The organism is Amycolatopsis sp. CA-211722 (assembly GCF_056828465.1).
This window is the reverse complement of sequence record NZ_CP184752.1, coordinates 3,766,172-3,820,464: the sequence shown is the minus strand read 5'-3', so window position 1 is coordinate 3,820,464 and position 54,293 is coordinate 3,766,172. Positions and strand designations below refer to the sequence as shown.

General features: G+C 69.0%; 53 protein-coding genes (1 of these 53 cut by a window edge). 25 read left to right on the top strand and 28 right to left on the bottom strand.

Translation table 11 applies throughout. The annotated features are described in order from the left end of the window. The first annotated feature begins 37 nt into the window (after positions 1-37). The gene (locus ACOCEP_RS18720; RefSeq protein ID WP_482331845.1) at positions 38-406 is read left to right on the top strand and encodes a YciI family protein; all 369 of its coding nucleotides are present in this window, start codon (positions 38-40) and stop codon (positions 404-406) included. A gap of 4 nt (positions 407-410) precedes the next feature. On the opposite strand, the gene ACOCEP_RS18715 is transcribed toward ACOCEP_RS18720, so the two are convergent. From ACOCEP_RS18715 to ACOCEP_RS18705, 3 genes are all read right to left on the bottom strand, one after another. Continuing rightward, positions 411-1,532, bottom strand: a complete 1,122-nt coding sequence (locus tag ACOCEP_RS18715) for a hypothetical protein (RefSeq protein WP_482338808.1) — start codon at positions 1,530-1,532, stop codon at positions 411-413. 270 nt (positions 1,533-1,802) lie between these two features. After that, complete coding sequence (locus ACOCEP_RS18710) at positions 1,803-2,108, bottom strand: hypothetical protein (protein WP_482338806.1); 306 nt, start codon at positions 2,106-2,108, stop codon at positions 1,803-1,805. A gap of 54 nt (positions 2,109-2,162) precedes the next feature. Then, on the bottom strand, positions 2,163-3,227 hold the full coding sequence (locus ACOCEP_RS18705; protein ID WP_482338804.1) for a DUF5925 domain-containing protein: 1,065 nt from the start codon (positions 3,225-3,227) through the stop codon (positions 2,163-2,165). Positions 3,228-3,380: 153 nt separating this feature from the next. Here ACOCEP_RS18705 and ACOCEP_RS18700 point away from each other — a divergent pair, with 153 nt between their 5' ends. Then, entirely contained in the window at positions 3,381-4,562 is a 1,182-nt protein-coding gene (locus ACOCEP_RS18700) for an ATP-binding protein (protein ID WP_482338803.1), read from the top strand. Beyond that, positions 4,559-6,280, top strand: a complete 1,722-nt coding sequence (locus ACOCEP_RS18695) for a tetratricopeptide repeat protein (protein WP_482338801.1) — start codon at positions 4,559-4,561, stop codon at positions 6,278-6,280. Before ACOCEP_RS18700 ends, ACOCEP_RS18695 begins: the two co-directional genes overlap by 4 nt. Before the next feature lie 16 nt (positions 6,281-6,296). Here the strand turns inward: ACOCEP_RS18695 and ACOCEP_RS18690 are convergent, their stop codons facing one another. From ACOCEP_RS18690 to ACOCEP_RS18680, 3 genes are read right to left on the bottom strand one after another with little or no spacing between them, the layout of a single operon-like run. Next, positions 6,297-7,376, bottom strand: a complete 1,080-nt coding sequence (locus ACOCEP_RS18690; protein WP_482338800.1) for an MAB_1171c family putative transporter — start codon at positions 7,374-7,376, stop codon at positions 6,297-6,299. Then, on the bottom strand, positions 7,373-7,855 hold the full coding sequence (locus ACOCEP_RS18685) for an ImmA/IrrE family metallo-endopeptidase (protein ID WP_482338798.1): 483 nt from the start codon (positions 7,853-7,855) through the stop codon (positions 7,373-7,375). Before ACOCEP_RS18685 ends, ACOCEP_RS18690 begins: the two co-directional genes overlap by 4 nt. 2 nt (positions 7,856-7,857) lie before the next feature. Further along, a complete protein-coding gene (locus ACOCEP_RS18680) occupies positions 7,858-8,280 on the bottom strand; it encodes an XRE family transcriptional regulator (RefSeq protein WP_482338796.1) in 423 nt (140 codons plus the stop codon). Positions 8,281-8,436: 156 nt separating this feature from the next. Here ACOCEP_RS18680 and ACOCEP_RS18675 point away from each other — a divergent pair, with 156 nt between their 5' ends. From ACOCEP_RS18675 to ACOCEP_RS18650, 6 genes are all read left to right on the top strand, one after another. Beyond that, a complete protein-coding gene (locus ACOCEP_RS18675; protein ID WP_482338794.1) occupies positions 8,437-8,703 on the top strand; it encodes a hypothetical protein in 267 nt (88 codons plus the stop codon). An 11-nt stretch (positions 8,704-8,714) separates the two neighbouring features. After that, positions 8,715-8,996 (top strand): hypothetical protein, encoded by a 282-nt coding sequence (locus ACOCEP_RS18670; RefSeq protein ID WP_482338792.1) that lies wholly within the window; start codon positions 8,715-8,717, stop codon positions 8,994-8,996. Positions 8,997-9,101: 105 nt separating this feature from the next. Continuing rightward, on the top strand, positions 9,102-9,542 hold the full coding sequence (locus ACOCEP_RS18665; RefSeq protein WP_482338791.1) for a hypothetical protein: 441 nt from the start codon (positions 9,102-9,104) through the stop codon (positions 9,540-9,542). Between the two features lie 328 nt (positions 9,543-9,870). Further along, entirely contained in the window at positions 9,871-10,428 is a 558-nt protein-coding gene (locus tag ACOCEP_RS18660; protein ID WP_482338789.1) for a M23 family metallopeptidase, read from the top strand. Between the two features lie 133 nt (positions 10,429-10,561). Beyond that, positions 10,562-11,302 (top strand): hypothetical protein, encoded by a 741-nt coding sequence (locus tag ACOCEP_RS18655; RefSeq protein WP_482338787.1) that lies wholly within the window; start codon positions 10,562-10,564, stop codon positions 11,300-11,302. 191 nt (positions 11,303-11,493) lie between these two features. Continuing rightward, positions 11,494-12,324, top strand: a complete 831-nt coding sequence (locus ACOCEP_RS18650; RefSeq protein ID WP_482338786.1) for a hypothetical protein — start codon at positions 11,494-11,496, stop codon at positions 12,322-12,324. Positions 12,325-12,378: 54 nt separating this feature from the next. Here ACOCEP_RS18650 and ACOCEP_RS18645 read toward each other — a convergent pair whose 3' ends face one another. Then, on the bottom strand, positions 12,379-13,731 hold the full coding sequence (locus tag ACOCEP_RS18645; protein ID WP_482338784.1) for a flavin monoamine oxidase family protein: 1,353 nt from the start codon (positions 13,729-13,731) through the stop codon (positions 12,379-12,381). Positions 13,732-13,843: 112 nt separating this feature from the next. Here ACOCEP_RS18645 and ACOCEP_RS18640 point away from each other — a divergent pair, with 112 nt between their 5' ends. Further along, positions 13,844-14,473: a TetR/AcrR family transcriptional regulator gene (locus ACOCEP_RS18640; protein ID WP_482338782.1), complete on the top strand. Its 630-nt coding sequence runs from the start codon at positions 13,844-13,846 to the stop codon at positions 14,471-14,473. Between the two features lie 91 nt (positions 14,474-14,564). Further along, positions 14,565-15,551 (top strand): glycosyltransferase, encoded by a 987-nt coding sequence (locus tag ACOCEP_RS18635; protein WP_482338781.1) that lies wholly within the window; start codon positions 14,565-14,567, stop codon positions 15,549-15,551. Between the two features lie 4 nt (positions 15,552-15,555). On the opposite strand, the gene ACOCEP_RS18630 is transcribed toward ACOCEP_RS18635, so the two are convergent. The 4 genes from ACOCEP_RS18630 to ACOCEP_RS18615 all read right to left on the bottom strand — a co-directional run bounded on the left by ACOCEP_RS18630 (position 15,556) and on the right by ACOCEP_RS18615 (position 18,549). Beyond that, positions 15,556-15,966 (bottom strand): hypothetical protein, encoded by a 411-nt coding sequence (locus tag ACOCEP_RS18630; protein WP_482338779.1) that lies wholly within the window; start codon positions 15,964-15,966, stop codon positions 15,556-15,558. Positions 15,967-16,044: 78 nt separating this feature from the next. Next, positions 16,045-17,256: a peptidoglycan-binding protein gene (locus ACOCEP_RS18625; protein ID WP_482338777.1), complete on the bottom strand. Its 1,212-nt coding sequence runs from the start codon at positions 17,254-17,256 to the stop codon at positions 16,045-16,047. Positions 17,257-17,290: 34 nt separating this feature from the next. Then, positions 17,291-17,605: a hypothetical protein gene (locus tag ACOCEP_RS18620; protein ID WP_482338775.1), complete on the bottom strand. Its 315-nt coding sequence runs from the start codon at positions 17,603-17,605 to the stop codon at positions 17,291-17,293. 296 nt (positions 17,606-17,901) lie between these two features. Next, positions 17,902-18,549 (bottom strand): DNA-binding response regulator, encoded by a 648-nt coding sequence (locus ACOCEP_RS18615; RefSeq protein WP_482338774.1) that lies wholly within the window; start codon positions 18,547-18,549, stop codon positions 17,902-17,904. An 88-nt stretch (positions 18,550-18,637) separates the two neighbouring features. Between ACOCEP_RS18615 and ACOCEP_RS18610 the strand changes: the two genes are divergently transcribed. Then, complete coding sequence (locus ACOCEP_RS18610; protein WP_482338772.1) at positions 18,638-19,516, top strand: oxidoreductase; 879 nt, start codon at positions 18,638-18,640, stop codon at positions 19,514-19,516. A 61-nt stretch (positions 19,517-19,577) separates the two neighbouring features. Here ACOCEP_RS18610 and vanX read toward each other — a convergent pair whose 3' ends face one another. From vanX to ACOCEP_RS18590, 4 genes are all read right to left on the bottom strand, one after another. Continuing rightward, positions 19,578-20,186, bottom strand: a complete 609-nt coding sequence (vanX, locus tag ACOCEP_RS18605; protein ID WP_482338770.1) for a D-Ala-D-Ala dipeptidase VanX — start codon at positions 20,184-20,186, stop codon at positions 19,578-19,580. Further along, positions 20,183-21,223 carry a D-alanine--(R)-lactate ligase VanA-Ao2 gene (gene vanA-Ao2 / locus ACOCEP_RS18600; protein ID WP_482338768.1) on the bottom strand — a complete coding sequence of 347 codons (1,041 nt, stop codon included), beginning with the start codon at positions 21,221-21,223 and terminating at the stop codon, positions 20,183-20,185. The genes vanX and vanA-Ao2 overlap by 4 nt, the downstream gene beginning before the upstream one ends. A gap of 1 nt (position 21,224) precedes the next feature. Further along, a complete protein-coding gene (vanH, locus tag ACOCEP_RS18595) occupies positions 21,225-22,256 on the bottom strand; it encodes a VanH-AOV family D-lactate dehydrogenase (protein WP_482338766.1) in 1,032 nt (343 codons plus the stop codon). Between the two features lie 120 nt (positions 22,257-22,376). Continuing rightward, complete coding sequence (locus tag ACOCEP_RS18590) at positions 22,377-23,102, bottom strand: alpha/beta fold hydrolase (protein WP_482338764.1); 726 nt, start codon at positions 23,100-23,102, stop codon at positions 22,377-22,379. Between the two features lie 69 nt (positions 23,103-23,171). Between ACOCEP_RS18590 and ACOCEP_RS18585 the strand changes: the two genes are divergently transcribed. Beyond that, the gene (locus ACOCEP_RS18585) at positions 23,172-23,837 is read left to right on the top strand and encodes a TetR/AcrR family transcriptional regulator (RefSeq protein WP_482338763.1); all 666 of its coding nucleotides are present in this window, start codon (positions 23,172-23,174) and stop codon (positions 23,835-23,837) included. Here the strand turns inward: ACOCEP_RS18585 and ACOCEP_RS18580 are convergent. Continuing rightward, complete coding sequence (locus ACOCEP_RS18580) at positions 23,758-24,216, bottom strand: hypothetical protein (RefSeq protein ID WP_482338761.1); 459 nt, start codon at positions 24,214-24,216, stop codon at positions 23,758-23,760. The genes ACOCEP_RS18585 and ACOCEP_RS18580 overlap by 80 nt on opposite strands. A gap of 155 nt (positions 24,217-24,371) precedes the next feature. Between ACOCEP_RS18580 and ACOCEP_RS18575 the strand changes: the two genes are divergently transcribed. The 3 genes from ACOCEP_RS18575 to ACOCEP_RS18565 all read left to right on the top strand — a co-directional run bounded on the left by ACOCEP_RS18575 (position 24,372) and on the right by ACOCEP_RS18565 (position 28,410). Then, positions 24,372-25,253: a helix-turn-helix domain-containing protein gene (locus ACOCEP_RS18575; RefSeq protein ID WP_482338760.1), complete on the top strand. Its 882-nt coding sequence runs from the start codon at positions 24,372-24,374 to the stop codon at positions 25,251-25,253. A gap of 157 nt (positions 25,254-25,410) precedes the next feature. Then, positions 25,411-27,591, top strand: coding sequence for an RICIN domain-containing protein (locus ACOCEP_RS18570; protein ID WP_482338758.1), 2,181 nt, complete (start codon positions 25,411-25,413; stop codon positions 27,589-27,591). A 153-nt stretch (positions 27,592-27,744) separates the two neighbouring features. Beyond that, positions 27,745-28,410, top strand: coding sequence for an FG-GAP-like repeat-containing protein (locus ACOCEP_RS18565; protein WP_482338756.1), 666 nt, complete (start codon positions 27,745-27,747; stop codon positions 28,408-28,410). Between the two features lie 100 nt (positions 28,411-28,510). On the opposite strand, the gene ACOCEP_RS18560 is transcribed toward ACOCEP_RS18565, so the two are convergent. The 3 genes from ACOCEP_RS18560 to ACOCEP_RS18550 all read right to left on the bottom strand — a co-directional run bounded on the left by ACOCEP_RS18560 (position 28,511) and on the right by ACOCEP_RS18550 (position 30,439). Further along, positions 28,511-28,807, bottom strand: coding sequence for a DUF1540 domain-containing protein (locus tag ACOCEP_RS18560; protein ID WP_016331847.1), 297 nt, complete (start codon positions 28,805-28,807; stop codon positions 28,511-28,513). A 106-nt stretch (positions 28,808-28,913) separates the two neighbouring features. Beyond that, positions 28,914-29,810, bottom strand: coding sequence for a PDR/VanB family oxidoreductase (locus tag ACOCEP_RS18555; RefSeq protein ID WP_482338754.1), 897 nt, complete (start codon positions 29,808-29,810; stop codon positions 28,914-28,916). Beyond that, positions 29,810-30,439 (bottom strand): MSMEG_1061 family FMN-dependent PPOX-type flavoprotein, encoded by a 630-nt coding sequence (locus tag ACOCEP_RS18550; RefSeq protein WP_482338752.1) that lies wholly within the window; start codon positions 30,437-30,439, stop codon positions 29,810-29,812. Before ACOCEP_RS18550 ends, ACOCEP_RS18555 begins: the two co-directional genes overlap by 1 nt. Before the next feature lie 67 nt (positions 30,440-30,506). On the opposite strand from ACOCEP_RS18550, the gene ACOCEP_RS18545 reads away from it, so the two are divergent. The 4 genes from ACOCEP_RS18545 (at position 30,507) to ACOCEP_RS18530 (ending at position 35,431) form a co-directional block, all read left to right on the top strand. Next, positions 30,507-31,124, top strand: a complete 618-nt coding sequence (locus ACOCEP_RS18545; protein ID WP_482338750.1) for a TetR/AcrR family transcriptional regulator — start codon at positions 30,507-30,509, stop codon at positions 31,122-31,124. Between the two features lie 62 nt (positions 31,125-31,186). Next, the gene (locus tag ACOCEP_RS18540; protein WP_482338749.1) at positions 31,187-31,408 is read left to right on the top strand and encodes a hypothetical protein; all 222 of its coding nucleotides are present in this window, start codon (positions 31,187-31,189) and stop codon (positions 31,406-31,408) included. 295 nt (positions 31,409-31,703) lie between these two features. Then, on the top strand, positions 31,704-32,273 hold the full coding sequence (locus tag ACOCEP_RS18535; RefSeq protein WP_482338747.1) for a YbhB/YbcL family Raf kinase inhibitor-like protein: 570 nt from the start codon (positions 31,704-31,706) through the stop codon (positions 32,271-32,273). A 32-nt stretch (positions 32,274-32,305) separates the two neighbouring features. Next, a complete protein-coding gene (locus tag ACOCEP_RS18530) occupies positions 32,306-35,431 on the top strand; it encodes an AfsR/SARP family transcriptional regulator (protein ID WP_482338745.1) in 3,126 nt (1,041 codons plus the stop codon). Here ACOCEP_RS18530 and ACOCEP_RS18525 read toward each other — a convergent pair. Then, entirely contained in the window at positions 35,415-36,158 is a 744-nt protein-coding gene (locus ACOCEP_RS18525; RefSeq protein ID WP_482338743.1) for an ABC transporter permease, read from the bottom strand. The genes ACOCEP_RS18530 and ACOCEP_RS18525 overlap by 17 nt on opposite strands. Continuing rightward, entirely contained in the window at positions 36,155-37,087 is a 933-nt protein-coding gene (locus ACOCEP_RS18520) for an ATP-binding cassette domain-containing protein (protein ID WP_482338741.1), read from the bottom strand. Before ACOCEP_RS18520 ends, ACOCEP_RS18525 begins: the two co-directional genes overlap by 4 nt. A 132-nt stretch (positions 37,088-37,219) precedes the next feature. Here ACOCEP_RS18520 and ACOCEP_RS18515 point away from each other — a divergent pair, with 132 nt between their 5' ends. Next, positions 37,220-38,437 carry a cytochrome P450 gene (locus ACOCEP_RS18515; RefSeq protein WP_482338740.1) on the top strand — a complete coding sequence of 406 codons (1,218 nt, stop codon included), beginning with the start codon at positions 37,220-37,222 and terminating at the stop codon, positions 38,435-38,437. Positions 38,438-38,482: 45 nt separating this feature from the next. Here ACOCEP_RS18515 and ACOCEP_RS18510 read toward each other — a convergent pair whose 3' ends face one another. Together ACOCEP_RS18510 and ACOCEP_RS18505 are read right to left on the bottom strand one after the other, a co-directional pair. Beyond that, a complete protein-coding gene (locus tag ACOCEP_RS18510) occupies positions 38,483-39,241 on the bottom strand; it encodes a PE-PGRS family protein (protein WP_482338738.1) in 759 nt (252 codons plus the stop codon). Between the two features lie 157 nt (positions 39,242-39,398). Continuing rightward, the gene (locus ACOCEP_RS18505; protein ID WP_482338736.1) at positions 39,399-40,301 is read right to left on the bottom strand and encodes an EamA family transporter; all 903 of its coding nucleotides are present in this window, start codon (positions 40,299-40,301) and stop codon (positions 39,399-39,401) included. A gap of 93 nt (positions 40,302-40,394) precedes the next feature. Here ACOCEP_RS18505 and ACOCEP_RS18500 point away from each other — a divergent pair, with 93 nt between their 5' ends. Next, positions 40,395-40,901, top strand: coding sequence for a MarR family winged helix-turn-helix transcriptional regulator (locus ACOCEP_RS18500; protein WP_482338735.1), 507 nt, complete (start codon positions 40,395-40,397; stop codon positions 40,899-40,901). A 15-nt stretch (positions 40,902-40,916) separates the two neighbouring features. On the opposite strand, the gene ACOCEP_RS18495 is transcribed toward ACOCEP_RS18500, so the two are convergent. Continuing rightward, positions 40,917-43,448, bottom strand: a complete 2,532-nt coding sequence (locus tag ACOCEP_RS18495) for a phosphocholine-specific phospholipase C (protein WP_482338733.1) — start codon at positions 43,446-43,448, stop codon at positions 40,917-40,919. 312 nt (positions 43,449-43,760) lie between these two features. Continuing rightward, a complete protein-coding gene (locus ACOCEP_RS18490; RefSeq protein WP_482338731.1) occupies positions 43,761-44,174 on the bottom strand; it encodes a hypothetical protein in 414 nt (137 codons plus the stop codon). A gap of 185 nt (positions 44,175-44,359) precedes the next feature. On the opposite strand from ACOCEP_RS18490, the gene ACOCEP_RS18485 reads away from it, so the two are divergent. The 3 genes from ACOCEP_RS18485 to ACOCEP_RS18475 all read left to right on the top strand — a co-directional run bounded on the left by ACOCEP_RS18485 (position 44,360) and on the right by ACOCEP_RS18475 (position 47,165). Beyond that, positions 44,360-45,073, top strand: coding sequence for a Crp/Fnr family transcriptional regulator (locus ACOCEP_RS18485; RefSeq protein WP_482338729.1), 714 nt, complete (start codon positions 44,360-44,362; stop codon positions 45,071-45,073). 77 nt (positions 45,074-45,150) lie between these two features. After that, positions 45,151-45,348: a hypothetical protein gene (locus ACOCEP_RS18480; RefSeq protein ID WP_192746287.1), complete on the top strand. Its 198-nt coding sequence runs from the start codon at positions 45,151-45,153 to the stop codon at positions 45,346-45,348. Continuing rightward, positions 45,348-47,165, top strand: coding sequence for an aKG-HExxH-type peptide beta-hydroxylase (locus tag ACOCEP_RS18475; RefSeq protein ID WP_482338727.1), 1,818 nt, complete (start codon positions 45,348-45,350; stop codon positions 47,163-47,165). The genes ACOCEP_RS18480 and ACOCEP_RS18475 overlap by 1 nt, the downstream gene beginning before the upstream one ends. A 1-nt stretch (position 47,166) precedes the next feature. Here the strand turns inward: ACOCEP_RS18475 and fxsT are convergent, their stop codons facing one another. The 3 genes in view from fxsT to ACOCEP_RS18460 are tightly spaced (at most 13 nt apart) and all read right to left on the bottom strand, a layout consistent with a single transcriptional unit that may run on beyond the window. Continuing rightward, the gene (fxsT, locus tag ACOCEP_RS18470) at positions 47,167-51,510 is read right to left on the bottom strand and encodes an FxSxx-COOH system tetratricopeptide repeat protein (protein ID WP_482338725.1); all 4,344 of its coding nucleotides are present in this window, start codon (positions 51,508-51,510) and stop codon (positions 47,167-47,169) included. A 1-nt stretch (position 51,511) separates the two neighbouring features. Next, on the bottom strand, positions 51,512-52,594 hold the full coding sequence (locus ACOCEP_RS18465; RefSeq protein WP_482338724.1) for an AAA family ATPase: 1,083 nt from the start codon (positions 52,592-52,594) through the stop codon (positions 51,512-51,514). A 13-nt stretch (positions 52,595-52,607) separates the two neighbouring features. Then, a protein-coding gene (locus tag ACOCEP_RS18460) for a VMAP-C domain-containing protein (RefSeq protein WP_482338722.1) crosses the window boundary here: on the bottom strand, positions 52,608-54,293 show its 3' portion. It continues 129 nt past the right edge of the window; the window shows 1,686 of its 1,815 coding nt (coding positions 130-1,815); its start codon lies beyond the right edge, outside the window — the gene reads right to left on this strand; its stop codon occupies positions 52,608-52,610.

The window sequence follows — 54,293 nt, the reverse complement described above, 5'->3', positions numbered from 1 at the left end:
TAGCGTTTCCGGTATCACCGACGACGAGGAGACGATCATGACGAAGTACTTCCTGAGCCTGCCCCACGACTCCGCCGAGGAGCCGACGATGGAGAACATGGATCCGGCGGAGCTGCAGGAGATCATGGCCGCGGTGGGTGCGTTCAACACCGCGATCGAGGAGGCGGGCGCGTTCGTGACCGCCGGTGGTCTGCAGCCGCCGTCGACCGCGACGACGGTGGACTACTCCGGTGACAGCCCGGTGCTGACCCCGGGCCCGTTCGTGGAGGCCAAGGAGTATCTCGGAGGCTTCTGGATCATCGAGGCCGAGAACGACGACGTCGCGATCGAATGGGCCAAGCAGGCCTCGCGCGCGCTGCGCAGCAGGGTCGAGGTGCGGGCCCTTCAGGAGGAACCCGGCGCCTGACTGTTCACGGGTGGGCTCGACCCATCGCGGTGTCGATGCGCTGTCGCTCGGCGTCCCGGAGCTTCCGGTAGTGCCCGGCTCTGGTCTGGTCACCGACCTTGCCTGCCGCTTCGGCGGCGCTTCGCAACACCACCAACGGCAGGCCGGGGACGTCGCGAGCCTGACGGTCCGCCTCGGCGAACACCGCCTCGGCGAGCTCACCCTCCGCGGAACCGGCGAGCAGGAACAGTTCCTCCACGTACATCCGGCCCAGTCCCACCTCCGGCCACCCGGGCACGCCGTCCAGGGCTCGGCGGCACTCGCGCAGCGCCTCCCAGGCTGCGTGGTGGTCGCCGGCCTGGCGTTCCAGCGCGGCCAGGGTCTGCCAAGCCGACGCCGAGTCCCAGTCGGTGCCGGCGAACGCGAGGCTCTCGCGCTGCGCTCGAGCCGCTTCGGCGAACGCCCCCAAACCGGCCAGATAGTGGCGGAGCAGGCCCAAGGTCTCCTTGTCCCTCTCGCGGCCGGCCGCCCACCGGTCCAGCTCCCGGCGGGTCAGTTCACGATCGCCGGTGAGCTGGGCGCGCATGACCCAGGTGAGCGGGTCCTCGGCGGCCGGATCAGCGGGGAACCGGGAGCGCTTGCGCTCCGACCACTTCGCCAGGTCCGCCTCGGAGACGCAGGGCCTGCCCTTCTCGTCGAGAAGACGTTCGAGCACCGCGTCACGGTCGGCGTGCCCGCTGTCGCGGACGAAGGCGGTGGTGCCCCGCACCCCCGCGGCGAACAGATGTTCCTGGTCGTATCCGCACCAGGTGTCGAAGTTGGCCACCTTGATTTCCCAGTGCAGCCACACGTCCTCGACGTGCCGGTATCCGGCGAGCAGGAAACCGGCCAGCTCGGCCTCCTCGCTCAGGCCTTGGAACGGCGCCTCGTGACGGCACGACGCCTCCTGCGCGGCCAGCCACCGCACCAGCTGGAGATCTTCGGGCCGGCGGTCGTATTGCAGTGCCCACAACACTTTTGCCCGCCGCACCGCGTTCGCGTCGCAGTCTTCGCCGTCGGCGTCCGTGGCGCGCTCGTAGCGCACTTCCTGCCAGGCATCGGAGGATGCTCGCATCCGCTCCAGCTCACGCCTCGCGCTCTCCAACATCGGTCAAGGATCGCAGACCGCGGCCTCGATCGCGGCGGATCGTCCGACTTGGCTCGGTTTTCTCGGGGTCGTACCCGGCTGCGACTGTCCATAAGGGACTGGGGTCGCGGGCGACACGACTGTCCACTTTGCCGGTCCCGGCCGACGTTGCGAAAGCCACTTTCGCAACCTTCAACGTTGCGAAAGTGGCTTTCGCAACACCCAGCCAAGCCCGGCGCGAAAGCGTCCAGAACGCTGCCCGAATCCGGATACCAGACTGGGCGCCAAGCGTCAGCGTCTCCGGGTGGCGGTGTAGCGCGGGGGCGTCGGGCGGTTCGCGGTCGTCGTCTTGCGATAGGTCGTGGTGCGCTGGGTCGTGGTGCGCTGGGTCGTCGTCGTATGCGTCGTGTCCGGAGTCGTCCGGGTCGTGGTGGTCACCGGGGGCTGCGGCGGCCGCGTCGTCGTCCGCGCGAGGCCTGTCGTCGGCGTCGTCGTGGTCGTCGCGGGCACCACCTGCCCCTTCCCAGCCCCGCCCCCGGCGCAAGCGCCGAGCAGCGCCATCGCGCCGACGACCAGGCCACACCACCACACTCGCATGGCCCGGACCCTAACAGCCCGGCCCCCGAGAATCCGGCGAACGGCGAACCCTGGCTAGGCCGCGGTTCGCAGCCGGTACAGCTCGGCCAGGGTGGCGCCTTCCGCACCGATCCCCGCCCCCGTGCCCAGCCAGCCGACCGCCTCCTCCCGCGGCAGCGGGGGGATCTCGATCTCCGCGAGGCAGCGGCCCGGCCGGACCACCGCGGGGTGCAACCGCGCGACGTTCTCGTTGGTGGTCAGGCAGACGAGGATGTCCAGGCCTTGACCGAGCAGTCCGTCCGTCAGGTTGAGCAGGCGGGACAAAGCCTGCCCGGAATCGCGCTTCGCGTCGGCGCCGACCAGTTCGTCGCAGTCTTCGAGGATGAGCAGCCGCCATTTCCGGTTGTCCGCCCGCTCCTCACCGAGCACCACCGACGTCAGATAGCCCGGATCGGCGAACAGGACCTCGGGGTCGAGGACGTTGTCCACTTGGCACCAATCCCGCCATTCGTGCGCGAGCGCGCGCACGGCGGTCGTCTTGCCGGTGCCCGCGGGTCCGTGCAGGAGCACCAGCCTGCCGGTGACGTCCTGCGGCCGCACCGTCATGAGCGTGTCGAGCGCGGTCACCGCCGACCGCGGGTAGTTGCCGCGGATCTCCTGCCACGGCGGCAGATCCATGGTCCGGGGAGCGCGCACCCCGGCCCCACCGCAGCCCTGCACGTGCCAGAAACCGACCGGTACGGCCGACTCCCCCGGCGTCCCCGTCCGTGCGGTCCGGACAGCGGCCGCGAGCACCTCGTCCGCCAGGTCGCCGGAGGTGGCGGACACGCACACGGTCGCGGCACCGGCCCGCCTCCGCACCGCGACGAGTGTCCATTCAGGTCCGAAGGCGAGGTGCGAATGCCTGCCGTCCAGCTCGTACGTCAGATCCGCGGTGACTCCCGGGGGCAGCAGCGTCGCCTCCGGCGAGACCTCGGTGATCTCGGCGGCTCGCGCATGCGGCTGCGCGCCGGTGATGAAAGGCTCCATCGCCAGCGAATTCAGCACGCCTTCCATCGGCGCGTTGCCGCCGAAGAACATCGCGCGGTCGAGCGTTTCGGCCGGTACGGGCTTGGGTGTTTCCGTTGTCCTTGCTGTCACCACGCCACGATCCATCCGGCGGGGCGGACACACATCAGGGGCCGTCCCCCAATTCACCCCTGACAGGGGAACACCCCCCGGCGCGCCGTCGAGCGAAGGGATGCTTGTCTGTTCCGGACGGACATGGCCATGGCTCAGACGAGAGAGAACCGCATGACCAGAGACGACAAGGCAGATCCGGACGACGGTTTCGTCGAGGTGATCGCGCGCGAGGTGGAGGCCGATCCCGGCAATCTGGCGCTGCGCGAAGACTTCGTCACGCTCCTGCTGGAGCGGGAGCCGGAACGCGCCGCCACCGAACTGGCCGCGTTCGAGGCCCACGGCGGTGATCCGGCGCGGGTCCGGTTGCTGCGCGCCCGGTTGATGGCGACCCGGTTGCGCGCCTCGGATCCGGTTCCGGCCCCGGCCGACGAAGACCGGCAGGAAAGCGGCGCCGCCCTGTCCGCGTCGCTGTGGGACGCCGAACGCCCGAAGGTGACGCTGGCCGACGTCGCGGGTCTCGCCGAGGTCAAACAGCACCTGAACACCGCGTTCCTCGCTCCGCTGCGCAACCCCGAACTGGCGGCCGCGTTCGGGCAGAAGCCGGGCGGGTCGCTGCTGATGTACGGCCCGCCCGGCTGCGGGAAGACGTTCATCGCCAGGGCGATCGCCGGCGATCTCGGCGCGTCCTTCATCCACGTGACCCTCGCCGACCTGCTCAGCAAGTGGATCGGCGAGAGCGAGAAGGCGATCCAGAGCGTGTTCCGCCACGCCCGCGCGGCGACACCGTGCGTGATCTTCTTCGACGAGTTCGACGCTCTCGGTGGACGGCGCACCTCCGGTGGCGGCGGGTCGCAGTCGATGCGGATGCTCGTCACCCAGCTCCTGGAGGAGCTCGACGGTATGGCGGGCACGAACGACGGGGTCTACTTCCTGGCCGCGACGAACCGGCCGTGGGACATCGACTCCGCGCTGCGCCGTCCGGGCCGGATCGACAAGACGGTGCTGGTGCTGCCACCCGACGCGGTCGCCAGGGCGGCGATCGTCGAGGGCGCGCTGGCGGGCAAACCCGCCGACGGCGTCGACGTCGTGGCCGTCGCGGCGGCGACCGAGGGGTTCTCCGGCGCCGACCTCAGCCACCTGACGACCACCGTGCTGCAGAAGGCGATGGTCGAGTCGATGAGCAGGAACGAGCTGGTGCCGGTCACCACCGACGGGTTGCTGGCCGCGGTCGGCGGCATCATCCCGTCCACGACGTCGTGGTTCGACCAGGTGGCGCCGGTCCTGGAATACGGCGTCGACGACGGCACCTTCGACCAGCTCCGGGCCTACCGGGTGAAGCGGGGCATGCGATGAGCGACACCGTCGAGCGGGACCTCGACCTGGCCTGGGAACTCCTCGAAGCGCAGCCGACGCATCCCCGGGTCGCCGAGCTGGCGGCGCGGGTGCTCGCGGCCCAGCCGGAGCGGAGCAGCGCGCTGATGGTGCTCGCCTATCACCGGGAGTCCCTCGGCGACGTGGACGAAGCGCGGCGCCTCTATCTCCGGGTGGCCGGTCGCCGCGACAACCAGTTCATCTGGGCGGCTCGCGCGCTTCGGCATCTGGAATCGGGGGAGCACAACCACGACGAGGCGCTGCGGTGGGCGCGTACCGTGCTGGGCCAGAACCACGAGGACTGGGACGACTGGATGCAGCTGGGCCACGCCCAGGCCTGCTCCGGGCAGCACGAGGCCGGGTGGCGGCAACTCGACGAGGCGGTCGCGCTGTGCGCGCGGACGAAGCCGGACGACCTCCCCAAGGCGCTGGCGAAACGCGCGGAGTACCTGCTGGGAAGCTGCGCACCACCCGAACGGTTCGTTCCCGCGGCCGAGGAGGCGATCCGGACCAACGTGGCGGATTCCTGGGTCGCCATGCTGCTCGGCTACGCCTACCTGGCGCAGTACCGGTTCGACGACGCCGAACGACTCGGGCTCCGGCTGCTGCGTGAGGACCCGACCGACGACCTCTCGCAGAACCTGGTCGAGACCGCTCGGACGATGCTGCGGATCGTGGAAAAGGCGCGCGGCGACGACATCAGCCTGGCGGACATCCAAGGCACCGGCGTGCTGGAGATGGCGTGGCAGCAGATCCGCGACCAGAAGCTCGGCATCGACCTGGCCTCCGCGCTGGCGGCACTGGACGCGGTGATGCCCGCCGAACTGCGCGCGACCCTGCGGCCGGGAGCCACGGCAGCCGATCTGACCGAGGACGAGGACAAGGTCGGCTCCATGGTCGCGAGGGATCTGCTCACCTGGCACAACGGCCAGCCGCCCGGTTCCGGTGCCACCTGGGGCTGGACCGAGTCGTTCCGCCTGATGTCGGCGGCGGAGATCCTCGCCATGAACGCCGAGATCGAGGCTGACCAGGCGGCGCACCCCGATTGGCCGGAGAACGAGGTCTGGGACCAGGTGATGACCGACGACGCCGGGACCCATCTGGTCGCCGTCGCGTTCGGGCGGCTGGTGAAACGCCGGCCGGGACAGCCCGACGAGCCCGTCGCCGACTCGATGGCCGACTGGATCTGGGACCGGGTGGCGGCCTTCGGCGGCCAGGACCCGCGGCCGGCACCGCTGAAGACCGACGAGCCCGCGGCCGAACCGCTTCCCGCCCCCGGGACGCCGCTGACCGGTGTCATCGTCACGATGTGCGCCGCACTGGGCGCGCCCGAGGATTCCGCCGCGTTCGCGGAACTGCGTCGGCTGTTCCCCGGCGCGACCGTCCGGCGGAGTGAGCTGGTCCCGGAAGAGCCGAGCGCCGACGGCGTCTACATCGAGGCGCTCGACGGGCTGGTGACGAAGGTCGGTGTCGATGTCACGGTCTGCCCGGGCGCGGACCGGCTGATCTCCGGGCTCGACCTCGGCGGGCATAGAGGGGCCGTCGATGCCTACGTGCGGGCGCACGGGGCCGTTCCGCACGACAGCTGGGTGAACCGTGCCAACGGCGAAGCCACGGCCGTCTACCACTTCGCCGGGCATCGGCTCTGCTTGACCTGGGCGGACGGGAGTGTCGCGCGGATCTACGTCACCGGTGCCTGAGCGGGGGCCGGCGCCGTCAGGACAGGGTCGCGGCCTCCGCCAGCGCGCGCTCGCGGACCTCTCGCACGACACGGGAATTCGTGAACGCGGACGACATGGCGCTCAGCCAGGCACTTTCGTCCCGCACCGTGGGTTGCGGTCCCGCCGGATGGTTCGGCCAGCTGCGGCCCGCTTCACGCATCACCAGCGCCGCCGCCAGTTCGGCGGCGGCGCGCGTCGGTTCGTCGACCGGGGCGCGCAGCCAGTCCCCCAGCTGCGGCGGAACGTGCGCCCGCAACGCGAGCAGGCCGTCCCGGATCTCGATCATCCTGCGGTACAACGTGAATTCGAGGTCGTGGCGGACCGGCAGCGCGATCTGCGGATGCGCGGCGACGAGTTCCTTCCACAGTGGTGTCACCGCCCGGATCCCGCGCCACGCGCGCACCAGCCGGAGCGCGCCGTCCCAGGTGGTGAACAGGCCACCGACGACCCACAGCACCATCGCGCAGAGGCCGACCAGGCGGGCGCGCGGCAGGAAATCGAGGTCCGCGAGGTCGGTGATCTCCAGCCACAGCGAGGGAAGCCCGGAGAACAGCACCCACACGATGGACGCGACGGCGGCGCAGACCAGGATCCGCAGCCCGGTCCGGAACGTCCCTTGTGGACGGACAGCGGCGCTGCGGACCAGCGTGCGGGTGAACATCACCAGGCAGGTGACCCCGTACGTCGTGAGGACGACCTGGTAGGCGACGACGCTCCACCGCCACTGGAACGCGGGCGTGCCCACCTCCAGCCGATGCGGCGCGATGTCCAGGTAGCACAGGACCATCAGCGCCCAGCACAGCAGGATGGGCCAGAACGGTGTCCGCTTCTCCGGTGACCGCGTGCTGCGGACCAGCTGGACCAGCGCGCGCATCGCGAGCAGTTGCAGCGCGTTGGTGACCAGCCGCGGGAGCAGTTCGTCGCCGAGGAACCGGACCGTGGCGTCGGCGGAGAGGGCGAGGCCCGCCGCCATGCTGAGGAAGAACGTGGCCAGATGCCTCGGCCCGGCGCGGACGGCCATCAGCCGGGTGAGGCCGATCGCCGCCAGCAGCGCGGCGGACAGATAGCTGATCATGAACCGAGGGCGTGGCGCAGCCGGTCGGATTCCGGTCCGGCGGTCACGGCCCGGCGCATGAGCAGCGACGCGAAGAGCTCGGCTTCCTTCTCCTGCTCCCGCGCGTACGTGGTGCGACCGAGGACCCGGCGGACCAGGTCCACCGAAAGCGAGGGCGCGACCATCGCGGCGATCGCCTCCGGCCGCACCTCGCCTTCGACGTGCCCGCACAGCAGGTGGCCGAGCTCGTGCAGCAGGATGTGCCGCTGGTGCAACGGGGACGTGTCCCGCGTGTAGAACACGTAGTCCGCCCGGTCGGTGGCCGCGAGCACCCCGCACGGCGCCCCCGGCCGCGCCTCGAGCGCCACCAGTTCGATGGGCCGCCCGCGCATCGCCGCGACCTCGCCGAACAACGTGGTGACGTCGAACGGTTCCGGTAGCCGCACGGTGGCCGCGATCCGCTCACATCTGCGCCAGAGCGCGCTCTTCCTGCCGAACATGACTACTCCCCCTGGTCACGCCTGGACTCGCGCCGCTTGATCGCCTCGACGATGTCGGTCACGGTGCCGAGCCCCTCCTCGGACAGCGTCACCGCGCGCAACGCCAGGTTGCGCACCGCGGTGTTGCGCAACGCTCCCAGCAACTCGACCTCTTCGGCAAGAGCCCTCCCTTGTTCGTCGTCGAAGAAGTACGCGGGCGGCACCTGGAAGAACGCCGCGAGCGCCTCGAGATGGCGTTTGGTCGGGTTGTCCCGGCGGCCCGTCCGCAGTTGCCACAGGTAGGCGGCGGAAAACGACTCGCCGGTGCTCTCCCGGCAGGCCCGCGCCACCTCTTCGTGGCTGTACTGCTCGCCGCCTGCCCGCCGGACCACCTGGAAGAGGCGGTCGATCCGGTCGGTGAGCGTGGTCGCCCGTGGTTCGGTCATCTTCACCTCCATTAGCTGAGATGAATCTCAGCAAGACATACGTTCATTTGAGTTGACATGAGCTCGGACAGTCCCTTACGGTCGATACGTTAGCTGAGATGAATGACTGAAGGGAGTCAGTCGATTCTGGCTGACGACCCAGGAGGGGGAGTTCCCATGAGGAAGTTGCTGACCGCGGCGGCATTGGCGGCCGCCGCGATGACCGTGTCGGCGACGCCGGCACTCGCCGTGGAAACCGGAGACTTCTACGCCACGGGCATCGGCCCTGGCCCGTCGGACGCCATCGGGTCAGCGGAAAAGGTCGCCCGGCTGTACGCCCGGAACACGAACTGGCTGGACTCGCAGTGCTACGTCCGCGCGTCCGACGTCCGGTCGCACTTCTACTACTACAGCGCGACCGTCTGGCTCTACTGCCAGCGCTGAAAGGGGAAAGCATGAACAGGACGATCGCCCGCGCGACGGGGGCCGCCGTGGTCCTCGCGGGACTCATGACGCTCGCGCCGGGGGTGGCGAGCGCGGCGGAGACCCGAGCGTTCCTCGGGACCACCGTGGAGAAGACGTCGGCCTCGGCCAAGCGGACGGCGTTGCAGCAGGCCTACGACCACGCCTCCGCCTACGGGTACACGCCCGACCAGTGCGTGACCATCCACCTGTACTCGGTGAAGATCAGCTTCGTGATGTACCGGGGTGAAGCCGGGATCCACTGCACGAAGTAGGCGACGTCGCGAAAGCCACTTTCGGGACATCCGATGTCCCGAAAGTGGCTTTCGCGACACCCGCGCCCCGGGTGAACGCGCGGAGCGGCAGGCTAGGTTGACCGGATGAGCCTTCTCGATGACGTGGCCGAGCGCGACGGCTGGCGCTGCTGGGTGTGCGACGAACCGGTCGACCCGGACATGTCGGTGAACGACCCGCGCGGCCCCAGTGTCGACAGCCGGACCGCCGACCGGAAGGCCAAGATCCCCGAGCGGCTCGCGCATCGCGGGTGCAACACCCGCAAGGGCGCGGTCAAGGTGGTCATCGCCTGGCCGGACCGTCTGCACGTGGCCGAACCCGCGCCCTTGATCACCGTCGCCGGACGGCTGGAGCGCAAGGGAGGCCGCGAACTGGTCGCCCGCTGCCCGACGGAGCAAGACGCCCAAGAGGCGGCGGAGTGGCTCGAAGACCGGTTTTCCCGCCTGGTACCGGGATTGCCGGTGACCGCGGGAGTCGAGCCGGGCGGAGGCCAGTTCCTCGTCATCCTGAACGCCGGCCGCCGGTGACGCGATCGGGCCACGTCCGTCCTCAAAGGACAGCGGACGCACCGTCAGCCCAGCGAAGGTGAGGTGTTGCGAAAGCCACTTTCGCAACGTTGGAGGTTGCGAAAGTGGCTTTCGCAACACGAACCGGACCCGTTGCAGCTTAGCGTCCTTTGTGGACCATCCACGCCGAGGTCCGGTCGCGCCGGCCGACGGGACACGTAGTCCTCGATAACCCTTTCGCCGCCTCCGCGCAAGCCCTGAACGCACCATTGTCCGAGCCACGGCCTGCCTGTTTAGTCAGGAGCGCCCTGCCGACGACAGGGCTTGACCGCTCGGAAAGCGAGGAATCATGGGCGGAAACGGAAAAGCGCTACGACGCGGGCTGGGCACGATCGCGGCCGTCGCGCTGATGACGGCCGGCCTTTCACTCACCGGCTCGGCCACGGCTTCGGCCGCGAACCACTACTACGAACTGCCGTTCCCGGCGGGTGAGGCGTACACGGTCACCCAGGGGCCCGAGGGCACGTTCTCCCACACCGGTCCCTACAACGAATACGCCTGGGATTTCGCCCTCCCCGCCAACTACGAGGTTTCCGCCGCACAGGGCGGCCGAATCCTCGTCTCGGACTGGTCGCCGTACTGGCAGAACGGTATCGAGGTGATCATCCGGCACTCCAACGGCACCTGCACGCACTACGCGCATCTGAACCGGGCCATCTACAACGCGGGCACCTGGGTCCCGCAGGGCCGGGTCGTCGGCTGGTCCGGCACCACCGGGGCGTCCACCGACTATCACCTGCACTACCAGGTCATCGATTGTTCCACCCGCGTCGGCATTTCCTCCACCCTCCAAGGCGGCGTCCCCCGGACCGGTTCCCGGCCCGTCAGCATCAACACCAAGGCCTGAGCTCACCACTTGAGCCCATCACGACAGTTTCACCCAAAAGTGGTTACGGCGGCCGCGATTCCTCGCATTTCATCGGTATTTCATCGGCGCTCATTAGCGTTCGGCGGGTAAACCCGACAGTGGGGAGAGACCGATGAAAAGAACCGGAGCACGTCTGCTCGCGACCGCAGTCCTGTCCGTCGTCACCCTGGCCGGTGCCATCGCCGGATCGGGCGCGGCGCAGGCGGCGCCCGCGCGGCCCGACGGCCCCTGCGGGCCCGTCATGTTCGTCGTACCGGGTTATCAGGACGGTGGGGCACAGAAACTCCTGGACCGGGCGTTCGCCCCCGGCGGCGCCGACCCGGTGCGCATTCCGTATCCGAACGGCGCCGGCGACGTGAATCTCTACGCCGACGTCGACGCCGGCGTCGCCAATCTCCGGACAGCGCTCTACAACCTCTATGTCACCTATGGCTGCGACCTCGAAACGAAGGTCTACATCGTCGGGTTCAGTCTCGGCGCGCTCGTCGCCGGCACCGTGCTGGAGACCGAACCGCCCGGCCGGAACATCCAGGGTGTGCTGTTCGCGGACGGGCGACGGCAGCCCGTCGAGTCGAACTGGCCGGGTGACCCCGGCGGGCTGATCGGGCACCTGCCCGTTCCCGGCCCCGGCGGTGCCGGGTTCCGGCCGCTGGATTCCTTCCGGTACCCGACGCTCAGCCTGTGCAACGGGCCGAGGGCGGCCGGCGGCGCGGATCTGATCTGTTTCGGCGGCACCAATCTGGACAGCTATTTCAGCTCGCACCCGTACTACAGCTTCGAGGTGGGCAACGAGCTGAACATCCACGGCGAAGGCCCGTACCCGAACAACCTGCGCAACCGCGTCATCCCGTAGCCGGTCTCGCGACCTCCCCGGCGGCCCGCGCCGGGGAGGTTGCGCGACGATCCGAGGTCGTGCCCTCGGGGACACGGCGGTCCGGACCTTCGGGCAGCCCTTCGCCGCACCGGCTTTTCGAAGCAACCCCGTTTCGCGTCCGGCGTCTTCCGGGCAAAGCTTCGAAAAAGGGATGCGAGAGGGGCACTGAAATGAAATTCACCGCGAAGAAGACCATCAAAACAGCCATTGCGGGCGGGGCTTTGGCCGCCACCGCACTCCTTTCCGCGTGCGGCGGGAACAATGTCGCGGGAAATGGTTCTCCGGTGAAGAACGCGGCCGTCGAACAGGCTCAGGCGGGCGGCGGACAGGGGGCGGCCGCCGGAGGTTCCGGCGCCGAGCCGTCCGGCGGAGACGTCAATTGCAGCGAGCACGGCGGCCAGGTCGGCGCACCAGGGCGGCCGAAGAGGGATCTGATCGCGGTGGCCGCCACCGACGGCACCACGCCGGGCTGCACCGAGGCGTACAACGTGATCACCGAGTACTACGGGAAACTGCCGGAGGCCGAAGGCCCCGGTGAGCGGGTGCTCGACGTCCAGGGCAAATGGACCTGTGCCCGCCTGACGGAATCCGGGACCGAGGTGGTCTGCGGCGTGCCGAACAGCTCCTTGCGACTGGAGACCAGGCCCGCGGGCACGGGGACGGCACCGGTCGAGCAGAACCGCAAGTTTCCGAACACCACCCAGGGGGTGCAGTTCACCGGATACGACGCCAACCTGCGGATGGCCCGCTTCCAGCTGACGGCCGAGCAGCCCGGCGGCAGGACGTACCGGCTTCCGCTGCACGAGGGCGCCGAGGTGTTCAGCGCGGCCACCCTGTGCCCCGGCGAATCGGTCACCATCGACGACGAGGGCCACGGCAGCCTGCCGTGCGGCAGGGACCAGCTGATCCGGCAGTTGCGGGAAGGCAACCCGGTGCTCGCGCGGATCAGCGTGAACGGCGAGGACCAGATCACCACGGTCAAGGAGATCTATCGCCCCTGACACCGGGGGAAACCGGCGGCCGGGACTCCACCCGGCCGCCGGTTTTCCCCGCGTCTACCGCTCCAGACGCGAGAGCACTTCGGCCGCCGCGCGCTGCCCGGAACGGACGGCGCCGTCCATGTAGCCGTTCCAGATGTCGGAGGTCTCCGCGCCCGCCCAATGGATACGCCCGACCGGTTCGGCCAGCGCGGCACCGTACTGCGTCCACACGCCCGCGCCGAGGCGGCCGCCGTAACAGCCCCGGGTGTACTCCTCTTCCATCCAGTTCTGTTCGGCGTAGTCGATCGGTTCCGCCGCCTCCGGCCCGAATTGCCTCACCAGCGTGGCCACCGCGGCCTCGCGGCGTTCCCGGGGCGACAGGCGGGCGGCTTCGCGGGCGTGGGCGCCCTCGAAGAAGCCGACGAGTACGCCGCAGGAGCCGTCCGGCGGCGAGTTGTCCAGGGTGACGCACAGCGGGTCGTCCAGGTTGAACGCGAAGCCGTTGAGCCCGGCGTCGCGCCAGAACGGCGCCGGGTAGGCCACCTGGACCTTGATCACGCTGCCCATCGGGATCTGCTGGGTCAGGCCGTCGCGCGCCGCCGGGAGTGGCGGCTCGTAGTGCAGCCGCCCCGCCAGCGCGGGCGGGATCGCCACGATCACCCGCTGGGCGGCGATCCGCCCGCCGTCGTACCGCACCTCGACGCCGTCCGCGTGGTGGGCGATACCGCGAACCGGCGCCCCGAGGGTGACGACGTCGCCCAGCCGTTCGGCGAGCCGCTCGGAGATCAGGTGGGTGCCGCCCGCGACGCGCAACTCCTGCGCGCCGCCGGTGGTGGCGACGAGGACGTCCAGCGACCCCGCGGATTTGACGTAGAACAGGAAGTGCAGCAACGACATCTCCGCCGGCTCCGCGGAGAACACCGCGGGGACGACGGCTCCCCAGAACGCGAGGGCCTCGGCGTCGCCGGTGGCGGCGCGAAGCCATTCGTCCAGGGTCTTGCGGTCCAGCTCCGCGGCTTCGGGTGACGTCCACGGCGAGGCGGGCGAGACGGTCTCGGCCAGCGCCTCGAGCTCGAACTTCATCCGGCCGACTTCGAGCACCGCCTGATCGGAGAGCCCGAAGGTCACGTCGGTGTAGGTGGTGCGCCTGCCGTTGTAGACCGTCACCCCCGCTCCGTCGTCGTAAGTCGGAAACGTCTCCAGGCCCAGCTCGGCGACCAGTTTCAGGACCTCGGTCTGGGTCCGGCCGATCCACTGGCCGCCCAGCTCGACCGGAACCCCGTTGACCAGCTCGTGTCCGAGGTTGCGGCCCGCCACCCGGTCCCGTGCCTCCAGCACGGCGACCGTGCGTCCGGCGCCGGTCAGCGCGCGAGCGGCCGTCAACCCCGCGAGGCCCGCTCCGATGACGACGACATCGACAGTGTGCACGGCAGACTCCCCAATTTGTCGGTCGGTTGTCCGACTTAAAGTAGGACAGGCGTCCGCCCCGCACAAGGGCCGATATGCGAAACTCGGGCACGACCGACGAAGGAGAAGCCGGATGGCCTACGTGAAGGCGGCGGAACGCGAGGGGCAGATCGTCACCGCGGCGATACGGGTGCTCAGCAGGATCGGCGTACCCGGGACCACGCTCCGCGCGGTGGCCACCGAAGCGGGGATCTCGCTGGGCACCCTTCACTACGTCTTCCCGAGCAAGGACCAGCTGTTGCGCGCGGTCATCGGCACGGTCGTCGACGACATCTCCGATGCGCTGCGCAGCGGCCTCGACCCGGACAGGGGCTTCGAGCACGCGCTCCGGACAGGCATCACGACGTTCTGGGACAAACTCGTCGAGGGCGACGTGGGGTTGCAGATCATGCAGTACGAGCTGTCCAACTACTCGCTGCGGAGCGAAACACCAGACCTCGCCCGATCCCAGTACGACGCCTACATCTCGCTCGTCACCAGGCTTTGCGAGCAGGCCGCCATCGCCGCCGGCGAACGCTGCGCCGTCGGCTTCGACACGTTGGGCCGGCTCGCGCTGGCCTCGGTCGACGGCCTGATCCTGCAGTACGTGGCCAACCCGGATCCGGTGCGCGCCCACGGCGACCTCGAACGAGCGCTGGACATGATCGTGCTGCTGGCGGATCCGCAGCCCGTCGCGGCGACGCGCACCAGGCCTTCCCGCTAGCGCAGAAATGTAGGTCACTTGTCCGAGTTCGCCCTTGTGCTACCGTTCAGATGTTCTCAACATCTGTTCCGAACATCTTGAATGGACACGTATGCGGATCCTCTTCGCCAGCCTCGCGTCGGTCGGCCACACCTATCCGCTGATCCCGCTCGCGATCGCCGCCAGGGATGCCGGGCACGACGTGCGTTTCGCCGCCGGAGAGAACGTCCACCCGCCGCTGCTCGAGAACGGTCTGAGGCCTTTTCGCCCGGCGGACGCGTTCTACGAGATCTACGCCGAGGATCTCGAAGCGGATCTGGCCCGGCTGCGCCCCGACCTCGTCGTGCACGAATGGGGACTCCCCGGGGTGGCCGTCGCCGCGGAGCGCGCCGGGATCCCCGGCCTCTGGCACGGGTTCGGCCGCCTGTTCCCCGAGGGAATCGGGCTCGAGCCGCCGGATCGGCCCGACCGGCCGCATCTCGACATCTGCCCACAATCCTTGCAGGACAAGGGCTTCCTCGCGACGGCCGAACGGATTCCGCTGCGCCCCGTGCCCTACTCGGAACCCGCGGTGCCCCCGTGGCGCGTCGAAAAGTCCGCTCGCCCGCTGGTCTATCTGACGCTCGGCACCACCTTCGGCACGCCGGAGCTTCTCCGCACCGTGATCCGCGGGCTGGCCCCGCTCGGCGTGGACGTGGTGGTCGCCTCGGGCCGGGTCCGCCCGGAGGAACTCGGCGCCGTGCCGGACAACGTGACGGTGCGGGCGTGGATCCCGCAAGCGGATCTGCTGCCGCACGTCGACGTGGTGGTGCACCACGGCGGCAGTGGCACGACACTCGGCGCGCTCTCCGCCGGCGTCCCGCAGCTGCTCCTTCCGCAGGGAGCCGACCAGTTCGCCAACGCCGAAGCCCTGTGCGCGGCGGGTGCCGCGCTGCGTCTTCACCCCGGCGAACCGAGCGCGGAAGCCATCGCCGAGCAGCTCGGGAGCCTGCTGGGGCGGAACTCCCATCGCGACGCGGCCAGGGCGATCGCCGGGGAGATCGCCCTGATGCCCTCCGCCGGCGAAATCGCCCGCGCCTTGCCGGACTGGGTCCCGTAGCGGCTCAGAAGCCGAAGAGCTCCTGCGGCACTTCGTGCTCGTCCGGCCAGGTCAGCCAGGCGACGTCGGTCGGGCCGATGGCGCAGTTGGCCACCCGCCAGGACCGGGCGTCGTCGTCGACGTTCGTCTCGCTCCTCTTCTTGAGCAGGGCGACGTAGACGTCGGACATGACGCCGTCGGCCCGCTTGTTCTCGTAGATGGTGCCGGCGTAGTACGAACGGCCGGGTTCGGTGCCGCGCATCGTCCCCTGCAGGAACACCCAGGGACCGAGCCGGTCGAGCTGCTCGACGGCCACCTGCACCCGATCGCCGAATTCCTGGTCGAGCCGGGCGGTGGCGGCGGCGAGTACCGCTTCCCGGACCGGGTCGCCGGGGTTCAGCGCCACCGGAACGGGTCGTGCGGACGGGGTGTACATCAAGCTACCTCCCACTGGCGGGCGGCGACGCGAGCGAACGCGTCGGCCGGCCCGGTGCTGCTACGGCGTTGTGTCGGATCAGGTCGGCGGGGTGAGGATCTTCACGAGGCCGCCACCGCCGCCCATGCTGATCTTCTGCGAACCATCGGGGTTGACGTTGTTCGAGCCGATGAACTGGCCATCGCCCGCGTACAACACGACGTGCCCGCCGTTGTTCGAGATCACCACGTCGCCCGGTTTCGCCTCGGAAAGCGGCACCGACTTCCAGCCGTCCGCTTCGAGGTTGGCCGTCAGTCCCGCGACCGAGGCACTCGCCTGCCCCTTGTCGATCAGGCCCGCCGCCTCGAGACAGCCAGAGACGAAGTTCGCGCAGTTGACGTTGTTCGGCACCCACGACTGCATGGCAGGCAGCTCGCCGCTGCCCTTGAGGTCGCCGGCGTTGCGGCCGAGGAACTGCTCGGCGATCTTCGCCGGGTTGTCGCCACGGGCGTCGATCGGCTTCGCGGGCCTGCCGTCGCCCGGCACCCCGGCGGGGCCGCCACCGCCACCACCGCCGCCTCCACCCCCGCCGCCGTCTCCCCCGCCGTAGCTGGGAGTGCTGCTCAGGTTGGAGTTGACCGGCTTCGCGTTGACGCTCGACGCCGTGGTCTGGCCGTCGTCGGCGGGGATGAGCTCGATGAAACCGCCTTCGATCTCCAGGCCGAGCGGCTTGAGGAGATCGTCGATCTGCTTCTCGGCGTCGTCCAGCGCCTTCTCGATCTCGTCCTTCTTGCCGTTGGAGTCCTTCTCGTTGAGCTGCCGGAGCCGCTCGATGTCCGACGCGGCCGCGGCGATCTCGTTGTCGTCCTCGGAGCTGTTCTTCCGGCGGCGAGCCGAGTCGATCAGCTTGCGGTTGTCCGCGTCCTTGTCGTTGGCTTCCTGGGCGAGTTGCGCGACCTTCTTCTTGACCTCGTCCATGATCTCGGACACCCGCTGGAGGATGTTCTTGGCCGCCTCGGCCTTGTCGCTGACCTTGTAGCTGGCCTTGCCGAGCTTTTCGAGGTGGTCGGCGACGGCGTCGGCGTCCTTGCCCTCCCAGTGGCGCAGGACGTCGTCGCGGAAGACCTTGAGGTCGTCTCCGAGGTCGTTGGCCCTGGTGGCGGCTCCGCCGACCTTCCTGGCCTGGTCGTTGACCGCGCCCGAGTTGAGCTTCTGCGTCTGCTGGGCGTGCTTGTCGATGGCGTCCAGCGACTTCGGGCGGTCGTGCGACGGGTCGTCGAGCGTGCTCGGATTCCGCTCCGCGGTGGTCATCGGTAAATCCCCCTGGTTCCCGTCTTCGTCCGAATCAGTCCCGCTCGCGACCGTTGCCGCGGAGGGTGTCGACACCCGCGGCCTCGTCGTTACGCATCCGCTGCGCGGCGTTGGCCAGCGCGTTCGACGCGGCGTCGACGAGCTTCGCGGCGGCGGCCAGTTCGGCGTTCACGCCGCGGTGGAAACCCTTCATCGTGTTCCCCGTGCTGGCCGCGTTCTTCAGGTCGCCGAACGCCGCTCCGGGATCGCCGTCGCCCAGGTCCTTGCCCGTGCCGGTGTAGCCGTCCTTGAGCCCGCCGACCTTCTTGGCCAGCGCGGCGATCTGCTCTGGATCGAATCGGCGAGTCATGAATGATCCTCCAGTCCGGCGCCTGCGCGCGTGCTTGCCCTGACCCACACTGCTCTACCGCGCACCCTATGAGTTCACACCCACGTGTGCGCACCGTTTCCCGAAACGCGGTGACGCCGTTCGTGTACACCGACGCGGCAGGCCGCGCGTTGGTTCCCGGACGTCACCCGGAAGATTTCACCCGCGTCCTCGGCGGCAAGAGTTTACCCTCCCGGCGAGGACGGACAGCGGGATACCGTGGTTCAGGAGCTACTTTCCGTAGCCGATTCTCACCCGGCCGGGTGGGCGCGGCCCGGCTAGACCAAACCCAGTTCGCGGGCCCGGGCGCCCGCCTGGAAACGAGACTCGGCACCCAGCGCCGCCATCAGCTCGGCCACCCGCCGACGGTAGGTCCGCACGCCGAGGCCGAGGCTCCGGGCGGCGGCTTCGTCCTTGACGCCGCTGCCGAGCAGATCCAGCACCGCGGGCGCGAGCCGCCGGATCTCGGACACCCGCGCGTCGAAGACGGCGAGATCGGTCGCCGCCCGCCAGGTCGCCTCGAACAACGACAGCACGCCCTGCACGGTTTCGGGCTGGGTGATGACGCTGTAGCCACGCTGCCCGGCGACGAGATCCCCCGCCAGGATGACCAGCCTGCCGTCCAGCACGATCGTCTCGTTGACGTCTCCGGTGGAAATGCGGACCTGGGCTCCGTGCCGGTCCCTGACCCGCGCGAGGTCCCGCGCGGCTCCCGGGTCGAGCAGCAGGCCCGCCCGGTAGATCTTCCGAACCCGGACCTCCCCCGCCCGGCGCTCGGCGACCTCGCCCGCTCCGTGGGCGGCGACCCAGGTGGCGAGGTCGTTGGCGGCGCACGCCAGATCGGTCACGGTCGAGAACAGATGCCCGACCCGGCGGAACAGCTCTTCCTCGCCGCGCACGACCGTGACCGCATCGCTCGTCCGCATGACATCGATACTGCCTCAACCGCGCGACCGGGTGGCAGGTTGTTGCCATTTTCTGACTACGAAAGGCTTCGTCGCGACGCTGGTGGCCATGACGAACCTTCCCGACACCTGGCGGCTCGGCGACCTCACCGTCAACCGGATCGGCCTCGGCGCGATGCGGCTGACCGGGATGCCGTGGGACGAGAAGCCCAAGAGCCGCGAAAGCGCGATCACCGTCCTGCGCCGCGCGATCGAACTCGGCGTCGACCACATCGACACCGCTTCGTTCTACTTCACGCCCACGCGCTCGGCGAACGAGTTGATCAGCACCGCGCTGCAGCCCTATCCCGAAAACCTGGTGATCACCACGAAGGTCGGCGCCGGCCGCGACCGAGACGGCGAATTCTCCTTCGCGCGCCCGGATCGGCTCCGCGGCCAGGTCGAAGAGAACATCCGGCAACTCGGGCTCGACCACCTCGACGTCGTCAATCTGCGCTGGGGCGCCGCGATGGGCAAGGAGCCCGGCTCGGTGGCGGACCATTTCGGCGCGCTGGCGGAGCTGCGCGAGGCGGGGTTGATCCGCCATCTGGGTATCTCCAACGTCGTGGCGGACCAGCTGACCGAGGCCCTGTCGATCGCTCCGGTGGTCTGCGTGCAGAACCGCTACGGCCTGGCCGACCGGGAGGACGACGCGCTGGTCGACCTGTGCGGCGCGCACGGCATCGCGTTCGTACCGTTCTTCGCCGTCACCACTTCGCTTCCCGGCCCCGTTCCTGGGCAGGCAGAGGTCGCGAAAGTCGCCGCGGCGCACGACGCGTCCCCTGCACAGATCCGGCTCGCCTGGACCCTGCACCGCGGCGCGCACGTCCTCGCCATCCCCGGGACCGGCGATCCGCGGCATCTGGAGGAGAACGTCGCGGCGGGCGGCCTGCGGTTGAGTGAGGAGGAACTGGCGCTGCTCGACGGTGTCGGCCGCCATGAACCCTGAAGCGCGTGAAGGCCCCCTTCCCTCGGCTGAGCCGAGGGAAGGGGGCCTTCACGCGCTACACCTACGCGATGGGGAAATCGAAGTAAGTGTCCGGGTAGGGCTCGTCCTTCAGGTTGTAGTGCCACCACTCGCACTCGTACGAGCTGAAGCCCGACCCCTCCATGACCGCGCACAGGTGCGCGCGGTTCTTCGCGGCCTCTTCCGAGACACCCGCCGCCCCGTGATGCGAGACGACGTCCATGAGGTCGTGGTCGCCACCCATGTCGGCGAGTTCGCCGGTGTCCAGGTGGTAGAGCGTCAGATCCACGGTGCTACCGCGGCTGTGGCCCGACTTCGTGGCCACGTAGCCCTTTTCGAACATCTGAGGCCGGTCGATGTTCGGGTAGTGCCTGGCCTTCTTCCGGCCGTCTTCCGGCTCTTCCGCCCAGCGCATGAAGCGGTCCACGGCGCGCTGCGGGCGGTATCCGTCCCACAGGAGCAGCCCGAAGCCGAGCTCCTCGGCCTTGTCCCGTGCCTTCTCCAGCGCCGCGCAGAACGCGCGCGTGCCGGCGATCCGGTTCACCAGGTAGCCGTCCACCGGCTTGCCGGTGAAGTTGTCCCACGTGGCGTACTTGGCGTCCCAGCGAATTCCGGAGACGACCTCGTCCACGAAGACGAAATCATCCTTCATTCGCCACGGCCCGCCAGCGTCAGATTCACCAGCCGGTCGATCACGTCGCCGAGCGAGAGGCCGGCGGCGTTCATCATGCGCGGGTAGCGGCTGTACGAGGTCAGGCCGGGCAGGGTGTTGACCTCGTTGAGCACCACGCTCCCGTCCTCCTTGAGGAACAGGTCGACCCGCGCGAGCCCGCGGCAGCCCAGAGCGCGGTAGATGACCTTCGCCGCCTCCTGGACCCGGTCACGCGAGGAGTCCGGGATGTCGGCGGGGACGATGAAGCTCGAGTTCTCGGAGCCGGTCTCGGGGCTCTTCTCCTGGTGGATCTTGAAGAAGCCGTGGGTCAGCGCGACCCGGTCCACCTCGCCCGCGAACAGGTCGTCGCCGTTGCCGAGGATCGAGCAGCCGATCTCGCTGCCGATCACGGCCTCTTCGATCAGGATCTTCCCGTCGTACTGGCGCGCCTCGGCCAGCGCGGCGGGCAGTTCTTCCTTCGAAGAGACCTTGCTGACACCGAACGACGAGCCCGAGCGGGCGGGCTTCACGAAGACCGGGTAGTTCAGCTGGTCCGGGTCGACGTCGTTGTCCGACGTGACGATGTAGAAGGTCGGCGTTTCGATCCCCGCGCCGCGGACGACGGAGTAGGTCAGCGACTTGTCGATGCACATGACCGAGCTCGGGAGGTCGCAGCCGACGTAGGGGATGCCGGAGATCTCCAGCAGGCCCTGCATCGCGCCGTCTTCGCCGAACTTGCCGTGCAGCACCGGCAGCACCACGTCGAGGGCGATCGTCTCGTACTTGCCCTCGTCCAGGACGAGCAGACCGTGCGTCCCGCGGTCCGGCGACAGCACGGCCGGGCGGACGTTGCCGTTCTCCCAATCCTCGGCGGGGCCGTCGCAGAGCATCCAGGAACCGCTCTGGGTGATCCCGATGTAGTACGGCTCGTACTTCTCGAGGTCGAGGTTCTTCTGGACCTCGCGCGCAGATTTGATGGAGATAGGATGTTCTTCGGAAAGCCCGCCGAACAGAATTCCGATTTTCAGCCTACCCATACTACTTCCCGCTTTCGAATTGGAGACAATTGATGATGGAGTTTTCGACGGTGTCACTCAGCGCGTGGTCCGTGTAATAGGCGGTATGCGGGCTGATGAGCACGTTCGACAGTTTTTCCAGCCGCAGCAGCGGTTCGGACTCTATCGCCTTGTTCCGGCAGTCGGCGTAGAAGATTCCTTCCTCTCCTTCGAGGACGTCCAGCGCCGCCCCGCCCAGTTTTCCGCTTTCCAGCGCCGAAATGAGGGCTTCGGTTTCGATCAGCGGACCGCGCCCGGTGTTGATGACGTACGCGCCGTCCTTCATCCGCTCGATGTTCTTCCGGTCGAGGAGATGATAGGTATCCGTGTTGAGCGGCACGTGCAGTGTCACGATGTCGCTCTGCTGCAGCAATTCGTCGAGCGGGACGTACTCGGCCGAGGCGGTCAGCACCGTGTCGTAGGCCAGCACCTTGCAGCCGAAACCACGCAGCCGCTCCAGGACGGCGACCCCGATCCGCCCTGTTCCGACCACGCCGACGGTCAGATCGCGCAGTTCTTTCCCGCGCACCTCGTTCAGCCGGTAGTCGTGGACCTCGGTGCGGCGGATGATGGACTTGGCGTCGCGCACCGCCATCAGCATGAACATCAGCGTGAAGTCGGCGACGCTGTCCGGCGAGTAGGCGACGTTGCCCACGGTGATACCGACGCTCGCGGCGTACTCCACATCGATGTGATTGAAACCGATGCTCCGCGTGGAGATGTATTTCACGCCGGCTTCGCCGAGCGCCAGAAGAATGGAGTTCGTGACCTTGGTCTTGTGACCGATACTGATACACCTGTTTCCGGAGACCAGTGCGATATTGGCCTCGGACACCGGCTCCTCGACAATGGTCGGCGTTATACCGAAACGAGGGGCCATCTCCCGGAACAGGGCGGCCTCGTCCTGTCCGCATCCATAAATCGTGATTCCCGTTGCCAAGACGGCCGAGGAGGAGGCGGACGCCAGCGATCCGGTGCGGGGGGCAGCTGATCGCGCTGGTTCGCTGTAGGTCATGCCCGACATTGTAGGCAGCGCGTTGTTGCCGCTTCTTATGGGGTTTTCGAGGCCCCGACAATAAGTTACCAACTGGTAGCGCCGAGTGCACGACGTTGTCTTCACCTGCGCCGCACAGCCTTATCGCAGATCTTGCCCGCCCTCGCCCGGCGTCGAAACCGTCCCGTGACGGATGCCACAAAGCCACGTCGCCACCAGGTCCGCGAGGACTTCCGGAGCGTCCCTCGCCACGAGATGGCCCGCCGCCGGGACACCGGCCACGGCGACCCTGGCGTTGGCCGCGCGCAAGCGATCCACATCCGCTTCGCGGAGCGGTGAGTCGTGCCCGCCGTGCACCACCAGGATCGGCATGTCCAGCGCCCCGGCCGTCGCGAGCAGGGCGGGAGCCGAGCCGAGGACGTCCTCGACCAGGCGGGTGTAGCGGCCGCCGAGCCCGTGGAAGCCGAGCCACGAACGCACCCGGGCCGGTTCGACGCCGGGCACGACGTCGACGAGCACGAGCCCGGAGGCCCGGGCCGCGACGGCGGGGTCCGCCATCGCGGCGATGGCGGCCAAACCCCCCACCGAAGCACCCACGAGAACGATCGGCGCGGGCTGGCTGCCGATCATCGCGGCCACGTCGCCGGCCAGCACCCGGAGCGTGGTCGCCTGGCCCGAACTGTCCCCGTGACCGCGCAGGTCGAAGGCCACCGACCGGAAGCCGCGCCAGGCCAGCGCCGCGGCGACCGGCGCCCAGACCGCACGGCGCTCCCCGCCCGCGTGCAGCAGCAGAACCGTCGGACCGGTGCCGGTCTCCGTGCCCCGCAGGGTGACATCGCCCAGGTCGAGATCGATTTCGGTGGTCATGGCTGCCCCCTTACCTTGGCCAATCAAGGTAGCGCGGATACCTTGGCGTATCAAGGTAGGATGCCGCTCGTGACGACACCCCGAGCACGACGGACCCCCGGCGAGGCCCGGCGGCTGATCCTCGCCGCCGCGGCCGCACTGCTCGCCGAGTCCGGTGTCGCCGCCGTCCAGATGCGGGCCGTGGCCGCACGGGTCGGCATGACCGACGCCGGCGTCGCCCACCACTTCGGCAACCGGGAGAACCTGCTCGCCGAACTCCTCCGGCACGGCGGCCGCCGTCTCCGGGACGCGCTCGAGAGCCTTCTCGTTGGCTGGTTGGATCGCGGCGCCGACCTGCTGGAACTGGTCGAAGCGCTGCACGATCTGTACCGGAACGGCTACGGCGAACTCGCGGTGGCGCTGCACGCGGCGGGCTGGCGCGACCCCGGCAGCGGGATGCTCGACCCGGTCGTCGACGCCCTCCACCGGCTCAGGCCGCCCGGCGGCTCCCTGGCGGACACGCGGCTGGCCGTCGCCGCCCTGCATCAGGCGATGGCCGTGGAGACCCTGTACGGAAGCGATTTCCGGCGCAGCGCCGGGCTCACCGGATCCGCGGCGGAGGATTCAGCCGCGCAAGTGCGCTGGTGGTCACGTCAGCTCCACCTCGCCCTCGGGCTCAAGCCCGATACGGACCGCGGTCCCCGAGATCCGGGCTCACCCGCGGGTTCCGGTCCTCCTGACCCGGCACCGGGGTGACCGTCGGCTCCCGCGACGAGTCGACGTCGTCTTCGCGTTTCCGCAGCCGGGTCTCGACCACGTGATCCTGGCGCCGATGGCCGAGCACGGACAGGGTGAGAACGTGGGCCACCGCCATGAGCAGCAGGAACACGCCCAGCCTGCCGACGAAGGCGGCCGGCGAACCGGACCACTCCGGAGCCACGACCGCCAGCAGCGCCAGCATCCCGATCGCCGCCAGGTGGAAGACCGTCACCACCATCCAGGCCACCGACCCGCTTCCCTCGCGGGCGTCCGGCCCGGTGAGGTAGCGGCGGGCGCCGCGATACAGGACCTGGCCGTCCGCGACGACGAAGATCAGGCCGATGATCAGGAAACCCGGTAGTTCGTTGTCGGGCATCGTTGCCTCCTCCGTTTCCCCGGGGATACCCCGCGAGGGCGGCGAGACAGGGCCCATACCTCGATCGTGTGACCGCCCCCGCCGTCACCCTCAATGGATTCAAGTCCCTCAAGGAGGCCTTCACGGACTTGAGCGAAAAGCGCGAGGATGCGGGGATGGGTTACCGGACCTGGATGCGGTACTTCACGCCGTCCGCCGTGCACCGCCGGCTCGGCTTGGTCTGCCTCGGTGTCGGGCTGCAGCACGGAACCCTGCCCGTGGTGGGGCCGCGCGTGCTCGGCCATTACGTCGCCGTCGTGGTGTCCAAGGGACGCGGGTGGTTCGCCGTGGCGGGCGGCGAGCGACAGGAAGTCGTCGCGCCCGCGTTGCTGTGGCTCATTCCCGGCGTCGGACATCACTACGCGCCCGATCCCGCGCACGGCTGGGAAGAGTGTTTCGTCGATTTCGACGGCACCGCCGTGGAGGCCTACGTGGAACTCGGTTACGTCACGCCCGCGACGCCGGTGGTACCGCTGGGCGACGTCGAGGCCGTCCGCGACATCGTGAGCCGGATCGTGCGCTGCGCGCGAGGCGGCAGCCCGCTGGCCCAGGTCGACGCCTCGGCGGCCGTGCATCATCTGCTGGTGGCCCTGCGCCGCGCCGCCGACAGCACCTCCGGCGACGGGTCCTTGCTAGAAGCCTTGGCGCAGGACGCCCTGTTGCCGATCAGTGTCGCGGAGATCGCGGCCCGCCGAGGCATGACGCTGCCCGAACTTCGCGCCGCGGTGCGCCGCGGCACCGAGACCGGGTTGAAGGACCATCTGCTGACGCTGCGCCTCAACCGCGCCAAGGAACTCCTTGCCACCACGCGAATACCGGTGCAGGAGGTGGCCAAGGCGATCGGTTACGAGGACGCCGCCTACTTCAGCAGGCTCTTCACCCGGCGGGCCGGCGTCTCCCCCGCGCGTTTCCGCGAATCACGCGCCCAAGCCGTCCCCGGCGGCTGGAGTTCGCGCGTTCCCCCTCCCGACGACCCGCCGCTCGTACCGACGGACTGAGCTTGGACTTCCGCACCGGACCGCTTGGACTTTCCGCGCAGTAACTGCATGAAAAGCGCTTGAAGTTGAGCGCAATCGTTGACTTACGCGCAATAACGTTCATAACATCGGCGCCCGCCCCGCCAACTGTGGTGCGGGTCACCCTTGGGAGAGAGTCATGCGGACCCTGCCTCTTCTCGGCGCCGTGGCGTTGGCCGCGGCGGCGATCACGGTGATACCGGCGTCGTCCGACGCCGCGCCGCCGGACGCGACGTACACCATCACGGTCGACGCCAAGAAGTCGTTCAGCCCGACCACGGACACCCCGGCGAGTACCTATGTCGACAAGGACGGCACCTTCTACTTCCAGCAGGCGGCCGCGCTCTACGGCGCGGACCAGCCGCGCGAGTGGGACTTCTACAGCGGCCGCGATTTCGACGGCTTCACCAAGAACCCGGTCAGCTCGGCGGTGAACCCGGCGAATCCCGCCGACCGCAACGACGACACCACCTGGCGGTGCAACAACAGCCCCACCGGCAAGGAATCCACTGACCCGCCCGCCGGATCCGGGTACTCGCAGCGGAATTTCTGCGATCTCGTCGGCACCTGGGTCGATCCGGACACCGGGGACTGGTACGGCCTGATCCACAACGAGTTCACCCCCGAACCGTTCGGGGCCTACTCGTTCTCCCATTACGACGCGATCGACATGGCCGTCTCGAAGGACCAGGGAAAGACGTGGCTCATCAAGGACCACGCGATCACTTCGCCGTACAGCACGAAACGCGGTGACACGGCGGCGTTCCCGCATCAGACGTTCGACTACGGCGACGGCGACCCGCGCCTGTTCGTCGACACCGCCTCCGGATACTTCTACGTCTACTACGGCTCGCGCATCGTCCCGAAGGCCGGCGCCGGTGGCCCGATGACCGGGCTGGCGCACGTCGCCCGCTCGCCGATCTCGGCCAAGATGGCGTCCGGCTCGTGGCAGAAATGGTTCGACGGCGGCTGGAGCCAGCCCGGCGTCGGCGGCCGCGAGAGCAACATGGTTCCCGTGTCCGCCCCCGGCGACACCGGCTACACCCCGGTCGCGGACGACTACGACCCCGCCAACACCGGCAACGTCAGCCAGCAGATCGCCGCGGGACAACTGCCGCGCAAATCGGATCTGTTCATCATGAACATCGCCTACAACGCGCATCTCGGTCTCTACCTCGGCGCGCCGGAGGCCGTGGACAGCGTCGTCCCGCAGCGTTATTACGTGACCGACGATCTGACGACGCAGAAATGGCGGCTGATCGGCGACACCGGGAGCTACACCAACCAGTCCTGGTACCGCTGGTTCGTCGACGCCGCGAACAAGACGAACTCGACCATCATCGGCAAGCAGTTCCGTTCGTACTGCGCGGTGGCCTGCTCGAACAACGCCGGCGGCGAGTACACGACCCAGACCATCACGTCGTCCGTGCCCGCACCGTCCCCTGTGGACGGTTCCCGCAAGTACCGGATCGGCCTCGGCGACGGCCGGGTGCTCGCGCAGGGCGCCGGGACCGCGACGACGTCGGTCGCGAGCACGACCGGCTCCGACCGCGAAGCGTGGCAGTTCTCCCCGGACGGCGACGGTTCGTACCGCGTCGCCAACGCGGCCACGGGCGGGCTCCTCGGTGTCGACGCCGTGCAAGCGGGCCGGGCGTGGGGCGCGAAACCGACGGTGACCTCGTCCTCGACGGTCGGACAGCAGTGGTTCGTCATCCCGTCCACTGTGGACAAAGGGACGTTCCGGCTGGTGAACCGCTACAGCGGGCTCGTGCTCGGCCTCTCCGGCAACACTTCACGCCTCGCGGAGACCACGCCGACGCGTTCGTGGACCGACGTCAGCGGGAACGCGGTCGGCGGCGGCCGGACCGCGGCCGAGCAGACGCTGAAGTTCACCGATGCCGGTGCCGGCACCCTCGGCGGGATCCACACCCTGGCCGCGGCGGGCAAGAACCTCGACGACCCGGACTCGTCGACGGCCGCCGGCACCCCCTTGGTCACCTGGACGCCGAACCAGGGCGTCAACCAGAAGTGGCTGTTCACCCGGCAGTCCGACGGTTCCTACACCTTGACGAACTCGCACTCGAAACTGTGCGCCGACGTCGAAGGCGGGGCCGCCACGGCGGGCGCGCGCGTCATCCAGTGGACGTGCACCGGCGGGGCCAACCAGCGTTGGACCGCGACGAAACAGCCTGACGGGGCCTACAAGCTCGCGAGCGTCCGCTCCGGCTTGCTGCTGACGACAGCGTCCGCTTCGGACGGTTCCGCCGTCACGCAACGCGCCGACACGGGCTCCCCGCTCCAGCTGTGGAAGATCGGCTGACCCCGGCGGCCCGCTCCTTCGGGGGCGGGCCACCCGGGGTTGCGTTCGTGTGGCGCATCACACTTCGGATGCACGTCCATGATCCGCAACCGTCTCCCCTGATGAGAGCACTTTCGGTGAAGAGTTCACCGGAGGCGTTGGAGGGAGAGCACCATGAACCACACCGGCATCATCCGTACCGCCACCATCACCGGCGTCGCCGCCGCGCTGAGCCTGGCCGCCGTCGTCCCGGCGCTGGCGAGCCCGCAGAGTGACCCCGTCACCACCGTGGCCGACCTCGACGGTGACGGCGAGATCGAGACCGTCTCCGCCCAGCTCACCGGCGACGACGACCAGGTCGTCTCCGCGACCGTGCACGGCACCTTCACCTCGATCCACCTCGGCGCGGACAGCTCCGTCCCGCTCCAGGCCCCGCGCGTCACGGACCTCAACGGCGACGGCCGCGCCGAACTGATCGTCACCCAGTCCGTCGGCGCCAACACCACGTTCTTCACGGCCCTGCACTACGACGGCCGCAACCTCAGCCAGGTCGTCGACAACGACAGCAAGCCGTTGTCGGTCGCCGAGGGCGGTGGCGTCGCCGCCCACCTGGGTTACCAGTGCACCCCGCTCGACGGCGGCGGCCGCACCTTCGAAACCGTCGCGGCCGAGGCGGACGACCTCGGCGCCGACCCGCTCACCTACTCGGGCACCCGCACCGTCTACACCCTTCGCGATGGCGCGCTGACCACTCAGAAGATCATTCCGATCACCAGCCGCCCGGTGACCGACCCGGTGCTCGCCACCGACGCCGCGACCTGCGACCAGGCCGGGAGCTGACACCGCTCCGCGAAGCCAGCCCAGCTTCGCCCCAAAGCGCGTGAAGGCCCCCTTCCCTCGGCTGAGCCGAGGGAAGGGGGCCTTCACGCGCAAAGTGCGGCTACGGGGCGTAGGTCAGGCAATTGGCGGCGTGGTCGCCCTCGCCCGGTCCCACCCGGACACTCGATGCGGTGCATTCCAGCGCGGAATTGTGGCGGCAGTCGGACCGGGAGCAGGCGCCCACCTGTGCGGTCACTCGATCGAGTCCACCCTTGGTGTTGAGCGGGACGAACGTTCCGCAATCGGCCGACCCGTTGCCGCCACCGACCGTGATGGCGAAGGCGTGGCAGCCGTCGTGGTTGTACGAACAGCCGCTGACCGTGCATTCGTGGACAGCCGGCATTTCGGTGGTGGTCATAACGACTCCTGTACTTCGTGGTGGTGGTGTCGTTCGGTACGACCAGGGTTGCACCGGCCCGCTCCCGCGGCAATTCGGAGAAATTCATTCACGTCCGCGGGCGGAATCAAAGGTCCAAGTCGAGGCGCGAAGACGCGCGGGAAACACAGCAGTACATCCGTCCTGGTGGCGCCCCGATATCGTCGCGGTGGTCCGGTTCGCCCCCGACGACGCCGATTTCACAACTGCCGCAAACCCCTTCACGGCAACCGGACGGGATACGGAACCCCGCGTGGTTCAAGGCGTCCAGCAGCGAGTCTTCCGCGGCGACCGGCACCGTCCGTCCTGATCGGACACACCGTGCTTCGAACGGCTCCGCGGCCGCGAATTCCTTGGCCACGGGCTGGAAACGCTCGATATGCAGTCTGTTCGCGGGGAACGCCGCTTCGGCCGCGGCGAGCATCGAAGCGGGACCACAGCAGTAGACCAGTGCGTCCGGGCCGAGCCCGGCGGCCAGCGCGGCGAAATCCGGCCTGCCGTGTTCGGCTGTCGGGTGGAGACGCACCCTGTCGCCGTACGCGGCCTTGAGGCCGGCGGCGAACGGCATCGTCGCCTCGGACCTGCCCACGTACACCAACCTTGCCGTAGGGCCCGCCGCCGCCAGCATCGGCATGAGAGGCGTGATCCCGATCCCGCCCGCGACGAACAGGTGCTCCGGCGCGGGCAGCAACGGGAAGTTGTTGCGCGGCAACGAGACGTCGAGTGTCCGGCCCGCGCGCAGGAACAGGTGGACGTACTCCGAACCGCCCCGGCTCAGCCGGTCGTACCGGACGGCGACCCGGTAGCCGCCGCGATCGGCCGGGTCCCCGCACAGCGAATACTGCCGGGTCAGCCAGTTCGGCAACGCCACATCGACGTGCGCACCCGGCTCCCAAGGCGCCAGCTCGCCTCCAGCGCCGCGCAGGAGGAGTGAGACGGTTCCTTCGGCGACCGGTTCCACGCGATCGAGCACGGTCTTCTGCATCAGTACAACCGCCGGTAGCCGGTTTCGAGCATGGCCTCCACGACGGCCGGATCGACGTCGAGCCCCATCTGCTCGGCCGCGATCTCGCCGGCGGACGGCAATTCGCCCGCCAGGGCCTGGCTCGCGGGATCCCAGAGCCGGGACCGGATCAGCGCGCGGCCGCAGTGGAAGAACGTCTCCAGTACGTCGACGACGATCGCCAGCTCCGCCGGCTTGCCCTCGGTGCGCATCCTGGCGAGCACGTCCGGCTCGTCGGTGGGATAGGCGCGGCCGTTGACCCGGAACACCTCCCGCACGCCGGGGACCACGAACATCAGGCCGATGCCGTCGTTCTCGGCGAGATTGCGGAAGGAGTCGGCGAGTTTGTTGCCCGGCCGGTCGGGGATCGCCAGGGTGCGCTCGTCGAGCACCTTGACGAAGCCCGGGTAGTCGCCGCGCGGTGAGCAATCGGGCAGTCCCGTCGCGTCCGCCGTCGCCATCGTCACGAACGGGGCATGGGCGATGAACCGGTGGCCGTGCCGGTCGATCCGGTCGTGGACCTTGGCCTCGATCATGGCCTCCGGCTCCCCCAGCCGGGCGCGGACCTCCTCGGGGGAAAGTCGGCGTGGACGGGTATCTATGCTGGTCATGGCATAATTATGAGCAATTGTTCAGCGCGCTCGCTACTCGCTTTCGCGCCGCTTCACCGGGGGTGTCATGACGTCGGGGCAACGACGGCTTCAGCCACGTAAACAGCCACGCCAGGTCCGGGCCGAGCTGACCAGGCAGCGCATCCTCACCGCCGCTGCTCACGTTTTCGCCGAGTACGGGTACGCCGCGGGGACGACGAACCGGATCGCCGAACGCGCCCGGATCTCGATCGGCTCGCTGTATCAGTACTACCCGAACAAGGACGCGATCCTGGCCGAGTTGCTCACCCGGCACCTCGACGGCGACCGGGCCACCGAAACGTTGCGCCGGTACAAGGAGTCGCCGGAGCCGCTGGAGACGATCATCCGGGAGTTCGTGCGCACGGTGATCGAGAACCATCTCGACGATCCGCGACTGCTGCAGATCATGATCGAGCAGGCGCCCCGCTCCGGTGAGCTGCTGGAACGCGTCACCCGGCTGGAGTGGGAGATGATCGGTGACCTGCGGGAACTCCTCCACGGCCATCCCGAAGTCCGGGTGCGGGACAAGGACACCGCGGCCCGGCTCGTCGCGTCCACGGTCGAACTGACCGTGCACCAGCTCATCGCCGCGCCCGGCTCGATCGACGTCACCCGGCTCGAGAACGAGCTCGTGGCGATGATCACCGGCTACCTCCGCGCCTGATTTCCGGGGGTTGACCAGGCGATGAGCGGGTATCCACCGGTGTGAGCCGAGTAGAGGACAGGATGCGCGCCGTCGCCGCCGGCTGGCGCCGGAGAGGTGGCACGCTCGCGCTGCTCTGGACCCTGATCACCCTCGGCCTGGTCACGATGTTGTGGGTTTCGGGGTTCCGTGCGTGGCCGGTGTACCTGACGGCGGCGCCGGGCGCGGTCGTCTCCGCCCTGCTGTGGGTCGGGGTCGCCCGCACCCGCCGCCGGAAATCCGTCCAGAAGCGGCCGAGCGGCTGAGCAGCTTCATGACGCTTCCGCCCGGCCTGGTGCACACGACCTCGTTGTGTCGATCTGTTTCTCCGCGCCTGAACTCGTCATTCGCGTGATCAGAGACGTAACTCGCGTGATTGGAGGCGTAACTCGTGAGTTACGCCTCCAATCACGCGAATGACGCGCCGGATCACGCGAGTTACGAGTTCGGCACCCGGCGAAAACACCTCGATAGGCCGGAAAAGTGCGCTAGCCGACGCTTTCCGGGCTCCCTACGCTGGATTTCGCGCACGAGAAGCACAAACGGACTCGGGAGTCTCCGATGAGAGCAACGAGAATCGTGTTCTGCGCGCTGCTCGCCCTCGACGCCGCCTGTCTTTCCCCGGCGGCGTCTTCGGCGCAAAACGCGTTCACCCTGTCCAGTGCCGCTTTCGCCAACGGCGGTCTCATGCCCAAGGTCCACGAGTGCACCAGCGGCGGCGGGAACGATCCGGCCAAGAAGAACGAGTCGCCGCCGTTGGCCTGGTCGGGGGCTCCCGCCGGGGCGAAGAGCTACGCGATCGTCATGCGCGACCTCGACAACGCCAACCTCATCCACTGGGTCATCTACGACATCCCGGCGGCCACGGCCTCGCTCCCCCAGAACGTCCAGCACGTCTACCGGCCACCGGTGCCCGCCGGCTCCAGGCAGGTCTACTACCGCGGGAGCGCGAGCCTCTACGGCTACCAGGGCCCGTGCTCGCCCTCGACCGTGAACACCTACGAGTTCGTCGTGCACGCCCTCGACCGGACGTCGCTCACCGGCCTGAACTCCGGTTCGTCGACCCGGACCGCGGCCGGCGCGATCACCGCGGCTTCGATCGGCTCGGCGAGGATCACCGGCGAGTCGTAAGTCCCCAGCTCACCCGTGGCAAAATCGGCCCAATGCGGATCGGGATACTGGGGCCCTTCGAGGTGCGCGCGGACGACGGCGGTATCGCCGACGTGCCGGGCGCGCGGTTGCGCGGGCTGTTGATCGCCCTCGCGCTCGAGCCGGGCCGCGTGGTCCCGAAGGCGACGCTCGTCGACTGGATCTGGGGCGAACAGCCGCCCGCCGACGCGACGAACGCCTTGCAGCGCCTGGTTTCCCGGCTGCGCAAAGTACTGCCGGACGGGGCCGTCGAGGGACAGACGGACGGCTACCGGCTGAAGGTGTCGCCCGACGACGTCGACGCCGTGCGGTTCGAGCGTCTCGTCGGCCAGGCCCGCGGCGACGAGGAGCCGAGGCGGCTGCGTGAGGCCCTGGCCCTGTGGCGCGGCGCCGCCATGCAGGACGTCGGCCTGCAGGACAGCGACGCCTTCGACGCGGCGGTCACCCGGCTGGAAGGGCTTCGCCTGACGGCGTTGGAGGATCGATTCGCCGCCGAACTCGACCTCGGCCACGGCGCGAAACTGGTCACCGAACTGACCGACCTGGTGGCCGCGCACCCGCTGCGCGAGCGGCTCGTCGCCGCGCTGATGCGGGCCCTCGCGGCGACGGGCCGCGACACCGAAGCGCTCCTCGTGTACCAGCGCACGAGGGAAGCACTGGCCGACGCGCTCGGCGTCGATCCGTCGCCGGAGCTGTCCGCGGTGCATGTCGCGCTGCTGCGGGGCGAGCTGGGACGGCGCGAAGAGAACCGCAAGACCAACGTGCGCGCCGAGCTGACCAGCTTCGTCGGCAAGGACGCCGACGTCGCCAAGGTCCGCGACCTCGTCGCCGGGCACCGGCTCACCACCCTGCTCGGTCCCGGCGGTTCGGGGAAGACCAGGCTGGCCACCGAAACCGCGCGCACCCTGCTCGGCGATCTGCCGGACGGGGCGTGGCTGGTGGAACTCGCCGCCATCGGCCCGGCCGACGATGTCGCTCAGGCGACGCTCGCCGCGCTCGGGCTGCGGGACGCCCTGCTCGGCGACTCGTCGAACGCGGAACCCGTCGAACGGGTCGTCGCCGCGATCCGGGACCGCGAGGTTCTGCTGATCCTCGACAACTGCGAGCACGTGATCGAGGCGGCCGCGGCGTTCGCCCATCGCGTGCTCGGGGAATGCCGCCGTCTCCGGATACTGGCGACGAGCCGGGAGCCGCTCGGGATCACCGGCGAGACGTTGTGGCATGTCGTACCGCTGGCCGTACCGGACCGGCACGACGGCCCCGCCGAGATCGAAGCCTCCCCCGCAGTCCGGTTGCTGCGGGACCGGGCGAGCGCGGTGCACAAGGATTTCTCGGCCGACGACACCACTCTCGCCACGATGGCGCGGGTTTGCCGGATCCTGGACGGGATGCCGCTGGCGATCGAACTGGCCGCGGCGAGGCTGCGCACCATGTCCATCGAGCAGCTCGCGAACCGGCTCGACGACCGGTTCCGCCTGCTGACCGGCGGCAGCCGGACCGCGCTGCCCCGGCACCGGACGCTGCGCGCCATGGTCGATTGGAGCTGGGAACTGCTGTCCGACGCCGAACGGACGGTCCTCTGCCGGCTCTCGGTGTTCTCGGGCGGGGCAAGCCTCGAAGCGGCCGAGCGGGTCTGCGTCAGCGAGGCGGTCGAGCAGTACGAGGTCCTCGAACTGCTCACCACGCTGACCGAAAAGTCGCTGCTGGTCGCGGCGGGCGACGAAGCGCCGCGCTACCGGATGCTCGGCACGATCAAGGAGTACGCCGCGCAACGGCTCGCCGAGGCGGGCGAAACGGTGGTGGCGCGGCACGCGCATCTCGCCTATTTCACCGAGCTCGCCGAGGCCGCGGAGCCGATGCTCCGCCGCGCCGAGCAGCTGGAATGGCTCGCCAAACTCAAGGCCGAGCACGACAACATCACCTCCGCGATGCGCGGCGCCCTCACCGCGGGCGAGGGCCCGGAGGCGATGCGGCTGGCGGCGGCCTGCGGCTGGTACTGGTGGCTCAGCGGGCACCGCACGGAGGGTATGGAGCTGGTCAGCGCGGCCGTCAAGACACCGGGTGAGGTGTCCGACGACGTCGCGGCCGTGGTGTACGGGCTCGTCTCGCTGTTCGTGAGCTCCGGTTTCGCCGACGAGCACACCGCGGCGAAATGGATCCACGAGTCGTACCGGCTGGGCACCCGCACCGAGAAGAAGCATCCGCTGCTGGGGCTCGTCGTCCCGCTGGAACGCATGCTGGCCGGGGACGAACCGCTGTCCGCGTGGGAACCGGTGCTGTCGGACGAAAACCCTTGGGTCCGCGCGCTGGGCAGGCTGCACCTCGGCAAGATGCGGGCCTCGCTCGGCCATCCCGGCCGGGAGGCGGACGAGTATCTCGAGCGGGCGCTCGCCGAGTTCCGGGCCATCGGCGAACGGTTCGGGATCTCGTTCGCCCTGACCGAACTGGCGGACCGGATCGCCACGCGCGGCGAGTTCGCCACCGCGTGCGAGTACTACGAACAGGCGGTCACGGTGGTGACCGAGGTCGGTTCCGTCGAGGACCTGATCCGGCTGCGGTCGCGGCAGGCACAGCTGTTCTGGCTGATGGGCGACGAGGAGGCGAGCGCGGCCGCCGCGGCCGATGCGGAGCGGCGTGCCGAGCGGGTCACCTGGCCGGGTGCCCTGGGCATGTTCGCCCTCTCCCAGGCGGAACTCCTCCACTGGCGTGGCGAAGCCGAGGAAGCGGCGAAGCAGCTCGACTTCGCGACGACCGTAATGGGCGACGAAGCGGGCTTGGGACACGTCCGCGCCATCACCCACGACCTTCGCGGCTACTTCACCGACGATCTCGACCGGTCCCGTGAACACCGGGAATCGGCCTATCAGGCGGCGCGTGAAGTGCAGTACCAGCCCTTGATCGCCCACGTGCTCGTCGGGATCGCGGATCTGGCGCTGCGCCAGGACGATCCCGAGCAGGCCGCACGGCTGCTCGGGGCGGCCGACGAACTGCGCGGGCTGCCGGACCGGTCCCGTCCGGACGTCGCCCGGATCGAGGAGACGGTGCTGCGCCGCCTCGGCGAAGCGAAATTCGCGGAGGCGGCGCGAGAAGGCACCGATGCGGACTGGAAGCGGCTGGCCGAGGTCACGCTCGCTTCTTGAACGTCGAGGACGCCCACAGGTATCCGGCGAGCGCGATCCCGGCGCACCAGCCGAGCGCGGGGAGCACGTCGCCCGCGGCCGGTTGCCCGGTGAGAAGCCCGCGCAGGGTCTCGATGATCGGTGTGAAGGGCTGGTATTCCGCGAACTCGCGGAGCCCCGGCCCCATCTTCTCGGCGGGCACGATCGCGCTGCTGAAGAACGGCAGCATGACCAGCGGCACCGAGGCCATCCCGGCGGTTTCCGGCGACTTCGCCGCCAGGCCCAGCGCGACCGTGAGCCAGGCCGCCGCGAAACCGAGCAGGACGACGATCCCCACGACACCGAGCCAGTCGAGGAAACCGGCCGCCGGGGAGAAGCCGAGCAGGAAGGCCACCCCGGTGAGTGCCGCGATGGCGAGCAGATTCGTCAGCACGCTGGTGACGACGTGCCCGGTCAGCACCGCGCCGCGGGAGACGTCCATGACCTTGAACCGGTTGATGATGCCCTTGGTCATGTCGGAGTTCACCGCGGTCGCGGTCGCGCCGAGCCCGTAGCAGACGGCCAGCAGCATCAACCCCGGCGTCGCGTAGTCGACGTAATCGACGCCGACGCTGAACGCGTCCCCGAACACGTACACGAACATCAGCATCATCACGACCGGCATCAGGATCGCGTTGAACACCGAGGTCGGGTTGCGGACGAGGTGCTTGAAGTTACGGCGCAACATCACCGTGGACGCGGATTTCATTTCACTGCCTCCGTGCTGTGGCCCGTGAGGGCGAGGAAAACGTCGTCGAGATCAGGGGTGTGGACGGAGAACTCTTCGGCGGCGACCGCGTACTCGTCGAGCCGGTCCAGCAGCGAGCGCAGGGATTTCGTCCCGGCGTCGCTGGGGACCCGCAGGGCGAGCGACTCGTCGTCGCGGGTGGCGCCGGGGAAGATCCGCGCGGCCGCGTCGAGTTCGGCGACGGTGGTGAACCGCAGCCGGACATGCGTTCCGGGCATCCGGCGCTTGAGCTCGTCGGGCGTGCCCTGCGCGACCAGGCGGCCCTGGTCGAGGACCGCGATCCGGTCGGCGAGCTGGTCGGCTTCCTCGAGGTACTGGGTGGTGAGGAAGACGGTGACGCCGCCGTCCACGAGTTCGCGGATGATCGACCACATCGTGCGGCGGCTGCGCGGGTCCAGTCCCGTGGTGGGCTCGTCGAGGAAGATGATCCGCGGATCGCCGACGAGCGTCATCGCCAGATCCAGTTTCCGGCGCATGCCGCCCGAGTAGGTCGACGCCGGTTTCCGCGCCGACTCCACCAGGTCGAACCGCTCCAGCAGATCGGCCACGACCCGCTTGCCCGCGGTGCCCCGGCTCAGGTCCACCATCAGCTGCAGGTTCTCCTGGCCGGTCAGCAGTTCGTCCACCGCCGCGAACTGGCCGGTGACCCCGATCGACGCGCGCACCGCCTTGGCCTCGGTCACGAGGTCGTGGCCGGCCACCTTCGCCGTCCCGCCGTCGGACTTCATCAACGTGGTCAGCAGGTTCACCGTCGTCGTCTTCCCCGCCCCGTTCGGGCCGAGCAGGGAGAAAATGGTGCCGGCGGGGACTTCCAGGTCGATACCGTCGAGCACGACCTTGTCCCCGAAGGTCTTTCGCAGTCCCGAGACCGCGATCGCTGTGTCTGTCATGGGCACCACTCTGGGCGGGCGCGCTGACACGCCCCCGCCACGGCGCTGACACGGGTCGTGTCAGCGCCGTGTCAGCCCGATGTCAGTACTCGCGGGCACAGTGGTGGCACAACCACCACGAAAGGCGAAGCGATGACTCAGACGGTTCCCGTCCCGCAGGGCCTCCCGATGGACCGCGACGCCGGGCCCTTCGACCCGCCCAGCGAGATCACCCGGCTGCGCGATGCCCGCCCGGTGAGTCCCATGGTCTTCCCCGACGGTCACGAGGGCTGGCTCGTCACCGGCTACGACGAGGTCCGGCAACTGATGGCCGACACCCGGTTCAGCTCGCGACAGGACATCGGCATCCTGCACGCGCCCTACGAGACGCCGGGGATGCCCGTCCAGACCGAGCCGTCCCCGCCGATGCCGGGCATGTTCGTCGCCATGGACCCGCCGGACCACGGCCGGTTGCGGAAGCGGCTCACCGGCGCCTTCACCGTCAAGCGGATGAAGCAGCTCGAAGAGCACATCGTCGAGGTCACCGAACGGCAGCTGGACGCGATGGCCGCGCTGGTCCCGCCGGTCGACCTGGTCAAGGAGTTCGCGCTGCCGGTGCCGTCGCTGGTGATCTGCGAACTGCTCGGCGTCCCCTACGAGGACCGGGAAGGCTTCCAGGCCAACTCCGCGCAGCTCATGGTCAGGGACCAGACGCTGGAGGAGAAGATGGCCGCGTTCATCGGGATGAACACGTTCCTCACCGAACTGGTCACCCGCAAACGCGAGACGCCCGGCGACGACATCCTGTCCGACCTCGGCCGCCACGAAGACCTCACCATCGAGGAGCTGGCGGGCGCCGCGTTCCTGCTGCTGCTCGCGGGCCACGAAACCACCGCGAACATGCTGTCGCTCGGTACCTTCGCGCTGCTGGAGCACCCGGAACAGTTGGCCGAACTGCGTGCCGATGCGGAGCTTCTGCCCGGAGCCGTCGAGGAAATGCTCCGCTACCTGTCCGTCGCCGACATCTTCTTCCGCTACGCCACGGAAGATCTGGAACTCGGCGGGGAAACGATCCGCGCCGGATCGACCGTCATCATCTCGCTGCTGGCCGCCAACCGTGACCCGCGGCGGTTCGACGACCCCGATGCCTTGGACCTGCACCGCAACGCCCGTGGCCTGTTGTCCTTCGGGCACGGCGTCCACCAGTGCCTCGGCCAGCAGCTGGCGCGGATCGAGATGAAGGCGGGTTTCGAGGGATTGCTGCGCCGCTTCCCGACGCTCGCGCTCGCCGTCCCCGCGGACGAGGTCAGGCTCAAGACCGACATGAACATCTACGGCGTCCACGAGTTGCCGGTCACCTGGACGGAATAGGCCGGAGGACGGCCCTCCCGCCGACCGGGAGGGCCGTCCTCACGCTCAATTCTTGAGCCACTCCAGCACTTCGACCTTTCCGTGCCCCTTCGCACCGGTCTTGCGGATCGACGCGTCGACCGCGCCCTCGACGTAGTAGGAAGCGCCGGCGCCACCGCCGCCTCCGGCCGAATCGTTGGTGCCCGACTTGCCGCCCCCGCCTCCGCCGCCGCCCTTCACCGCGTAACCCGCGCCGCCGCCCCCGCCGCCCCCGGCCGTCGACGCTCCGGGCGCGCCCTGTCCGTTGTCGCCCTGGGACGCCTTCGCGGTTCCGCCGCCTCCGCCGTCGCCGCCCACACCGAGCGTTCCGCGTTCGCCTTTGTCGCCGTTGTGCGGCTTCACGTCCCCCGCGCCGCCGTCGCCACCGCGGCCAACCAGCGATCCGCCGCCGGCCCCGCCTCCGCCACCGGCCACGATCAAGGGCACGGAGCCGCGGCAGACCGCGCTGGATCCTCCACCGCCACCGCCGTTGCGGCCCGAATCGGTTTCCCCGGAGCCGCCTCTCCCGCCGTGGGTGAATCCGGTACCGCCGGATCTCCCCGCCTGCTTCCCGACCTCGACCATCAGTGTTTCGCCGCCTTTGACCGGCACCGTCGCCTCGACTTCCGCCCCGTGACCGGGACCGCCGGAATCCGCGTTGCCGTGTCCTCCTTGCCCTCCGCGCAGTTTGAACCGGCCACGCTTCGCGTCATGAGGGACCTGGAGTTCCTGTTTCTGTTCTCCCTCAACGGCTTCGAAGCTGTGGGTGGTCACGGTCTCGGTCATGATTCCTCCTGGTTTTCCGCCGGACTCCCAGTCTGGAATGCGTGATTCACCGGCCGATAGTGCACGATCGGGCGCGATAAGACTCCGCTGCGTTCGCGACCGCGTCCCTTTCGTACCAGCGTGGAGCAGCGCGGCTATACCTTCGGGTATCGCTCCCTCAGTTCTTGGGGCGGGCGAGGGTCTGGCTGAGCGTCAAAGCCGTGAGGGCGATGGCGAATCCGGTGAGCTGCCAGCCGGTGAGGGTCTGGCCGAGCACCACGAATCCGGCGGCCGTGGCGACGAGTGGATTGGTCAGCGTCAGCAGCGAGACCGACGCCGGCGCGAGCCGGTCGATACCGCGGAACCACAGCGGGTACGCCAGCGCGGTGGTGACGATGCCGATGTAGGCGTAGCCGAGCAGGTTCGCGGTCGTCAACGAGTCCGGGAGGCCTTCGAAAAGCAGCGTCGCCGGGGCCAGGACGACCCCGCCGAGGGTCAGCTGCCAGCCGGTCATCGCCAGCGGATGCTCGGGGCGGCCCCATTTCTTGGTCAGGATCAGGGAAACGGCCATGAGCCCGACGGCGGCGAACATGGCGGCCAGGCCGAGCGGGTCGAGGCGGGCTTCCGCCGTAAGGGTCAGCAGGGCGACCCCACCGGCACCGGCGATCGAGGCGAACAGGATCGGCGCCGGTGTCCGGACGCGGAGCATCGGCAGCGCGAGCAAGGCGACCAACAGTGGTTGGAGCGCACCGAGGGTCGCGGCGACACCGCCGGGAAGGCGATACGCGGCGAAGAAGATCAACGGCAGGAAGGCGCCGAAGTTCAGCGTTCCGAGCACCGTCGTCTTCCACCACCAGGATCCGTGCGGGAGCCGCCTGGTCAGCGCCAGCAGGAGCAACCCGGCCGGGAGCGCCCGCAGCGCGGCGGCCAGCAGGGGCCGGTCCGGGGGCAGCAGGGTCGCGGTGACGACGTACACGGTGCCCCAGCTGGCCGGTGCCAGCGCGGCGAGCCCGGCGTCCCGCAGCGTGGGTTTCGCGGTCTGCCCGGCCGGAACGACCGGCCGTTCGGCGATGATCGCCATGATGTCTCCTCACTGATAATCTCAACGTTGAGATAACACCAGCGACTTCTGTCAATGTCAAGTCTCTTAACGTTGAGACGATCGGAGGATGTCATGGCCGACGCGGTGGACGCGGTGATCGCGTTGTGGCGGCACGAGCGGCCGGATCTCGAAGACAAGCTCTGGCCCGCCGAAGTGATCGGCCGGGTTCAGCGGCTTTCCCGGATCCTCGACCGCAAGCTCAAGGAGTTCAACGCGCGGCACGACCTGGAGTCGTGGGAGTTCGACGTGCTCACCACCCTCCGCCGATCAGGCGAAGCCGACGGCCTGACGCCCGGCGCGCTGCTCAAGGCGGCGATGGTCACGTCGGGGGCCATCACGAACCGGATCGACCGCATGGAAGCCAAGGGGCTGGTCGAGCGGGTGCGCGACAGCGACGACCGCCGTTCGGTCAAGATCCGGCTGACCGCCAAGGGCCGCGAAGTCGTCGACGAGGTCTTCGTGCTCCACCTGGAGAACGAAGCCGCCCTCCTGCCCGAGCTGAAACCGGCGCAGTGGGCCGAACTGATCGGCGGCCTGCGACTGCTGCTCGAACACTTCGGCGACACGTCACTGGAGTGAGCGTTCCGGTTCGGGTCACGTCCAGCCGAGCGGGACGACCTCCGCCGCGGCCGTCCACGGGCCGCGCCCGCCCGCCTCGGTGAGGGCGCGGAACCGCACGAAGCGCGCCCGGGCAGGCCAGAACCGCAGTGTCTTCCGGGCGGCGTCGTCGGCGAAGGTGCCCGTGGCCACGGGACTTCCCCAAGCCGACCCATCGGCGCTCAGATGGACCTCGTACGCGCCGACGCGGCCGTTGGCGGAACCGTCCTGACGCGGCAGGTAGGCCAGGCCCGTGACGGTGCGGGCGGCGCCGAGATCGAGCTGGATCTCGTGGGGCAGCGGGTCTTCCCCGCCGGACCACTTGGTGTGCCAGTGGGTGGCGGGGTTCCCGTCGACGGCGTTCGCGGCGGCGCCGGATTCGCCCGCGGTCTCCTGGCTGTCGACCGAGCGGACGGTGGCGGCGAGCGGCCCGGAACCCATCACCGGGTCACTGATGGTCTCGGCGCCCGTCTCGACATGTCCCGCGAAGCGGCGAAGGAAGCCGTCCGGCCCCTGGACGGTCAGGTCGTACCAGCCGCCCATGCCGCCTTCGGTGCTGAACCAGTCCTCGACCGTCGCGCCTTGGGCGACCGTGTACGTCCACGGTCCGCCACCCCGGTTGCCGGTGCGCACGGTCAGCTCGCACGCCGCGCCGGCATTGGTCATCCGCAGGTACACGACGCCGGATCCCTGCCGCAGCACCACTTCCGGATTCGGTGCGCCACCGGTGGTCGCGGTGATCCGGTTGCCCGCGAACCGCCGCAGGAAACCGTTGGGGCCGTGCGCGGTGAGGTCGTAGGCGCCGTCCGGCGTACCCACCTGCCAGTAGTCCGAGAGCGTCGCGTTCGCGCCGAGCGTGTAGCGCCAAGGCCCGTCGGTCCGGTGCGCGTTGGCGTACACGTAGAAATGAGCGCCCGCGGTCCCGGTGTTGGCGAAGTCGATCCAGAACCGCTCGGCCGTCACCCGCCCGGAAACCGTCAGCTGATAGGGCAAGGGCCGCGCGGGCCGGACGCCGGTCTCCGGAACCGGGAGCTTCTGCACGGAAGGCGGCTGCGGCTGGGTGTTCCACGGCCCGCTCGTCGGCACCGGCGCGGGCAGCGCCGGGTAGGTCGCGTTCGGCGCGGTGGTGTCCAGCGCCGAGGTCAAGTCGCCGCACACGGTGCGCCGCCACGGCGAAATGTTCGGCTCGGCGACACCGCTCCACTGCTCCAGGAAGCGCAGCACGGAGGTGTGATCGAAGACCTCCGAGCACACCTTCCCGCCCCGGCTCCACGGCGAGATGACGAACATGGGCACCCGCACCCCCAGCCCGATCGGTTCGCCGGAGACGAATTCGTCGGCCGTGTCCACGGAACTCTTGCCCTCGTCGGCCGTGGCAGGCGGCGCGGGCGGCGGCATGTGGTCGAAGAAGCCGCCGTCCTCGTCGTAGGTGAGCAGGAACAGGGTCTTGTTCCACACGCCGGGTCGGGAAGCGATGGTGTCGAGGATCGACTTGACCAGTTCGGCCCCGGTGTTGGGTCCCCACGCGGGATGCTCGGTCTGCGATTCCGGCGCGACGATCCACGACACCGACGGCAGCCTGCCCGCGTCGACATCGGCCTTGAAGGCGACCGGCAACTGCTTCGGCGCGACCCTGGCCAGACCCCGGTCGTAGAGCGCGCGCTCGGTCGCGGTCAACGTGGCCACGCCCGCGGCCAGGCCGTCGAGCAGCCGGGCCCGTTCGGCGGCCGAGGCCGAATCCAGGGCGTAGTAGAAGTATTCGAGCTTCGGGAACGCTTTGCCCGCGGAGTCCTTCACCTTCGACAAGGCCTTGGTGCCGACGGCGAGGAAACCGCTGAAATAGTCCAGCGAATTGTCGCCGTAATTGTCCCATTCCTGATAGACCCGCCAGCTTCGGCCCGCGGACTGGAGCCGCTCGGCGTAGGTCTTCCAGGTGTAGCCGGTGTGCCCCGGGTTCTGCCAGGCGTCATTGCCGATCGCGCGGGTCTTGCCGTCCGGTTCGAACCCGAGTTTGCCGGTGAACAGGTACATCCGGTTCGGGTTGGTCGGTCCCATTTCCGAGCAGTGGTAGGCATCGCAGACGGTGAACGCGTCGGCCAGTTCGTGGTAGAACGGCAACGCCGAACGCCGGTGATAGGTCAGCGAGCGAACCCCTTTGGCCGCGCGCCACGCGTCGTGACGGCCCTTGTTCCACGCCCGGTGCCCGCCGGACCAGCTGTGGTCGACGTCGGCCATGAACTGGTCGTCGATGGCGTACGGCAGCAGCGTTCCCGCGCCGTCCGGCTGCTGGAAGACCGACGCTCCGGACGGCAGCCTGATGGCGGCCGGGTCAGCGAAACCGCGCACTCCGCGCAGTGTCCCCAGATAATGGTCGAACGACCGGTTCTCCTGCATGAACACGACGACATGCTCGATGACGTCGAGCCCGCCCGTCGGCGCGTCGGCGGCGAGCGCCTGCCGGACGCTCGCCGGCAGCAAGGTGAAGGCGGAAGCCGCGCCAGCGGCCTTCAGCAGGGTACGACGACGCACGGAGCCCTCCCGGAGTGGCGTTGAACCCGGTCGACAGTGTTCGAAACTGCACCTTTTCAGCGACTATCGAGCAGATAGAAGCATAGGCACCTGACGGGTTCAAGGGTTCCGCCCGCGGGCTGCATGATCGGAGCAGCAAGACACGACTTTCGTAGCCGTTCCGCTCCCCTGCCCGAGGTGACATAACCGGCCGACCCGCGTGATCAGACGTGTCGGCCATCCGGTCACACGAAACCGCGCGGAAACCGTGGTGGGGGACGCCCCCCTTGAGCGTCCCCCACCCGGTTCATCCGGCCCGGAACCGGGCGGACGTCATTTCGTGTCGCCGTCCGGACGGCCGGACAACGCCGCCACCGCGAGCACCATGACGACGGGCCAGATCGCGGCCAGCAGCGAGAACCCGCCGAAGGTGATCGCCGTGACCGAAGCCGCCGTCGCGATCAGCCCGCCGACGGGTGACACGTAACAAAATCCCAAAGGGCCGAGAAAGAGCACCCACGCCAACGCCACCTTCACCGATTTGGCGGGCGGACGCGGAACCGGATACCGCCCCGGGCCGACGACCTCTTCGTCGTCGCCCTGATACCACCCGCCGGACATCAGCGGCGGGTGCGGCGCGAAGAAGGCCGGTCTTCGGCCGAACGCCTTGGGCGTCCGCGGATTCGGTACGGCCGGCGCACGCCGGTGATCCTTCGGCCGTCCCATGACACTTTCGGCGCTGCGCATGACATCCTCCCCCGTCGCCTGCCCGAGGCCTGGTGAAGTCACCCCGTGCCTGGCACAATTGCCGGTTGCGGTGCGAAACTTCCGGGTCGTTCTGCCCACTGACCATGCTGACGAGTCGGGGGAGTGGCTGATGCGTCAAATGGAACACAGCGCGAATCCGGCCCCCCGCGATCCGGAGGGCCAGGATGACCGGTTCCGCAACGGGTGACCACGGGGGCTTCGGAACCTGGGGCCGGTTGACCCCCGCGGAGCAGTCCGCCCTCCGGCAGGCAGGCCACGTGAAGGTGTGGCGGCCCGGCCAGATCCTCGCCCTCCAGGGCAGCCCGCCCACCAGCATGTTCGTCGTCCTCGACGGCTGGGTGAAGATCAGCGCCACCAACTATCGCGGCGAGGACGCGCCGCTCGCCGCCCGCGGCCCGGCGGAGATCGTGGGCGAACTGGCCCCGATCAGCGGCCTCCCCCGGTCCGCCACCATGTCGGCGATCGACGAGGTGCGCACCCTCGTCGTGCCGCGGGAGAAGTTCCTCGGCGTCCTGCGAGACCGGCCGCGAATCGCCGAAGAGATCTTCCGCACCGCGGCGATCCGGCTGCAGCAATCCGACAGGCTTCGGCTCGAAGCGGGCGGCCCGGACTTCCCGCAACGCCTCGCCGCGGTCCTCCTGGAGCTCGCGCTGCAACACGCCGTCGACTGGACGGACGGCCGCCAGGTCGATCTCCGGTTCAACCAAGGGGAATTGGCGGGCTTCGCGCGTGTTTCGCGCAGCACCCTGATCCGGGGACTCGAAGAACTCCGGCGGCTGGGAGTCGTACGCACCGCACGTCAGCGCGTCACGATCACCCGCCCTCGCGCATTGCGGGAATTGGCGGCCGGGCGGCCACCACCGCCCGCCGAGGCCTGATCGGTCACGAAATCTCGGCTATCCTTGTCGAGGTTCAACTCTCGCAACCGTTTCACGGGGTGGAGGGAATCGGCACGATGAGTTCTTTCTCGGCGAGCACCGAACCGGACATCGAATCGGCGTTGATCGATCTCGACGCGGTCTCCTTCACCGCGCTACGGGAGCTGGACGACGAAGCCTTCCGCCAATCCGCGCTCCACGTCGTCGAACGCACCCGACGTCTCCACGCGCGCTACAGAAGCAGCAATGGTTCGGGCGGCGAGCGCATCGACTGATGCCGCCGCCCGCCGAGACTCGCCCCGCGTTCCACCGGTTGTCATGGCGGGACTTCGACGCGCTGGCGCGCCTCGACGGTGACGAGGACATGGCCCGGCGGTTGCGGCGGGCCGAGCGAAGCCGTCGCAAGCTGCTGATCCACGCGTTGCTGACCGAGGCCACGAAGCTACCGGGCCATTCGGGTCCCCTGCCTCCGCTGGATTCCGCTTGGGAACTCCTCGCACGTGCCGAAGCACGAGCACCTCGCGCGGTGAACCGGATGCTCAGCAACCCGTACACGGGAAGCTGGGCGGGTTACACGACTCGTCTGCTGCGCGACGGGATCGACGGCGTCGGTCCTTTGTGGATGCATCTGGGCCACGCGCATGCGATCGCGGCGGCCGCGGCGATCCGCGCGGAGCTCGACTTCGAAACCACCATCCCGGCCTGGCACGGCAACGCCATGCTCCCCTCCCTCGGCATGGCCAGATTTCCTGGCACCGTGGCGTTTTCCTCAGCCATCGTGCGAGCCGAGAAAGGCCACTACCTCGTCTCGAACGCCGAAACGACGGTCAGCCTGCCCGGCTCACCCGACGCCGACGCCCCGGGCTGGTGGGGAATCCGCCGGGTGCGGAGCCACGTCGGCCCACACCGGTTCTCCCTGTTGCTGGACGATCTCGACCCCTACCGCGGACTTTACGAACCGATCCCACCCGAAAGGGTGCCGGACAGGGAATTGGCGGATTGGCAACGGCTGATCGACGAGGCCTGCCGCCTGATCGCCGCCCATCTCCCCGGCCTGGCCCGCATCATGCCCATGGGGCTCGCGTCCTTGGTACCGAAACCCCAGGTGCTCTTCCGGAATCCGAGCGCGTCGACCGGGGAGGCGTTCGGCAGCGCGGTGGTCGGCCTGCCCGCCGACGGCGCGTCCCTCGCGGAGTCCTTGATTCACGAGTTCCAGCACATCGTGCTCGGCGGGCTGCTGCATCTGGTCGAGTTGTACGAGCCGGATCCCAGTGAACGGATCTACGTGACCTGGCGGGATGATCCACGGCCCGTGAGCGGTGCCCTGCAAGGGGTCTACGCGTTCTTCGGGGTCACCGCGTTCTGGCGTGCACTGGCACAAGCCGGTGAATGCCCTCGGCGCTCAGGCTTCGAGTTCGCGTTCTGGCGCGAGCAGACGTGGCGCACCCTGCGGGTCCTGCGCGCGGACTCGACCTTGACCGGCGCCGGGCGCCGGTTCCTCGATGACATCGCCGAACGCCTCGGCCCCTGGCAGGCCGAACCCGTACCGGCGGAGGCCGGCGAACTGGCCGCGGCCGCCGGCCGGGATCACCTCGCCGGCTGGCGGGTCCGTCACCTTCGGCCGGAGCCGTCCGTGGTCACCGAACTGGCGGCGGCCTGGCTCGCCGGACGACCGAGGCCACCGATAACCCTCGACGCCCCGGACCTACCCCCGACGCCGGTACCGGACGGAGCCTGGTCCCACGCCAGAACGGATCTGATCAGGCTGGCCGTCGGCGGTACGACGCTCTCGCCGGACGGCCGAGCGCCGGCGGTACCTGGCGCCACCGCCGCGGATCTCGCCTACACCGCGGGCGACTTCCTCGAAGCGATCCAGGCTTACCGGCGGGAACTCGCCACGGATCCCGACCGGCCGAATTCCCTGGTCGGCTTGGGCCTCGCGCTCGCCGCCCGAGGCCCGCATCCCGCCGCCCGCGCCCTGCTGCACTGCCCCGAACTCGTCCGGGCCGTACATCGGCTCTTGCGAGCCGTTCCACGACCACCGACCGTGGAACAGCTCGCCGCCTGGATCGGGCAACTCGTTCCGGGCTGACTCACATCAGGATCGGGTCGATGTCGCAGTTGGCGCGGGCACCACGGCCCGCCGCCTGCGTTCCGGGGTGTGCCTCACCGAGGACCCTGCGGTACCGCACCAGGATCGGGTCGCGGAACGGTGCGGCCTCGTCCGTCCGCCCGAGCGCGGCCAGATCCAGTCCGAGGTTGAAGGACGCCGCCAGTACCGTCGGATGATCTTCGCCGAGCACCTGCGTACCGCGCTCGACCGCGTCCCGTCCCAGTTCCACCGCCCGGTCGAACTCACCCAGTGCCGCCAGATCACTCGCCAGGTTGATCGTGGCCGCGACGGCGTAGGGGTGGTCCGGGCCGATGCCTGCCCGGAACTGCTCGAGGGCGCGCTCGTCGAGGATGCGGGCGCCCTCGACGTCGCCCATGAGCCGCAAGGTGACCGCCAGGTCGACATTGGCGACGAGGGTGTGCGGGTGATGCTCGCCGAGCCCGCTCCGGTATCGCTCGAAGGTCTCCTCACCGAGCCGCTTGGCCGCGGCCAAGTCACCCGAGTGACGAAGATCGAGCGAATGGGCGAGAGCACAGCCCATCGTGACGGAGTGGTCGTCACCGTAGGCGAGCCGGAATCTCTTGAGGGCTTCCGTGGACAAGCCGAGCGCGCCCGGATGGTCGCCGTCCTTCCGCCGGGTCACGGCAAGCAGGAACGAATGGGTCGCGCTGTCCAGCTGGTCCAGGCCGAAGCGCGCGTGGAAATTCTCCGTGAGCCTTTCCTGCTGCACCCGGGCCTGGCCGTAGTCCCCCGCCTCGCGCAGGTCCACGATCAAGGAAGCGTTGACGCTGAAGGTGCGGACGTGATCTCGGCCGAGGACCTCGATCCGGCGCCGGAGGGTCTCCTGGTCCAGTTCCGCGGCGGCGCGGTAGGCGCCGGCCAACCGGAGGCTGATGGCGTGCTGGTACGCGGCGTTGAGGGTCTCCGGGTCGTCCTCGCCGAACATGCGCTTGGACTTCTGGTAGACCTCTTCGCTTAGTTCGGTCGACGCCGCGAAGTCGCCCTGCGCCCGCAGGTCGATCGTGATGTTCCGCTGGAGTGCGAACGTCTCCTCGTTCTCCTCGCCGGACACCTGAAGGCGCAGCGCGAGAGTGCGCTGATTGAGCTCCGCGGCTTCGGAGTACCGGCCGATCGCCCACAGATAGAGCCCCAGCCTCGACGAGACTTCGAGAGTCTGCGGATGTGTCGGGCCGAGGGCGTCGGTGAACCGCTTCCGCGCTTCGAGACCGAGCCGGGCGGCCTCCTCGTGGTCGCCGTACTCGAACAGATAGCGCATCAGGTTGATGTAGAGCTGACGCGGCCAGTCGTCGTCGCAGTCCAGCACGTTCGCCGCGTAGGCGTGCGGCAGCAGTTCGCGGTAGCGCGCCCAGTGCCTGCTCGACTCGGGGTCGTTCGGATCCAGCGCGGCCAGCAGCTGATGGGCACCGTGCTGCATCCGCGCGTGCACCTGCCGGGCCATGACCCGGTTGCGCAGGACCAGCTGGACGAGCCGGTGCAGCTGGAGGGTGTTGTTGCCGTGGTCGATCTTCGCGAGGCCGTACCGGTTGATGTCCCGGATGGCCCGCGCGAGCTTGATCGGATCGCGCAGGGCCGCGTCGAGCTCCGGGGAGATCGACACTCGGTTGACCCCGGTGAGCAGATCACGCGAAATCGGCTCCGGCGAGAAGAAGGCGCAGATGTGCAGGATCTGATGCGCGGCGGGGTTGCGGGTCTTCAATTCCTCGAACGAAACGTTCCAGGCCGCGGCGACGGACACCTCGTTGTCGGGGGCCGAGGCGGTGTCGAGGATTTCCTCGACCGACTCGTCGAACAGGCGCAGATACTCCTGCACCGGCATCCCGGTCACCGCGCGCCAGGCCGCCGCCTGTTCCACAGCCAACGGTAGATCGCCGAGCTTTTCGGCGAGTTCGTCGGCGTCGTCCGGGTCGATCTCCGGACCTCGGCGGCCGAGCAGCTCGACGCTTTCCTCGCGTTTGAACACCGCCAGTTCCAGCGGGCGCGCGATGCCCGCCCAGTCGGAGTTCCGCGAGGTGATCAGGATTTCGCCCGGACCGTTGCGCGGGAAGAACGGCAGTACGGTGTCCGGGCTCTCCGCGGCGTCGAAGACCAGGAGCCAGCGGCGGAACGGCCGTCCGGTCCGAAGCGCCTCGATGACCGCCGGGACCGCGACGCTGGCCTCGGCCGCGCCCTGCAGGCCGAGCATCGTGGCGAGTTCGGTGAGACCGGCGCGGATCTGGGTCGTGTGCGCGGCGTCGATCCACCAGACGAGGTCGTAGTCATGGAGGTGCCGGTAGATGTACTCGGTGGCCATCTGGGTCTTGCCGATACCGCCGAGACCGTGCAGCGCCGAAGGGAGCACGGCGGTGGTACCGCTGCTCAACCGTTTGGTGAGCTGGTCGAGCAGTTCGTCGCGGCCGGTGAAATTGGGGTTCCGCGGCGGTACGTTCCCGAAGATGAGCGGCGGGTCTTCGGGCTGGCGGTCGGGGAAATGCCGGGAACTGTCCGCCGCCGAAGGATGGACGATCCTGGTCGTCGGTTCGTTCGCGTCGGACTCGCTGAGATGAGTCGAGCGTCCCTGTGGCACAGGTGTCGAAGCAGGTCGACGTTCGGCCGTCTCAGGCATTTGTGTGCTCACAGCCTTCTTTAGTGATTCAGAGTCGAATTCGGCGAGACCCCGGCCTCGTACCGCGTTCCGCAGCCGGTCGGCCCGGGACAGGTACGGTCCGGAAAGCGCGCGCATGAGCGCGCCTTCCAATTCCACATCGGCCGGGGACTCGCGGGTGAGGTCTGGATCCGGTGTGTTGTTCGGGTCGGCGATGGCGTCCCGGAGGTGACCGAGCAACCTGATCCGGTCACCGAAATGGGTGGCGGCCACTCGGACGACGCTGGCCGTTTCCGACCGTCGCGCGCCGCTGAGCAGCAATTCCCGGACTGCCTCGGGAAAAGCGAAGACCCCGTCGGTGTCCCAAGTGGACTCACCCTCCCTGAGTGCGGGAGCGTACATCATCCCCGAAAGCAAAAGTTCGAGGAGGTGCTCCACACCCGCTTCCGGCACGAACCGTTGTCCCACCAGCTTCGCGACGTCGAGCCGGACCGGTACCGCCGCGAGCAACTGCGCCAACCGTAGCGCCGGCGGCGACGCAACACTGCGGAATCTGTGCACTCTTTCGGCGGGTGACAAAGTCACCGGCCGGGCGGCGGAATCGGAAATCCGTTCCGTGGCGAGGATGACCGTTCCTTCGGCGGCGCCGGCGTCTTCGCCGGTCATCAGTCCGGCCCACCAGCCCATCGACCGCGGCCGCAGTTCGAGCACCGGCACGGGGACTACGTGGCCGGGCGTTTCCGCGCCGGGTTCGAGCCAGGCGTCCGCGAGGTCGTAACCCCATCGGCTGTTGGGCGCCAACGCGTTCGGGACGCAGAGCGACGCCTTGTGCGGCTCCATCCCGCACCGGCCCCACAGCCAGGGCGGCAACAGGTGGACGACGCTCACCGGCATCCTTCTGCCCCATCGGGCGAGCATCGGGTACAGCGCGTCCCTGTGCTGCCAGGCATCCCCGACCCCGTCGGTCACCAGCAAGACGACCCGCCGCCCCGAAGAATCCAGGATCTCGTCCGGGTCACGGGCGGGCGCGCCCGGCGTGCCACCACGAAGAACGAGGCCGTCTTCGTTGTCCTTCGCGGTTTCCAGCAGCCGGACCTGGATGGTGCGGAAGGCACCGACCTGCCGGAGCAGTTCGACGAACGCCGACACCCTCGGCCGCCACAAGGCCATCGAGGGACCGTTGTCGAGGACGAGCGTCAGGTCGAGCCAGCGCTCTTTTCTCGATCGGGTGACCGGCCACCACCGGCCGGTCTCCGCGACCCGGACGGCGGTCGCCACTTCGTCCAGGACCACGTTGTTGTGTCGCCGCGAGACCGTCTCCCGTTTCAGCGATCTCAGCGCGCGGAAGTACTCCAGCGATTCGAGGAGTACCACTCCCCCGGGCCCGGTGCCGTCCACCGCGGGTTCGGGCAGCTCCCCGCGCACGGCCTCGATCGCGACGACCCGGCCTTCGTCCTCGGCGGGCGCCCCGGCGTCCGCGATCCTGGACGGCCGTGGCTCCGGCGGTTCCAGGCCTTCCCCACGTTCGGCTGGCGCGTTGCGGATCCGCACTTTCTCCGGAGGCTCGTCGGCCGGATCGGCTTCCTCGACCGTCCGCCGCGGCGAAATGGCCGCGGCCAGCCATACGATGTCGGCCACGTCCGTCCAGCTCAGGTCCTCGAACGCGATCCGCTCCGCCACCGAGGCGGAACGCGAGTCGGACACACCGCCCGGCCCGGCCATGTCACCGCACCGTCAGTCGTTGCCAGAGGGCGTCCACCAGCCGCGGCCATGCCTCCTGATCCGGCTGGTACGCGCCCGACGTCGCGAGATAGACGGCGTCGAGCAGTCTGTCGGTGGGGAGACCGCCTTCCGCCTTGCTCCGTTCGGCGAATTCCCGGATGAGCCTGTCCCGGTGTTCGCCGTTCTCGCCGACCAGATGGCCGGCCACGATCGCGGCGAGCTGCTCCTCGTCCGGGTTCTCGATCCGCAATTGCAGGCAGCGACGCAGAAAGGCGGGCGGGAACTCGCGTTCCCCGTTGCTGGTCATGATGACGATCGGGAAGGCGTGGCAGGCGATCCGGCCGTCCCGGACCATCGCGGTGCGCTGCGAGTCGGCGGTGTGCACGGTGACTTCGGGCTGCCGGTTGCGCACGCGCGCCAATTCTTCGATGGTGAATTCGCCGTCTTCGAAGATCGACAACAGATCGTTGGGCAGATCCGCCTCGGATTTGTCCAGCTCGTCGATCAGCAGTACCCGCGGCAGCCTGCTCGGGAGAAAAGCGGTGCCCAGCGGGCCGAGGCGGACGAAATCACCGATCGGCGGCTCTTCCGCCTCGCCGCCGCGCTGCGCCTGGCTGGTCGCCGCGGCCTGGACCCGGCCGATCGCGTCGTAGCCGTACAGCCCCGAACCCAGCGCGGTGTTGCTGGTGATCGCCCAGCGCAGCACCCTGCCGAGGCCGAGCTCCCTGGCGATCCGGTACGCGAGGCTGGACTTCCCGGTGCCCGGGTTTCCGGTGACCAGCAACGGACGGCGCAGGAACAGGGCGGCGTTGACCATGTTCAGCTGGCCGGCGTCGACGGTCAGCTCCGAAAGCGTGAACGCGGTGCCGAGACGGCGCTCCGCTTCGCCGTCATCCGGCGGCGGCACGTCGTTCTCCGGTGGCGGGTCTCCGCGATACGAACGCCACGGCGGCGGCGCCGGCAGCAGCTGCGCGAGATCGATGTCGTGAATGGGCCTGCCGGTGCCCCGGTAGATCCACCAATCGGGTGCGTCGATATGCGGCGTCCGGCCGCTCACGGCCGCGTCCTGATCGTTCCCGCTCATCCGCGGCGTCCCCTTACAGTCGAGTCGGGATCAACGGCTGGTCCAGAACGATCACACGTTTCGGGTCGTCCCACATTACCACCAGATCGTGAGCCAGAGAATTCTTGAACGGTACCGCCGCACCCGAATTCGCCAGTTTGCGACGATCCGGGAGTTCGATAAAACCGCTGTCCGCGGCCAATACCCAGTCGAGCAACTCGCGCAGGTTCTCCGGCTCGGCGTCCGGATGCCAGAGCACCACCGGAAGCCCGCTGCGGAGCGCGCTCGTCAGTTCGTCCGGCGCGCCGCCCCGTTCCGCTTGGGGCGCCGGGGGTTTCGCCAATACCAGACCGACCCAGTGATCGTCGCTGAGGATGGCGTCGATCGGGTGATCCTCGAACTCCGCGCGGCCGGAATAGTGCAGCCGGTCGGCGGCGGGGTCCTTCACCATCGAATCCCAGCGAACGTGCCATGCGCGATGCCAATGCTTCGCCCGCATCCTCTCCAACGACCGTATTCCGAGCCGGTACCCGTAGCGCAACGGCTGGGGATGGCCGGTCTCATGTTCCTTCGCCCAGCGCTGCACGGGCAAATTGATCAACGTCCTCGGCAGCAGGAATTCCACCGACGCCGACACGCTCTGGCCGGACCAGACTCCTTCAGTCTCCAAGATGACGTCGTCGACCCTGAACTCGACCTCGTCTATCCCGATTTCGCGCACTCCACCGAGCGACGGCGGCCAAACCTCCGGATCGTCCTGCCGCCAGAAGGCGAGCGTGCACCGAGTCGGATCCCCGGAAACCGGTTCGAGCATGATCATCAGATGCAGGTGGGGCCGCTCCGGGATCGGCGGCCTGCTCTGCCGCTGGTGCACGAGGGCGGGGCCGAGCCGCAGTGACCGGGCCTGGTCACCGATCCAGCTCGCGATCATGGCCGCCGGCTCGCCCACCACGTTTTCCGCCAGGAGGACCAGGAAGGTGATTGCCGGAGGCACACCGTCCGGGCCCGCGTTGAAGTCGGCGAGCAACTGGAAAGCGCCCCACGCGTCGGTGACGCCTTCCAGCCGCGGCAACGGGACCGCGGGGCCGAGCGCGCGGCTCACCAGAACCGCCAGATGGGGGACTTCCAGCCCGATCAGCCGCCGGTGCAGGCCGACCAGATCCTTGCGGGGGACCAAATCGAGAACGGCACTGTTCAGATCGGCCAGGAAAAGGTCTTCGGCGGCCACCACCACCGCCGGCTCAGGAGATCCGGCGACCGCCACGGTGACTTCTCCGTGCAGTCGCAGATAAGCCGTTCCGGTGAAGGTCTTCACCGAAACGGGTATCGGATGGTACGACTCGGGCAACAGGCCCGGATCCTTTTCGATGACGTCGGTGAAAAAACGCTGCGAACAGATGAACGCGATCATCCGGCCGGATTCCGCGAACGCGTCCTTCGCCTGTTGCGCGTCCAGAATGCGGAAGGCGATGTCGACCGCTTCACCGACCCACCCGTTGCCGTCGTCGATCACTTCGCCGGAGTTGAGGCTCACCCGGAGCCGCATTTGCGCCTGCGGTGTCCGCGTGTGGTTGTACCGGCGGAGCGCGACCGCGATCCGGTCCGGCAGCAGGTCGGCGACGAGGCTTTTCGTCGTTCCTGGTGGCAGAAGGACCAGTACGCCGTCTCCGCGATCTTCGTGCGCGCAGGAATCGAAGTCGATGCCGCTGTCGGCGAAGGC

Excerpts from the sequence above, each read along its gene's own strand:
- ACOCEP_RS18710 (WP_482338806.1), bottom strand. The coding sequence starts at position 2,108 with ATGCGAGTGTGGTGGTGTGGCCTGGTCGTCGGCGCGATGGCGCTGCTC.
- ACOCEP_RS18575 (WP_482338760.1), top strand. The coding sequence starts at position 24,372 with ATGGGTTACCGGACCTGGATGCGGTACTTCACGCCGTCCGCCGTGCAC.
- ACOCEP_RS18465 (WP_482338724.1), bottom strand. The coding sequence starts at position 52,594 with ATGAGCGGGAACGATCAGGACGCGGCCGTGAGCGGCCGGACGCCGCAT.
- ACOCEP_RS18510 (WP_482338738.1), bottom strand. The coding sequence starts at position 39,241 with ATGACCGAGACCGTGACCACCCACAGCTTCGAAGCCGTTGAGGGAGAA.
- ACOCEP_RS18665 (WP_482338791.1), top strand. The coding sequence starts at position 9,102 with ATGAGCCTTCTCGATGACGTGGCCGAGCGCGACGGCTGGCGCTGCTGG.
- ACOCEP_RS18540 (WP_482338749.1), top strand. The coding sequence starts at position 31,187 with ATGCGCGCCGTCGCCGCCGGCTGGCGCCGGAGAGGTGGCACGCTCGCG.
- ACOCEP_RS18490 (WP_482338731.1), bottom strand. The coding sequence starts at position 44,174 with ATGCGCAGCGCCGAAAGTGTCATGGGACGGCCGAAGGATCACCGGCGT.
- ACOCEP_RS18485 (WP_482338729.1), top strand. The coding sequence starts at position 44,360 with ATGACCGGTTCCGCAACGGGTGACCACGGGGGCTTCGGAACCTGGGGC.
- ACOCEP_RS18680 (WP_482338796.1), bottom strand. The coding sequence starts at position 8,280 with ATGACCGAACCACGGGCGACCACGCTCACCGACCGGATCGACCGCCTC.
- ACOCEP_RS18525 (WP_482338743.1), bottom strand. The coding sequence starts at position 36,158 with ATGAAATCCGCGTCCACGGTGATGTTGCGCCGTAACTTCAAGCACCTC.
- ACOCEP_RS18690 (WP_482338800.1), bottom strand. The coding sequence starts at position 7,376 with ATGATCAGCTATCTGTCCGCCGCGCTGCTGGCGGCGATCGGCCTCACC.
- ACOCEP_RS18635 (WP_482338781.1), top strand. The coding sequence starts at position 14,565 with ATGCGGATCCTCTTCGCCAGCCTCGCGTCGGTCGGCCACACCTATCCG.
- ACOCEP_RS18545 (WP_482338750.1), top strand. The coding sequence starts at position 30,507 with ATGACGTCGGGGCAACGACGGCTTCAGCCACGTAAACAGCCACGCCAG.
- ACOCEP_RS18590 (WP_482338764.1), bottom strand. The coding sequence starts at position 23,102 with ATGACCACCGAAATCGATCTCGACCTGGGCGATGTCACCCTGCGGGGC.
- ACOCEP_RS18530 (WP_482338745.1), top strand. The coding sequence starts at position 32,306 with ATGCGGATCGGGATACTGGGGCCCTTCGAGGTGCGCGCGGACGACGGC.
- ACOCEP_RS18505 (WP_482338736.1), bottom strand. The coding sequence starts at position 40,301 with ATGGCGATCATCGCCGAACGGCCGGTCGTTCCGGCCGGGCAGACCGCG.
- ACOCEP_RS18630 (WP_482338779.1), bottom strand. The coding sequence starts at position 15,966 with ATGTACACCCCGTCCGCACGACCCGTTCCGGTGGCGCTGAACCCCGGC.
- ACOCEP_RS18480 (WP_192746287.1), top strand. The coding sequence starts at position 45,151 with ATGAGTTCTTTCTCGGCGAGCACCGAACCGGACATCGAATCGGCGTTG.
- ACOCEP_RS18520 (WP_482338741.1), bottom strand. The coding sequence starts at position 37,087 with ATGACAGACACAGCGATCGCGGTCTCGGGACTGCGAAAGACCTTCGGG.
- ACOCEP_RS18615 (WP_482338774.1), bottom strand. The coding sequence starts at position 18,549 with ATGCGGACGAGCGATGCGGTCACGGTCGTGCGCGGCGAGGAAGAGCTG.
- ACOCEP_RS18565 (WP_482338756.1), top strand. The coding sequence starts at position 27,745 with ATGAACCACACCGGCATCATCCGTACCGCCACCATCACCGGCGTCGCC.
- ACOCEP_RS18500 (WP_482338735.1), top strand. The coding sequence starts at position 40,395 with ATGGCCGACGCGGTGGACGCGGTGATCGCGTTGTGGCGGCACGAGCGG.
- ACOCEP_RS18675 (WP_482338794.1), top strand. The coding sequence starts at position 8,437 with ATGAGGAAGTTGCTGACCGCGGCGGCATTGGCGGCCGCCGCGATGACC.
- ACOCEP_RS18655 (WP_482338787.1), top strand. The coding sequence starts at position 10,562 with ATGAAAAGAACCGGAGCACGTCTGCTCGCGACCGCAGTCCTGTCCGTC.
- ACOCEP_RS18610 (WP_482338772.1), top strand. The coding sequence starts at position 18,638 with ATGACGAACCTTCCCGACACCTGGCGGCTCGGCGACCTCACCGTCAAC.
- ACOCEP_RS18660 (WP_482338789.1), top strand. The coding sequence starts at position 9,871 with ATGGGCGGAAACGGAAAAGCGCTACGACGCGGGCTGGGCACGATCGCG.
- ACOCEP_RS18670 (WP_482338792.1), top strand. The coding sequence starts at position 8,715 with ATGAACAGGACGATCGCCCGCGCGACGGGGGCCGCCGTGGTCCTCGCG.
- ACOCEP_RS18580 (WP_482338761.1), bottom strand. The coding sequence starts at position 24,216 with ATGCCCGACAACGAACTACCGGGTTTCCTGATCATCGGCCTGATCTTC.
- ACOCEP_RS18620 (WP_482338775.1), bottom strand. The coding sequence starts at position 17,605 with ATGACTCGCCGATTCGATCCAGAGCAGATCGCCGCGCTGGCCAAGAAG.
- vanA-Ao2 (WP_482338768.1), bottom strand. The coding sequence starts at position 21,223 with ATGGGTAGGCTGAAAATCGGAATTCTGTTCGGCGGGCTTTCCGAAGAA.
- ACOCEP_RS18535 (WP_482338747.1), top strand. The coding sequence starts at position 31,704 with ATGAGAGCAACGAGAATCGTGTTCTGCGCGCTGCTCGCCCTCGACGCC.
- ACOCEP_RS18695 (WP_482338801.1), top strand. The coding sequence starts at position 4,559 with ATGAGCGACACCGTCGAGCGGGACCTCGACCTGGCCTGGGAACTCCTC.
- vanH (WP_482338766.1), bottom strand. The coding sequence starts at position 22,256 with ATGACCTACAGCGAACCAGCGCGATCAGCTGCCCCCCGCACCGGATCG.
- fxsT (WP_482338725.1), bottom strand. The coding sequence starts at position 51,510 with ATGGCCGGGCCGGGCGGTGTGTCCGACTCGCGTTCCGCCTCGGTGGCG.
- ACOCEP_RS18625 (WP_482338777.1), bottom strand. The coding sequence starts at position 17,256 with ATGACCACCGCGGAGCGGAATCCGAGCACGCTCGACGACCCGTCGCAC.
- ACOCEP_RS18720 (WP_482331845.1), top strand. The coding sequence starts at position 38 with ATGACGAAGTACTTCCTGAGCCTGCCCCACGACTCCGCCGAGGAGCCG.
- ACOCEP_RS18685 (WP_482338798.1), bottom strand. The coding sequence starts at position 7,855 with ATGTTCGGCAGGAAGAGCGCGCTCTGGCGCAGATGTGAGCGGATCGCG.
- ACOCEP_RS18560 (WP_016331847.1), bottom strand. The coding sequence starts at position 28,807 with ATGACCACCACCGAAATGCCGGCTGTCCACGAATGCACGGTCAGCGGC.
- ACOCEP_RS18715 (WP_482338808.1), bottom strand. The coding sequence starts at position 1,532 with ATGTTGGAGAGCGCGAGGCGTGAGCTGGAGCGGATGCGAGCATCCTCC.
- ACOCEP_RS18640 (WP_482338782.1), top strand. The coding sequence starts at position 13,844 with ATGGCCTACGTGAAGGCGGCGGAACGCGAGGGGCAGATCGTCACCGCG.
- ACOCEP_RS18550 (WP_482338752.1), bottom strand. The coding sequence starts at position 30,439 with ATGACCAGCATAGATACCCGTCCACGCCGACTTTCCCCCGAGGAGGTC.
- vanX (WP_482338770.1), bottom strand. The coding sequence starts at position 20,186 with ATGAAGGATGATTTCGTCTTCGTGGACGAGGTCGTCTCCGGAATTCGC.
- ACOCEP_RS18555 (WP_482338754.1), bottom strand. The coding sequence starts at position 29,810 with ATGCAGAAGACCGTGCTCGATCGCGTGGAACCGGTCGCCGAAGGAACC.
- ACOCEP_RS18650 (WP_482338786.1), top strand. The coding sequence starts at position 11,494 with ATGAAATTCACCGCGAAGAAGACCATCAAAACAGCCATTGCGGGCGGG.
- ACOCEP_RS18475 (WP_482338727.1), top strand. The coding sequence starts at position 45,348 with ATGCCGCCGCCCGCCGAGACTCGCCCCGCGTTCCACCGGTTGTCATGG.
- ACOCEP_RS18515 (WP_482338740.1), top strand. The coding sequence starts at position 37,220 with ATGACTCAGACGGTTCCCGTCCCGCAGGGCCTCCCGATGGACCGCGAC.
- ACOCEP_RS18700 (WP_482338803.1), top strand. The coding sequence starts at position 3,381 with ATGACCAGAGACGACAAGGCAGATCCGGACGACGGTTTCGTCGAGGTG.
- ACOCEP_RS18570 (WP_482338758.1), top strand. The coding sequence starts at position 25,411 with ATGCGGACCCTGCCTCTTCTCGGCGCCGTGGCGTTGGCCGCGGCGGCG.